This is a genomic window from Pseudomonas sp. WS 5532 (assembly GCF_012985445.1).
Classification (GTDB): domain Bacteria; phylum Pseudomonadota; class Gammaproteobacteria; order Pseudomonadales; family Pseudomonadaceae; genus Aquipseudomonas; species Aquipseudomonas edaphica.
Window position 1 is genome coordinate 680060 of the sequence record NZ_JAAQWK010000001.1, and the last position, 56482, is coordinate 736541.

At 60.7% G+C, this 56482-nt stretch carries 54 protein-coding genes (2 of these 54 cut by a window edge); 18 read left to right on the forward strand and 36 right to left on the reverse strand.

The features are described from left to right. From HBO23_RS03200 to HBO23_RS03265, 14 genes are all read right to left on the reverse strand, one after another. Nucleotides 1-331: the 5' portion of a ligase-associated DNA damage response DEXH box helicase gene (locus tag HBO23_RS03200; protein WP_138452022.1), read on the reverse strand. The gene continues 2150 nt to the left of window position 1, outside the view; the window shows 331 of its 2481 coding nt (coding positions 1-331); its start codon is at nt 329-331; the stop codon falls past the left edge of the window. A gap of 57 nt (nt 332-388) precedes the next feature. Next, nucleotides 389-1153, reverse strand: a complete 765-nt coding sequence (locus HBO23_RS03205; protein ID WP_017137170.1) for an ATP-binding cassette domain-containing protein — start codon at nt 1151-1153, stop codon at nt 389-391. Nucleotides 1154-1166: 13 nt separating this feature from the next. Then, the gene (locus HBO23_RS03210) at nt 1167-2285 is read right to left on the reverse strand and encodes a succinylglutamate desuccinylase/aspartoacylase family protein (protein ID WP_170036468.1); all 1119 of its coding nucleotides are present in this window, start codon (nt 2283-2285) and stop codon (nt 1167-1169) included. A 9-nt stretch (nt 2286-2294) separates the two neighbouring features. Next, nucleotides 2295-3005, reverse strand: coding sequence for an ABC transporter permease (locus HBO23_RS03215; RefSeq protein ID WP_017137171.1), 711 nt, complete (start codon nt 3003-3005; stop codon nt 2295-2297). Beyond that, a complete protein-coding gene (locus tag HBO23_RS03220) occupies nt 3002-3730 on the reverse strand; it encodes an ABC transporter permease (RefSeq protein WP_017137172.1) in 729 nt (242 codons plus the stop codon). The genes HBO23_RS03215 and HBO23_RS03220 overlap by 4 nt, the downstream gene beginning before the upstream one ends. A gap of 60 nt (nt 3731-3790) precedes the next feature. Further along, a complete protein-coding gene (locus HBO23_RS03225) occupies nt 3791-4570 on the reverse strand; it encodes a transporter substrate-binding domain-containing protein (protein ID WP_017137173.1) in 780 nt (259 codons plus the stop codon). A gap of 328 nt (nt 4571-4898) precedes the next feature. Beyond that, a complete protein-coding gene (locus HBO23_RS03230) occupies nt 4899-6533 on the reverse strand; it encodes an ATP-dependent DNA ligase (RefSeq protein ID WP_170036470.1) in 1635 nt (544 codons plus the stop codon). After that, entirely contained in the window at nt 6530-7534 is a 1005-nt protein-coding gene (locus tag HBO23_RS03235; protein ID WP_017137175.1) for a ligase-associated DNA damage response exonuclease, read from the reverse strand. The genes HBO23_RS03230 and HBO23_RS03235 overlap by 4 nt, the downstream gene beginning before the upstream one ends. A gap of 235 nt (nt 7535-7769) precedes the next feature. After that, on the reverse strand, nt 7770-10211 hold the full coding sequence (locus HBO23_RS03240) for a penicillin acylase family protein (RefSeq protein WP_170036472.1): 2442 nt from the start codon (nt 10209-10211) through the stop codon (nt 7770-7772). 206 nt (nt 10212-10417) lie between these two features. After that, nucleotides 10418-11062 (reverse strand): glutathione binding-like protein, encoded by a 645-nt coding sequence (locus HBO23_RS03245; protein WP_170036474.1) that lies wholly within the window; start codon nt 11060-11062, stop codon nt 10418-10420. A 93-nt stretch (nt 11063-11155) separates the two neighbouring features. Then, entirely contained in the window at nt 11156-11941 is a 786-nt protein-coding gene (locus tag HBO23_RS03250) for an ABC transporter ATP-binding protein (protein ID WP_170036476.1), read from the reverse strand. Then, entirely contained in the window at nt 11938-12996 is a 1059-nt protein-coding gene (locus tag HBO23_RS03255; RefSeq protein WP_017137179.1) for an iron ABC transporter permease, read from the reverse strand. The genes HBO23_RS03250 and HBO23_RS03255 overlap by 4 nt, the downstream gene beginning before the upstream one ends. Nucleotides 12997-13192: 196 nt before the next feature. Then, nucleotides 13193-14311 carry an ABC transporter substrate-binding protein gene (locus HBO23_RS03260; protein WP_170036478.1) on the reverse strand — a complete coding sequence of 373 codons (1119 nt, stop codon included), beginning with the start codon at nt 14309-14311 and terminating at the stop codon, nt 13193-13195. 25 nt (nt 14312-14336) lie between these two features. Then, on the reverse strand, nt 14337-16721 hold the full coding sequence (locus HBO23_RS03265; protein WP_170036480.1) for a TonB-dependent siderophore receptor: 2385 nt from the start codon (nt 16719-16721) through the stop codon (nt 14337-14339). A 197-nt stretch (nt 16722-16918) separates the two neighbouring features. Between HBO23_RS03265 and HBO23_RS03270 the strand changes: the two genes are divergently transcribed. Then, entirely contained in the window at nt 16919-17629 is a 711-nt protein-coding gene (locus tag HBO23_RS03270) for a response regulator (RefSeq protein ID WP_017137182.1), read from the forward strand. After that, complete coding sequence (locus HBO23_RS03275) at nt 17626-19011, forward strand: ATP-binding protein (protein WP_170036482.1); 1386 nt, start codon at nt 17626-17628, stop codon at nt 19009-19011. The genes HBO23_RS03270 and HBO23_RS03275 overlap by 4 nt, the downstream gene beginning before the upstream one ends. Nucleotides 19012-19136: 125 nt before the next feature. On the opposite strand, the gene HBO23_RS03280 is transcribed toward HBO23_RS03275, so the two are convergent. Genes HBO23_RS03280 through HBO23_RS03295 form a run of 4 tightly spaced genes read right to left on the reverse strand, consistent with a single transcriptional unit; the run spans nt 19137 to nt 20821 of the window. Continuing rightward, on the reverse strand, nt 19137-19349 hold the full coding sequence (locus tag HBO23_RS03280; protein WP_017137184.1) for an SEC-C metal-binding domain-containing protein: 213 nt from the start codon (nt 19347-19349) through the stop codon (nt 19137-19139). Continuing rightward, nucleotides 19346-19828, reverse strand: a complete 483-nt coding sequence (locus HBO23_RS03285) for an LEA type 2 family protein (protein ID WP_017137185.1) — start codon at nt 19826-19828, stop codon at nt 19346-19348. Before HBO23_RS03285 ends, HBO23_RS03280 begins: the two co-directional genes overlap by 4 nt. 20 nt (nt 19829-19848) lie before the next feature. Continuing rightward, nucleotides 19849-20319: a YchJ family protein gene (locus HBO23_RS03290; RefSeq protein ID WP_017137186.1), complete on the reverse strand. Its 471-nt coding sequence runs from the start codon at nt 20317-20319 to the stop codon at nt 19849-19851. A 4-nt stretch (nt 20320-20323) separates the two neighbouring features. After that, nucleotides 20324-20821 (reverse strand): DUF6231 family protein, encoded by a 498-nt coding sequence (locus tag HBO23_RS03295; protein WP_017137187.1) that lies wholly within the window; start codon nt 20819-20821, stop codon nt 20324-20326. A 190-nt stretch (nt 20822-21011) separates the two neighbouring features. Here HBO23_RS03295 and HBO23_RS03300 point away from each other — a divergent pair, with 190 nt between their 5' ends. The 3 genes from HBO23_RS03300 (at nt 21012) to HBO23_RS03310 (ending at nt 22884) form a co-directional block, all read left to right on the forward strand. Continuing rightward, complete coding sequence (locus HBO23_RS03300) at nt 21012-21707, forward strand: OmpA family protein (RefSeq protein WP_017137188.1); 696 nt, start codon at nt 21012-21014, stop codon at nt 21705-21707. Between the two features lie 132 nt (nt 21708-21839). Then, a complete protein-coding gene (locus HBO23_RS03305) occupies nt 21840-22133 on the forward strand; it encodes a DUF1145 domain-containing protein (protein ID WP_170036484.1) in 294 nt (97 codons plus the stop codon). Further along, nucleotides 22126-22884 (forward strand): collagen-like protein, encoded by a 759-nt coding sequence (locus HBO23_RS03310; RefSeq protein WP_138453675.1) that lies wholly within the window; start codon nt 22126-22128, stop codon nt 22882-22884. The genes HBO23_RS03305 and HBO23_RS03310 overlap by 8 nt, the downstream gene beginning before the upstream one ends. A gap of 106 nt (nt 22885-22990) precedes the next feature. Here HBO23_RS03310 and HBO23_RS03315 read toward each other — a convergent pair whose 3' ends face one another. Next, nucleotides 22991-23455 carry a CopD family protein gene (locus tag HBO23_RS03315; protein WP_017137191.1) on the reverse strand — a complete coding sequence of 155 codons (465 nt, stop codon included), beginning with the start codon at nt 23453-23455 and terminating at the stop codon, nt 22991-22993. Between the two features lie 99 nt (nt 23456-23554). On the opposite strand from HBO23_RS03315, the gene dinG reads away from it, so the two are divergent. The 6 genes from dinG to HBO23_RS03345 all read left to right on the forward strand — a co-directional run bounded on the left by dinG (nt 23555) and on the right by HBO23_RS03345 (nt 32041). After that, nucleotides 23555-25699 (forward strand): ATP-dependent DNA helicase DinG, encoded by a 2145-nt coding sequence (gene dinG / locus HBO23_RS03320; RefSeq protein ID WP_170036486.1) that lies wholly within the window; start codon nt 23555-23557, stop codon nt 25697-25699. Nucleotides 25700-25812: 113 nt separating this feature from the next. Further along, complete coding sequence (locus HBO23_RS03325; RefSeq protein ID WP_170036488.1) at nt 25813-28110, forward strand: beta-galactosidase; 2298 nt, start codon at nt 25813-25815, stop codon at nt 28108-28110. Nucleotides 28111-28192: 82 nt separating this feature from the next. Further along, nucleotides 28193-29338 carry an EstA family serine hydrolase gene (locus tag HBO23_RS03330; protein WP_017137194.1) on the forward strand — a complete coding sequence of 382 codons (1146 nt, stop codon included), beginning with the start codon at nt 28193-28195 and terminating at the stop codon, nt 29336-29338. 143 nt (nt 29339-29481) lie between these two features. Then, nucleotides 29482-30639 (forward strand): OmpA family protein, encoded by a 1158-nt coding sequence (locus tag HBO23_RS03335; protein WP_170036490.1) that lies wholly within the window; start codon nt 29482-29484, stop codon nt 30637-30639. A gap of 27 nt (nt 30640-30666) precedes the next feature. Then, a complete protein-coding gene (gene pdxH, locus HBO23_RS03340) occupies nt 30667-31314 on the forward strand; it encodes a pyridoxamine 5'-phosphate oxidase (RefSeq protein ID WP_099548576.1) in 648 nt (215 codons plus the stop codon). A 262-nt stretch (nt 31315-31576) separates the two neighbouring features. Beyond that, nucleotides 31577-32041, forward strand: coding sequence for a glycine zipper 2TM domain-containing protein (locus tag HBO23_RS03345; protein ID WP_017137197.1), 465 nt, complete (start codon nt 31577-31579; stop codon nt 32039-32041). A 282-nt stretch (nt 32042-32323) separates the two neighbouring features. On the opposite strand, the gene HBO23_RS03350 is transcribed toward HBO23_RS03345, so the two are convergent. Together HBO23_RS03350 and nhaA are read right to left on the reverse strand one after the other, a co-directional pair. Next, nucleotides 32324-33946, reverse strand: a complete 1623-nt coding sequence (locus HBO23_RS03350; RefSeq protein ID WP_169985418.1) for a methyl-accepting chemotaxis protein — start codon at nt 33944-33946, stop codon at nt 32324-32326. A 196-nt stretch (nt 33947-34142) separates the two neighbouring features. Beyond that, nucleotides 34143-35318: a Na+/H+ antiporter NhaA gene (gene nhaA / locus HBO23_RS03355; RefSeq protein WP_017137199.1), complete on the reverse strand. Its 1176-nt coding sequence runs from the start codon at nt 35316-35318 to the stop codon at nt 34143-34145. A gap of 215 nt (nt 35319-35533) precedes the next feature. On the opposite strand from nhaA, the gene HBO23_RS03360 reads away from it, so the two are divergent. Then, nucleotides 35534-36628, forward strand: coding sequence for a PLP-dependent cysteine synthase family protein (locus HBO23_RS03360; RefSeq protein WP_017137200.1), 1095 nt, complete (start codon nt 35534-35536; stop codon nt 36626-36628). Nucleotides 36629-36763: 135 nt separating this feature from the next. Here the strand turns inward: HBO23_RS03360 and HBO23_RS03365 are convergent, their stop codons facing one another. Both HBO23_RS03365 and HBO23_RS03370 read right to left on the reverse strand, forming a co-directional pair. Next, nucleotides 36764-38377 (reverse strand): NAD(P)/FAD-dependent oxidoreductase, encoded by a 1614-nt coding sequence (locus HBO23_RS03365; protein ID WP_017137201.1) that lies wholly within the window; start codon nt 38375-38377, stop codon nt 36764-36766. Nucleotides 38378-38483: 106 nt separating this feature from the next. Then, nucleotides 38484-39155, reverse strand: a complete 672-nt coding sequence (locus HBO23_RS03370; protein ID WP_099548579.1) for a hypothetical protein — start codon at nt 39153-39155, stop codon at nt 38484-38486. A gap of 182 nt (nt 39156-39337) precedes the next feature. On the opposite strand from HBO23_RS03370, the gene HBO23_RS03375 reads away from it, so the two are divergent. Then, the gene (locus HBO23_RS03375) at nt 39338-39718 is read left to right on the forward strand and encodes a hypothetical protein (protein ID WP_170036492.1); all 381 of its coding nucleotides are present in this window, start codon (nt 39338-39340) and stop codon (nt 39716-39718) included. Here the strand turns inward: HBO23_RS03375 and HBO23_RS03380 are convergent. Then, nucleotides 39703-40302, reverse strand: a complete 600-nt coding sequence (locus HBO23_RS03380; RefSeq protein ID WP_099548580.1) for a short chain dehydrogenase — start codon at nt 40300-40302, stop codon at nt 39703-39705. The genes HBO23_RS03375 and HBO23_RS03380 overlap by 16 nt on opposite strands. A 104-nt stretch (nt 40303-40406) precedes the next feature. Between HBO23_RS03380 and HBO23_RS03385 the strand changes: the two genes are divergently transcribed. After that, nucleotides 40407-41321 (forward strand): LysR family transcriptional regulator, encoded by a 915-nt coding sequence (locus tag HBO23_RS03385; RefSeq protein ID WP_017137203.1) that lies wholly within the window; start codon nt 40407-40409, stop codon nt 41319-41321. Here the strand turns inward: HBO23_RS03385 and HBO23_RS03390 are convergent. From HBO23_RS03390 to HBO23_RS03405, 4 genes are read right to left on the reverse strand one after another with little or no spacing between them, the layout of a single operon-like run. Next, a complete protein-coding gene (locus tag HBO23_RS03390) occupies nt 41312-41797 on the reverse strand; it encodes a DoxX family protein (RefSeq protein ID WP_017137204.1) in 486 nt (161 codons plus the stop codon). The two genes, HBO23_RS03385 and HBO23_RS03390, sit on opposite strands and share 10 nt — an antisense overlap. Beyond that, on the reverse strand, nt 41794-42570 hold the full coding sequence (locus HBO23_RS03395; protein ID WP_170036494.1) for a DNA-binding domain-containing protein: 777 nt from the start codon (nt 42568-42570) through the stop codon (nt 41794-41796). The genes HBO23_RS03390 and HBO23_RS03395 overlap by 4 nt, the downstream gene beginning before the upstream one ends. Beyond that, the gene (locus HBO23_RS03400; RefSeq protein WP_170036496.1) at nt 42567-43454 is read right to left on the reverse strand and encodes a DUF692 domain-containing protein; all 888 of its coding nucleotides are present in this window, start codon (nt 43452-43454) and stop codon (nt 42567-42569) included. The genes HBO23_RS03395 and HBO23_RS03400 overlap by 4 nt, the downstream gene beginning before the upstream one ends. Nucleotides 43455-43477: 23 nt before the next feature. Continuing rightward, complete coding sequence (locus tag HBO23_RS03405) at nt 43478-43786, reverse strand: DUF2282 domain-containing protein (protein ID WP_017137207.1); 309 nt, start codon at nt 43784-43786, stop codon at nt 43478-43480. Nucleotides 43787-44011: 225 nt separating this feature from the next. Here HBO23_RS03405 and HBO23_RS03410 point away from each other — a divergent pair, with 225 nt between their 5' ends. Beyond that, nucleotides 44012-45304: an MFS transporter gene (locus tag HBO23_RS03410; RefSeq protein WP_170036498.1), complete on the forward strand. Its 1293-nt coding sequence runs from the start codon at nt 44012-44014 to the stop codon at nt 45302-45304. Nucleotides 45305-45354: 50 nt separating this feature from the next. Here HBO23_RS03410 and HBO23_RS03415 read toward each other — a convergent pair whose 3' ends face one another. From HBO23_RS03415 to HBO23_RS03435, 5 genes are all read right to left on the reverse strand, one after another. Further along, nucleotides 45355-46056 carry an ABC transporter ATP-binding protein gene (locus tag HBO23_RS03415; protein ID WP_017137209.1) on the reverse strand — a complete coding sequence of 234 codons (702 nt, stop codon included), beginning with the start codon at nt 46054-46056 and terminating at the stop codon, nt 45355-45357. Nucleotide 46057: 1 nt separating this feature from the next. After that, nucleotides 46058-46825: a high-affinity branched-chain amino acid ABC transporter ATP-binding protein LivG gene (gene livG, locus HBO23_RS03420; protein ID WP_017137210.1), complete on the reverse strand. Its 768-nt coding sequence runs from the start codon at nt 46823-46825 to the stop codon at nt 46058-46060. After that, nucleotides 46822-48075, reverse strand: a complete 1254-nt coding sequence (locus HBO23_RS03425; RefSeq protein WP_017137211.1) for a high-affinity branched-chain amino acid ABC transporter permease LivM — start codon at nt 48073-48075, stop codon at nt 46822-46824. The genes livG and HBO23_RS03425 overlap by 4 nt, the downstream gene beginning before the upstream one ends. Continuing rightward, on the reverse strand, nt 48072-48995 hold the full coding sequence (livH, locus tag HBO23_RS03430; RefSeq protein WP_017137212.1) for a high-affinity branched-chain amino acid ABC transporter permease LivH: 924 nt from the start codon (nt 48993-48995) through the stop codon (nt 48072-48074). Before livH ends, HBO23_RS03425 begins: the two co-directional genes overlap by 4 nt. Nucleotides 48996-49223: 228 nt before the next feature. Beyond that, nucleotides 49224-50351 carry a branched-chain amino acid ABC transporter substrate-binding protein gene (locus tag HBO23_RS03435; protein WP_017137213.1) on the reverse strand — a complete coding sequence of 376 codons (1128 nt, stop codon included), beginning with the start codon at nt 50349-50351 and terminating at the stop codon, nt 49224-49226. Nucleotides 50352-50488: 137 nt separating this feature from the next. Here HBO23_RS03435 and HBO23_RS03440 point away from each other — a divergent pair, with 137 nt between their 5' ends. Next, nucleotides 50489-50695, forward strand: a complete 207-nt coding sequence (locus tag HBO23_RS03440; protein WP_138453093.1) for a hypothetical protein — start codon at nt 50489-50491, stop codon at nt 50693-50695. Then, nucleotides 50692-51012, forward strand: coding sequence for a DUF2288 domain-containing protein (locus tag HBO23_RS03445; protein ID WP_017137214.1), 321 nt, complete (start codon nt 50692-50694; stop codon nt 51010-51012). The genes HBO23_RS03440 and HBO23_RS03445 overlap by 4 nt, the downstream gene beginning before the upstream one ends. A gap of 299 nt (nt 51013-51311) precedes the next feature. Here the strand turns inward: HBO23_RS03445 and HBO23_RS03450 are convergent, their stop codons facing one another. Continuing rightward, nucleotides 51312-53576, reverse strand: coding sequence for a bifunctional diguanylate cyclase/phosphodiesterase (locus tag HBO23_RS03450; protein ID WP_099548586.1), 2265 nt, complete (start codon nt 53574-53576; stop codon nt 51312-51314). A 138-nt stretch (nt 53577-53714) separates the two neighbouring features. Next, on the reverse strand, nt 53715-54080 hold the full coding sequence (locus HBO23_RS03455) for a YkgJ family cysteine cluster protein (protein ID WP_170036500.1): 366 nt from the start codon (nt 54078-54080) through the stop codon (nt 53715-53717). Nucleotides 54081-54331: 251 nt separating this feature from the next. Here HBO23_RS03455 and HBO23_RS03460 point away from each other — a divergent pair, with 251 nt between their 5' ends. Continuing rightward, a complete protein-coding gene (locus tag HBO23_RS03460; protein ID WP_017137218.1) occupies nt 54332-55678 on the forward strand; it encodes an MFS transporter in 1347 nt (448 codons plus the stop codon). A gap of 128 nt (nt 55679-55806) precedes the next feature. Here the strand turns inward: HBO23_RS03460 and rapA are convergent, their stop codons facing one another. Beyond that, nucleotides 55807-56482, reverse strand: partial view of an RNA polymerase-associated protein RapA gene (rapA, locus tag HBO23_RS03465; RefSeq protein ID WP_170036502.1) — the end only. The gene runs 2171 nt beyond the window's last position; only the last 676 of its 2847 coding nucleotides appear in the window; its start codon lies beyond the right edge, outside the window — the gene reads right to left on this strand; the stop codon is at nt 55807-55809.

Below are 56482 nucleotides of genomic sequence, written 5' to 3' on the forward strand. Positions count from 1 at the left end.
GCAGGCCGACACTCCATGGAATCTCCAGTGCCGCCAGTGGCGCCTCCAGGGCGCGCGCCGTGTCGGCGGCCAAGGCTCGCATGGGCGTGATCCACAACACCGTCAGTGGCTCAGCGGGCGCTTTGCGTTTACCGGTGGCGGGCGGGCGAGTGACGGCGAAGCGGTTGAGGGCGGCAAACCACAGCGCATAGGTTTTACCCGCGCCGGTGCTGGCGTGCAGCAGGCCTGATTGGCCGTCTTTAACCGCCGCCCACACGGCTTTTTGAAAGGCGAACGGCTTCCAGCCCTTGGTGGCAAACCATGTTTTGGCGAAATCGAGGGGTTTTGCCATTCGGCGGCTGACGCTCTGGAGTCTCTATGTCAGAGACCCTCCAGGCGTCGCAAAGGTTTACTTCAAGTTACCGCTCAGAAATTGCTGCAGGCGCTCGCTCTTCGGGTTGCCCAACACATCTTCGGGCGTGCCTTGCTCTTCCACCAGACCCTTGTGCAGGAACAGCACCTGGTTCGACACCTTGCGCGCAAAACTCATCTCGTGGGTGACCATGATCATGGTGCGGCCTTCCTCGGCCAAACCCTGTATTACTTTCAACACTTCGCCGACCAGTTCCGGGTCGAGGGCCGAGGTGGGTTCGTCAAACAGCATCACCTCCGGCTCCATGGCCAGGGCGCGGGCGATGGCCACCCGTTGCTGTTGGCCACCAGAAAGGAACGCCGGGTATTGATCGGCCACGCGTGCCGGCAACCCGACCTTATCCAGGTAGCGACGGGCACGGTCTTCGGCGTCCTTCTTGCTGCAACCCAGTACCCGGCGCGGTGCCATGGTGATGTTTTCCAGCACGCTCATATGGCTCCACAGGTTGAAGTGCTGGAACACCATCGCCAGCCGCGTACGCAGGCGTTGCAATTCGGCGTCGTCGGCCACGCGCATGCCATGGCGATCGCTGACCATGCGGATCTGCTGACCATCTAGGGTCATGGCGCCGTCGTTGGGCGTTTCCAGAAAGTTGATGCAGCGCAAAAAGGTGCTTTTGCCCGAGCCGCTGGCGCCGATCAGGCTGATCACATCACCGGTGTTGGCCTTGAGCGAGACACCTTTGAGCACTTCATTGTCGCCATAGCTTTTATGCAGGCCTTCAACGGTCAATTTGTACATGGGGCGTGCATCCTCAAGGCGAAAGTAGGTAGCCGCTGCGGTAGGCTTGCGTGCCTGCAACATGGCTGATCACCATGCCGGCAGTGGCCATGCGCCGCAGCGAACGGGCGTAAAGCAGGCCGGCATGTTTGCAGTGCACAGGCGTTACGCGGTCAGTAATGGGGTCGATGATTTCGGCGATCAGTTGCCCGGCTTCCAGGTATTCACCGGGCAGGGCGCTGAACACCAGCAAGCCGCCGACCGGCGTGGTCACCGGTTCCACGCCCGCCAGCGGCGTGGCCGGGTAGGGCAGCTCGGGCAGTGGCGGCGCGTCACCGGTGATGGCACCGAAGTGAGTCAGATAATCGATGATCGCCTGGCAATCCAGCGCCGCCAGGCCGTGGTTGACGTCGCCCTGGCCGCGCAGTTCGACGGTCACCGAAAAACTGCCCATCGGGATCGGGAAGCGCTCGCCGAAGCGTTGCTGTAACTGCCACCACACCAGCGTGAAGCACTCGTCGAACGACTGCCCGCCGGAGTCGGTCGCCAGCAAGTTGGCTTCCGAGCCGATATAGCGCGCCAGCGGCTCCACCTGCGGCCATGCCTCGGGCGTGGTGTACAGGTGCGCCACGGCTTCAAAGTCGCAATGCAGGTCCAACACCATGTCGGCATCGCATGCCAGGCGTTGCAACACCAGGCGTTGGGATTGCAGCTGGGTAGCAGGCGTTTGCGCCGCAAGGGCCAGGCTCAGGGCGTCGCGAATAAGCTCGACGTTGTGCGTGGGGTCGTCGCCCAGCAGGCCTTCGACCTGATTGCCGACCTCCTCACTGAGGTCGACAAACAGGCGATTGAAATTTTGCCCGCTTTCCAGCTCGTAGCGGCCCAACGGAATGTCCATCAACACCTGCTCAAGTCCCACCGGATTGGCGATGGGCACCAGCACGATCTCACTGCGCAGGCGCCCAGCCGCCGCCAGCTCCGCCAGGCGCAGCTTCAGGTGCCAGGCCACCAGCATGCCCGGCAGCTCATCGGCATGCAGTGATGACTGGATATAGATCTTGCCTTCAGCCTGTTCCGGGCCGAAGTGGAAACTGTGAACCTGCCGCGCCGTGCCCGGCACCGGCGCGATCAGTTCATGCACCTGATGACGCATGACGACTCCTTAGTGGCTCGGCCCGAGAAAGGCCAGCCAGCGACGTTCCGCTAGACGAAACAGCCCGACCAGCGCGAAGGTCACGGTCAGGTAGATCAGCGCGGCGATGCCGAATGATTGAAAGGTCATGTAGGTGGCCGAGTTGGCATCCCGCGCCACCTTGAGAATGTCCGGCACCGTCGCGGTAAACGCCACCGTGGTCGAGTGCAGCATCAGGATCACTTCGTTGCTGTAGTAGGGCAGCGAGCGGCGTAGGGCCGAGGGCATGATCACATAGGCATACAGCTTCCAACCGCTCAGGCCGTAAGCCTTGGCCGCTTCGACTTCGCCATGAGCCATGCTGCGGATCGCGCCGGCGAAAATTTCCGTGGTGTATGCGCAGGTGTTGAGGGCGAAGGCCAGAATGGTGCAGTTCATCGCGTCGCGAAAGAACGCATCCAGCACCGGTTGCGCGCGCACGGCGGCGATGCTGTAGATGCCGGTGTAGCAAATCAACAGTTGGATATACAGCGGCGTGCCACGAAACAGGTAGGTGTAGAACTGCACCGGCCAGCGTATGGAGCGTTTGCGCGAAACGCGGGCGATGGACAGCGGAATCGAGACCAGAAAGCCGATCACCAGCGCCGCGCTGAGCAGCCACATGGTCATCGCCAGCCCGGTGATGTGCTGACCGTCGCTATAAAGGAAAGGCCGCCAGTATTGCTGGATAAGTTCGATCATCGCACGGCCTCCCGGGACCCAGCGGAGTAGCGGCGCTCAAGCCAGCGCAGGACGACGTTGGATGCACTGGTGATCAGCAGGTAGATCAGCGCCGCGATGACCAGAAAATAGAACAGCTGATAAGTACTCTTGCCCGCATCCTGCGCGGCCTTGACCAGGTCCGCCAGACCGATGATCGACACCAGCGCGGTGGCCTTGAGCATCACCATCCAGTTGTTGCCGATGCCCGGCAAGGCAAAGCGCATCATCTGCGGGAAGGTCACGAAGCGAAACCGCTGCCCGCGCGTGAGCCCGTAGGCGGTCGCCGCTTCCAACTGGCCACGCGGCACGGCGAGGATCGCGCCGCGAAACGTCTCGGTGAAATAGGCGCCATAGATGAAGCCCAGGGTGATGACCCCGGCGCTGAATGGGTCGATCTCGATGTAGTCCCATTCCATAAAGTCGGTAAAGCCGGTCAGCCAGATTTGCAGGCTGTAGAAAATCAGCAGCATCAGCACCAGGTCGGGCACGCCGCGAATCAAGGTGGTGTAGAGCTGGGCAGGGATGCGGATCAGGCTGACGCTGGACAGTTTGGCGCTGGCGCCGAGCAGGCCCAGCAGGACGCTGACGGCCAGGGAGGCGACCGACAGTTTCACGGTCATCCACGTACCTTGCAGCAACAGCGGGCCGAACCCCTTCAAGCTGAAGGCACCCAGCCCCAGGGTTTGCAAAAGATCTTCAAACATGAATTCAGGACCTAATGGCGATAAAAAAGCGCCCACCGCAAACCGGTGGGCGCCGGGGTGTTATTTACCGCTGTAGAGGTTCAGGTCGCCGAAGTGTTTCTTCTGGATGGTGGCGTAGGTGCCATCATCGTGTAACGCTTTGATACCTTTATCGAGCAAGGCCTTGAGGTCTTTGTTACCTTTTTTGATACCGACCGCAGTTTTGGATGGCAGCAGTGGGTCATCGATGGCCTTGCTGACTTCGTAGTCAGCGCCGGCTGGCGACTTCAAAAAGCCCAGTTCGGCTTGCAGCATGTCCTGTACGGAAGCATCCAGGCGGCCTGAGGTCAGGTCGGCGTAGACCTGGTCCTGGTTGGCGTAGGCCTTGGTGGTCACACCGGCTTTGTCCAGCACGGCCTTGGCGTAGGCTTCCTGGATGGTGCCTTGCTCGTAGCCCACGGATTTGCCCTTGAGGGACTCAGGCGTGGAGAAGTTCGCGCCCTTTTTGAACACCAGGGACGTCGGGCCGGAGAACAGCTCGCTGGAGAAATCGATCGCCTTTTCACGGGCTTCGGTCACGGTCATCGAGGAAATCACACCGTCGAACTTGTTGGCGTTGAGGCCTGGAATCATGCCGTCGAAGTCGCTTTCAACCCACTTGCACTTCACTTTCAGCTCGGCACAGATCGCATTGCCCAGGTCGATATCGAAGCCTACGAGGCTGCCGTCGGCGGCCTTGGACTCGAATGGCGCGTAGGAAGGATCGACACCAAAACGCAATTCCTTGTATTCCTTGGCCAGCGCGGTACCAGCAGCCATGCACAGAGCCAGTGCAGAAAGGGTCAGCAATGCTTTTTTCATTATGTAATCCCTGGAAACCAAGATAAGCGCTTGTGGCGCGGTTAGGACTGTTACTGAACGGTGTCAGACGGATCACAAGTAGCAATTTCTGCACCATAGTTCCGAATGAGTGTTTTAAAAGGTGGGATAAGGGAGATGTGAGTGTAGGAGATGCCCGAAAATGGGCATGGAAAATTCAGCGCACCATTTTGAAGCAAATGAAATTCAAAATGTGGGAGCGGGCTTGCCCGCGATAGCGGTGTGTCTGCCCAATCTCTCTAAGCTGACCCACCGCCATCGCGGGCAAGCCCGGCTCCCACAGGGTTTTGCAGTGTTTGGGGGGAAGGGGTCAGGTCAACAAATCCTGCAACGTGCCGAGGTTGTCGGCTTCTTCCACTGTCTTATCCTGCCGCCACCGCAACATCCTGGGAAACCGTACGGCAATCCCGCTCTTGTGGCGTTTGGACAAGGCAATCCCCTCAAACCCCAGCTCAAACACCATGCTCGGCGTTACGCTGCTGACCGGGCCGAATTTTTCCACCGTGGTCTTGCGCACGATGGCGTCGACCTTGCGCATTTCTTCGTCAGTCAGCCCTGAATAAGCCTTGGCGAATGGCACCAGCGTGCGTTCAGTGCCGGGCGGGCCGTCCCACACTGCAAAGGTGTAGTCGCTGTACAGACTGGCGCGGCGGCCATGGCCGCGCTGGGCGTAAATCAGTACGGCATCGACACTGAACGGGTCGACTTTCCACTTCCACCACACGCCCATGTCCTTGGTGCGGCCCACGCCGTACAGGCCATCGCGGGCTTTTAGCATCATGCCTTCCACGCCGAGGCGGCGAGAGTCTTCGCGTTGCTCCGCCAGGTCCTTCCAGCTCTTGCCCGTCAGCAAGGGAGATGGCAACAGCACGGGCTGGTTGCACTGCGCGATCACTTGCTCAAGCTGGACGCGGCGCTCGGCCTGGGTGTGGTTGCGCCAATCGTCGTCCTGATGCTCCAGCAGGTCATAGGCCAGGACCGCGACGGGCGCATCCTCCAGGACCTTTTTGCTCAAGGTTTTGCGGCCGATGCGCTGTTGCAACAGCGCGAAGGGTTGCACCGCGTCTTTCCACACGACAATTTCGCCATCGATCACCGTGCCATCCGGCAGGCCGCTGACCAAACTGTGCAGTTCGGGGAAGCGCTCGGTGACCAACTCTTCACCGCGCGACCAGACCCACAGGCGACCGTCGCGCTTGACCAGTTGCGCGCGAATGCCGTCCCACTTCCATTCCACCTGCCAGTCGGCGGGTGCGCCGAGCAAGGCGTCGAACTGCTCCACCGGTTGCGCCAGCCCATGGGCCAGAAAAAACGGATACGGCTGACCGCCGCGTTGCGCATGCTCGTCGGACGATTCGGCGGCGATCAGCTTGAGGTAGCCTTCGGCCGTAGGCCGGTTGGACAAATCGGTGTAGCCCACCAAGCGTTGTGCCACACGTTTGCTGTCCAGGTCGGCCATGGCGGCGAGGGCGCGGGTGACCAGCAGTTTGGACACGCCGACACGAAAACTGCCGGTGATCAATTTGATGCACACCATCAGGCTCGGCTGATCGAGCTGCGCCCATAACGCCGGCAGGCGTTCGGCCAATTCCAGCGGCGGCAGGCCACGCAGGGGCAGCAGCTTTTCCTCCAGCCACACTGCAAGCCCGTCTTCCGAGGTATAGGAGGATTCGGGCAACAACAGGGAAATGGTCTCGGCCAGGTCGCCTACCGACTGGTAACTTTCTTCGAATAACCAAGGTTCTATGCCCGATGCTGCGGTGGCCATGTCGCGCAGCAGACGGGTCGGCACCAATTGCCGGGGCCGCCCGCCGGAGAGGAAGTACACCGCCCAGGCCGCATCTTCGGGTGGCGCCTGGCGGAAGTAGGCTTGCAGCGCGGCCAGCTTGGCGTTGCTGGAGGTGGTGGCGTCGAGGTTGGCGTACAGCTCGGCGAAGGCTTTCATGCCGTGGCCTCTTCTTCGTCATCGCCGTATTCGGTGGTGAACCCTTGGGCGTCCAGGCCCTTTTCGCGCAGATGACGCACCAAAACGCCTACGGAACCATGGGTGACCATCACCCGTTCGGCGCCGGTCTGTGCGATGGCCCACAGCAGTCCGGGCCAATCGGCGTGGTCCGAGAGCACAAAGCCTCGGTCCACACCGCGCCGCCGTCGCGTGCCACGCAGGCGCATCCAGCCGCTGGCGAAGGCGTCGCTGTAGTCGCCGAAGCGCTTGATCCAACTGCTGCCACCGGCGGACGGCGGCGCAATGATCAGTGCCTGACGCAGCAATGGGTCAGTCTTTTTGAAGTCCCCGGCATATAAGGTTTCGGGGATATAGATGCCGGCCTCGCGGTACACGCGGTTCAGCGGTTCCACCGCGCCATGGCTGAGAATCGGGCCGATGCTGGCGTCGATGCCATGCAGGATGCGCTGGGCTTTGCCAAAGGAATAACAGAACAACACGCTGGCTTTGCCGACCGCGATATTGGCCTGCCACCAATCATTGATGCCGGCAAAAATCTGCGCCTGGGGTTGCCAGCGGTAAATCGGCAGGCCGAAGGTGGATTCAGTAATAAAGGTGTGGCAACGCACTGGCTCAAAGGGCGCACAGGTGCCATCGGGTTCGACTTTGTAGTCGCCGGAGGCTACCCAGACTTCGCCCTGGTATTCCAGGCGCACCTGCGCGGAACCGAGCACATGCCCGGCGGGATGGAAACTCAGGGTGACGCCGTGGTGGATGAGTTTTTCGCCGTAGGCCAGGGTTTGCAGGTTGATGTCCTGGCCCAGTCGCGAACGCAGGATGCCTTCGCCGGGAGCGGCGGCCAGGTAATGCTGGTTGCCGGTGCGGGCGTGGTCCCCATGGGCGTGGGTGATGACGGCGCGGTCCACCGGGCGCCATGGGTCGATGTAGAAATCTCCCGCAGTACAATAGAGGCCTTCGGGGCGGGCGATGACAAGGTCCATGGGCGTGCCGGGGCAGTGGGCTTATCAGGTATGAGGGGAGCGAGACTTGAGAAGTTCTATCTAAATGCAGGCGATCAAATGTGGGAGCTGGCTTGCCTGCGATTGCGGTGTGTCAGTCGATTAATTAGTGACTGACACACCGCAATCGCAGGCAAGCCAGCTCCCACATTTTGATGGCGTGACGCGGAGCGTCACAGGATGCATTCCCACGCAGAGCGTGGGAACGATCACCGGGTTACTTGCCGGGTGTGAGGGTCAAGCGGGTTTTCCCGTACACCTTGTCAAAGTTCTGCGGCTGCATAGGGAAGCTCAGGTATTGCGCCTTGAGCGACGCATCGATGCCGTTCGCATAACTCGGGCTGGCCGGGTTGCCGGATTGGCCGATGCCACCTTGACCCATCATCGGTTCGATTTGGCTGAAGTCGACGATCATGCGCAGCGCCGGCACTTGGGTGGTGACAAAATCCTGCCCCCAGCTGTACGGCGCCGGGTTCAGGGTGTTGTGGTCGCCGCCACTGGCAAACGGCCCGCGGATCACCTGGCCATTGGTGTTTTTCCAGGTGGTGGTGTGCAGTTTGCCCCACTGCCAGGCCTTGTGATCACCACCCAATTGGCTGTCGCCAGCGGTGATGGCGGCGGCAAGGCTGCGGGCGAGGATCGCCGGTTTGTCTTCTTTTTGCGCGGTGCGCACGTCGTCCCAGAAGGGGCTGTCTTCGCGGCCCAGCAGGTGGTCGGCGTTGGCGGAATAGGACAGGTTGGCGTTGCTGACAAAGGCTTTCCAGCTGGCGCTGGTTTCCGGGCCGAGTTCGTCGAGGAAGATCTGCTTGGTGCTTTCCTGCAGGAACAACTCATAGATCGCCGCGTCTGCGGAGGTCGGTGCCAGGCGGCCATCAAACGCCATCAAGCGACTGAGCGCTTCGCGTGCCTTCACAGCTTCGGTTGCCGGCAGCGCATCGATTGCCTGTTTCAGTGGCTGGGCCATACCCGGCGCCTGGAACATGGTCTTGAGCTTGGCGGCAAACGTGGTGGTCTGGTCGTACTGCATGGCGATCATGCTGCGGCTGTCATGCTTGCCGGCGTTGGCCAGTTGTGCCAGGCGCTCGCTGCGCTCCGGGGCGTCCCAGGAATTGGACAACTGCATGCCATAACCGCGTGGCGCGGTGCGCTGGTTGGCCGTGCCGATCCAGCCTTGGGCCGGGTCCTGATCGTAAGGGTGCAGCATCGCGTCGGCGTAGCCGTCCCAGTCAAAGCGCGCGTCCCAGCCCGGCGAGGGCAGCAGGCCTTCGCCTTCGCGACGGTTGGGGAAGCGGCCAGTGACTTGCCAGCCAATGCTGCTCGCGTCGGCAAAGATCATGTTGAGGGCGATGGCGCGGATTTCCCGGGTTGCGTCCGAGGCCTTGCCGGCGCTTTGGGCGCGGGACAGGTCGAAGAATGCGTCCAGGCTCTTGTCGTCCTTGAGGTCGGCGGTTTGCAGGGCCAGGCCGAATCCGGTGGTGAGTGCCTGGCTGCTGTTGAGCAGGGCGCCGTGGCGGGTTTCGTACACCACTTCGCGAATCGGCCGCTGGCCGTTGGCGAAGTAGGTTTCGTTGCGCACGACGGCCGGTAGCCATTTGCCGTTGTTCTCGTAGTACAACGCGCTGCCTTGGCGTTTGACCTTCTCCAGGAACAGGTCCTGGGTGTCGCCTTTTACCGCGCTCATGCTCCACGCCACTTTGCCGTTGAAGCCGGACAGCAGGGTCGGCAAACCGGCAATCGAGACGCCGACCGCCTGGTATTTCGGGGCACGGATCTGCACGTAGTTCCATGGCGACGGTGCTTGTGGCTGGGCTGCCAGGTCGTTGGCCAACAGGCTTTTGCCACTGCGGCTGCGTTGCGGGCCGATGGCCCAGTTGTTAGAGGTGGTGACGGCCAGTGCGTTGAGGCTGTTCAACTGCTGGCCGATGCTTTCGAGCCCCGCAAGGCCGGTGATCTGGCTGAGGTTCACGCCCTTGAGCTTGTCGGCTTCGTCCATCGGGATCGGCTCGTCCGGCGCACTCGGCGTCAGCCAGGCGAGCTTGTCGGCCCCGACTTTCTGCGCCAGCACCAGCGACGAGAGTTCTTCCTGCAGGTTGCTCGACTCGCTGAAGTTCAGCAGGCAGAACAGCAGCGCCGAATCTTCCGGCTTCCAGTACTCGGGCTTGAAGCCGGTCTGGGCCAGGTCCGGCGGCAGCTTGTCGCGGTAGCGGAACAGGTAGGCGTTGACGCCACGGGCATACACTTCAAAGAAGCGCTTGAGGCGCGGCGACGAAGCGTTATACAGCTCGCCGGCGCTTTTTTTCAGGTTGACCGCGCGCATGAAACGGTCGACATCCAGCACTTGCGGGCCGGACATCTCCGCCAGGCGGCCCTGGGCCAACAGGCGCAAAGTGACCATCTGCGTGATGCGGTCGCTGGCGTGTACATAACCGAGGCTGAACAGCGCGTCATGGAAGGTGTTGCTTTCGATCAACGGCATGCCCTGGGCATTGCGGCGCACCGACACATTCTGTGCCAGGCCTTTGATCGGTTGCACACCGGCCACCGGCGGCAGGGTGTCCTGGGTGCTCTGGAGCTGGCAACCGGCCAGGCTTAAAGCACTGGCCACTGCCGCGGCAACGCCGAACCGGGGGATAAAGTGTGAGAGGGCTGGCGAGGCCATGGCAAAGCTCCTGCGGGGGGTAGCGTCATTAAAGGCGCTACGTTAGTGAGCGCGGCGAAACGACGCAAGCAGGAGTTTGGGTTAAGCGTGAGATCTTGAGACCGGTAGAGAACAATGTGGGAGCTGGCTTGCCTGCGATGCTGACGCCTCGGTGTGTCAGTTACACCGAGGTGATGCTATCGCAGGCAAGCCAGCTCCCACATAGATCAGGATTTTGGCGGATTCACTTTCTGCACCAGTTCATACGCCCGCACCGTCGCCGGCCGTTCCTTGATGCTGTTGAACCAGCGCTGCACGTGCGGGAAGTCCTCCAGACGCTGGCTCTGCCACTTGTGGGAAACGATCCACGGGTAGATCGCCATGTCGGCGATGCTGTAGTCCTCACCCGCCACGAACGCGCGGTCCGCCAGGCGTCGGTCCAACACGCCGTACAGGCGCGCGGTTTCGTCCACATAGCGCTTGATCGCGTAAGGAATCTTTTCCGGTGCGAATTGGCTGAAGTGATGATTCTGACCCGCCATCGGCCCCAGCCCGCCCATTTGCCAGAACAGCCATTGCAGCGCTTCCTGGCGGCCGCGCAGGTCTTTTGGAATGAATTGGCCGGTTTTTTCCGCGAGGTACAGCAAGATCGCGCCGGATTCGAACAGCGAAATCGGCGCGCCGCCGTCGGTCGGGCTGTGATCGACGATGGCCGGGATGCGGTTGTTGGGAGCGATCTTCAGGAAGTCCGGCTTGAACTGCTCGCCCTGGCCAATGTTGATCGGGTGCACCGTGTAGGGCAGGCCGGCTTCTTCCAGGAACAGCGATACTTTGTGACCGTTGGGGGTGGTCCAGTAGTACAGGTCGATCATGAAGCTCTCCAAATGAGCGAATGCCTGTCTCTATAGGTGATGATCAAGGGGCAATAATTCAATCAAACATTTGCGTCTAACCTTAGAAGCCAATCACACCGCCCCATCGACCAACACCTGCAATGACTGCTGCGAGCACCGCTCAATGCGCACCTGTACGCCATAGACCTCGGCAAACAACGCCGGGTCGAGCACCTCATCCGCCACGCCGCTGGCGTACAACCTGCCCTGGCGCAGCACGGCAATATGGTCGGCGAAGCGTGCAGCCAGGTTGATATCGTGCAGCACCACCACGGCGATCAAATTGTGTTCGCGCACCAGCGTGCGCACGCAGCCCATGACTTTTAATTGGTAATTAAGGTCGAGCGCGCTGGTGGGTTCGTCGAGCAGCATCACTTGCGGGCGACGCGCAATCAGCTGGGCGAGGCCGACCAATTGGCGCTGGCCGCCGGACAACGTGCTCAGCAGCTGATCGGCCAAATGCGCGATGCCGATACGCTGCAACGCTTCGAAGGCTTCGCCCAGGCAGGCCTCGCTGGACAGCGCAATGCCGTCCACATTGGCCACACGTAACGCGGCGATCACGCTTTCCATCACGCTGAGGCTCAGGCCCGGCGGCAGGTTTTGCGGCATGTACGTCACGCGGCGCGCACGCTCGGCCACCGACATGGCTGACAGGTCGAGGTCACCCAGCCTGACCACGCCTTGCATCTTTTCCAGCCCGGCAATGGCCCGCAGCAGCGTGGATTTACCCGCGCCATTAGGGCCGATCAAGGCGGTGAGGCTGCCGTGGGGCAGGGTCGGCAAGCTCAGCTCATGCACAATCTGCCGACGCCCGTAGCTGACCGTGGCGTTGTGTACCGATAACCCCGCACTCATAACTGCCTCCCGCGCTTGAACACCAACACCACAAAAATCGGTACGCCCACCAAGGCGGTGACAATGCCCACCGGCACAATCACGCCGGGCATGATCAGTTTGCTGGCAATCGACGACAGCGCCAGCAGCAAGGCGCCGGTCAACGCACTGGCGGGCAGGAGGAAACGCTGGTCTTCACCCACGAGAATCCGCGCGATATGCGGCCCCACCAGGCCGATAAAACCGATGGTGCCTACAAACGCCACGGCGGTGGCCGACAGCAGGCTGATGCGAAGCAACGAGAAAAACCGCAGGCGCTTCACGTCCACGCCAAAGCTTTGTGCGCGGTCTTCGCCCATGCGCAGCAGGGTCAGGCGCGGCGCGGCGGCGAAGGAAAACGGCAGCACCACGGCAACCACAAAGGCGAGGATGCCGAGCTTGTCCCAGTTGGCGCGGGTCACGCTGCCCAAGGTCCAGAACACCAATTGTTGCAGCACGTCTTCGGTGGCCACCAGTTGCAGCAAAGCCACCACGGCGTTGCAACTGAACACCAGTGCGATGCCGAACAGCACCAGGCTTTCCACGCCCGCACCGCGCAGGCGTGACATGGCTTGCAGCAAAAACACCGAGGCGGCGGCAAAGATAAACGCCGAGATGGAAATCGCGGTGTTGGCCGACACCCACAGCGTGGTCACCGGAAACACGATGACCAGCGAGGCGCCCAAGGCCGCCGCCGACGACACGCCCAACGTAAACGGGCTGGCCAGCGGGTTATTGAGGATCGCCTGCATCTCGGCCCCGGCCAGAGACAGCGCGCAACCCACCAGCACCGCCATCAGCGCGTAGGGCAGGCGCACGTTCCAGATGATCACCTGGTCGGTGGCGCTCAGGTGCGACGGATGCAGGATGCCGTCGAGCAACGCCAGCAGGCCCATGCCCGACGGGCCGCTGGCCAGGTCCACCAGAATGGCGCAGACCAGCGCGATGCCGAGCAGCGCCAGCAGCCAGGCACGCCGGGCCAGCAAACGGCGATAGCCATGAGTGGCGCTGGCAAGGTCGAGGGTTTGAGTGGTCATGGGGCTCACACAATGTTGAAAACAACGAAAATCCACATGTGGGAGCTGGCTTGCCTGCGATAGCGGTGTGCCAGTCGATTAATTCAGTGACTGACACACCGCTATCGCAGGCAAGCCAGCTCCCACACTGACTGCATTCCTGCATTCCTGCATTCCTGCATTCCTGCATTCCTGCATTTGTGCATGGCGCTAGGGGTTACTTGGTTTTGGCGTCAATCCAGTAAGCACCCTGCAGCGGCATCCCCAAAAACTGCTGGTTGATCTGTTCCATAGTCGCTTGCGGGTCGAGCTTGGCGAACAGTTCCGGGTGTACCCATTTGGCCAATACTTCAATCGCCAGCAGGTTGTACGGCGAGTTGTAGAAATCGTGCCACAGGCCGTGGGCATTGCCCTCGCGGATGGCACGGAGGCTGGCGAACTCCGGCCGCGCCAATACCCGATCAAACGCCTCACGGGCTTCATCGGTGCTCACGCCAGCGCCGAGAATCAGCCCAGGCTTGTGGTTGCCGGTGGCCACGTACACATCCGGGTCGGCCTTGAGCGCGTATTCAACGCTGATATCCCCCAGCGCACCCGGCACCACCTCGGCGGCGATATTGCGCCCGCCGACCAGCTTGATCACTTCACCCATGCCGCTTTTGCCGGTGGTGTGCCCCGGTGCCTGCCAGGCACCGGCGAGCAATTCGAGGAACACACTCGGGCGCGGGCCGGCGGCAGGCAAGGTGGCAACGGCGTCGGTGATGGCCTTGATGTGCTGGTCATAGAAACCCAGAAACGCCTTGGCCTGGGCTTCACGGCCCAAGGCCTGGCCCAGCGCGTTCATGCTGGTGTGGGTGCCTTGCACCGGGTTGATGCGAAAGTCGACGAACAACACCGGGATGCCGGCTTTGGCCAGCACGTCTGCCACCGCGCTGTGTTCGGTCGGGCCGTGGCCGGAAATGCTGAACACCGCCAGGTCCGGTTTCAGCGAGAGAATCTCCTCAGCACTGACACTCTGCTCCGACGCTTGCCCGATCAACGGGATGTCTTTGACCGTAGGAAACTTCGCCACATAGGCGTTGTAAGTGTGCTGGTCCAGCAGCTTCAAATCGTTCTGCCAGCCGACGATGCGCTGGAACGGCGCGTCCTTGTCGAGCAAGGCAAACGCCGAAATCAAGCGGCCTTCGCCCAGCACCACACGTTTGACGTGGTCTTTGACCTCGACCTTGCGGCCCAACGCGTCGGTGACTTCATGGGCAGCGGCAGTTTCGGCGTGGCCGAGGACCAGCGCGGCGCACAGCACGCCGAGCTTAAGCACGTTACGAGGTTTGAACATGGAAAGGACTCCGGGTGAGGGGCAATCAGAATTCATAATCGACACTGGCGGTGAGCGTGCGAGCGGCACCTGGGATGCCGTAGAGCTGGAAGCCGTCGAGGGACGCGCCGACCTGGCTGTAATAGAACGTGTTGAACACATTGTTGAGGTTAAGGTTGACCGTGGTGTCCTTGTTCACCTTGTATTGCGCCGCCAGGTTGCTCAGCCAGTAACCCGGGGCTTTTTCGTGGTCGCGGGTGTAGATCGCATACACGCCGGACGGGCCGTTGGCGTAGCTGCTGTTGTTGTTCAAACCGCCGACATCCTTGTTGTCGCTGTAGCGGCGACGGCCCACGTATTGCTCGCCGTAGCTGAGGCTCAGGGCGTCGGTGACGGCGTAGGTGGTCCATAGGTTGGCGGTCAGGTCGGGGACGTTCTTGGCTTCCGCGCCTTTATTGATACCTTTGGTCTGCGTGCTTTTGAGCGCCGAGAAGCCGGTGTAGACGGTCCAGCGCGGGGTGATGTTGCCTTGCAGGCCGAGTTCGATGCCGTCCACACGCTTGGCGGGCAGGGCGCGCACCGGGGCGGATTCGCCGTCCTGGTATTCCCAGGCGTTGTCCAATTCGGTGCGGAAGATCGCCGCCGTGACATTGAGCATGTCGTGGGCAATGTCCCACTTGGTGCCGATCTCGTAGGTTTTCGACTTGGCCGGGCTGTAGTTGCTGGTGGTGGACGCGCCGTAGATCTGGTTGTTGGTGGACGCGCCCAGCGCCGACGGTTGCGCCGCCTCGCTGTAGGACACGTAGATGCTGCCGTTCGGCAATGGCTTGTACACCGCGCCGACGCGACCGCTCACTGCGCCGTCGGTGCTGCTGATGTCGGCCTGGCCGCGCTGGCTGGTTTGCGCGCGCCAGTTGTCGTAGCGCAGCGAGCCGAGCACTTGCCATTGCTCGTTGAGGGTGACGGTGTCGCCCGCGTAGACACCGGCGTTATCGATCACCGAGCGCGGGTCGCCTTCGCCTTTGGTCACGTAGGTGCTGGCGAAGCTGTGGCTGGGGTCGTTCATGTTGAAGAACAGATCGCCGGCCGGCACTTCGGCGTTGCGTTTCAGGCCGCCGTAGGTCTCGTGATAGAACTCCAGGCCGCTGACCACGGCGTGCTGCAGGCTGCCGGTGTTGAACGTGAAGCTGAAGTCGGTCTGGTTATCCAGGATGGTGTAGCGCTTGGACAGGCCAAAATCGCCGCCCCGCAGGATGCCGTGGCCGGTGTTGCTGTTGTTCACGTAGTCGGTGTAGGCATTCACCGTGCTGCCGGGCACTTGGCTGATAGGCCCTACGCCGGTGTAGCCCAAGGTCGCACAGCGGGCGCCGGTGCAGGTTTTTTTACCGCTGGCATCGGCGACGAAGAAGCGTGCCGGCGACAGCACGGCGAAGTTGTCGCTGCGTTCCCAGCGCGTCTGGTTGCGCAGGTGGGCGTCGTGCCAGTCAAAGTCATGCTCGAAGCGGGCGGTCAGCGAGGTGGTTTCGTTCTCCTGGGTATAAAGGCTGGAGTCGCCGTACCAGTCGGAGCGTTTGACGCCGGGCATGCGGTGGCCGTCGGTGCCACGCTGGATCGGCACGCCTCCGTCCGGCGTATTGGTGTCTTTCTGGTAAAAGGTGTCGACGAAAAAGCGCGTGTCGGTGCCCAGGCCGAAGCCGAATGAGGTGGCGATGCCCCAGCGGTCGTAGTCCACGTCGTCGCGGTCGGCCACTTGGTTGTAGTGCTTCATCAGGTTGATGCGCACGGCGGTGGTGTCGTTCAGCTGTTTATTGAGGTCGGCGGTGAGGCGACGGTAGCTGTCGGTGCCGATCCCGGCGGACACCTTGTTGGCATCGCCCAGGTGCGCTTCTTTGCTCACCAGGTTGACGCTGCCGCCCACGGCGGAAACGCCGGACTCGATCGAACCCGTGCCCTTGAACACTTCGGCCTGTTGCAGGTTGAAAGTGTCGGTGCGTGTGGACATGCCCGCGTCGCGCACGCCGTCGACGGTCAGGCTTTGCTCGGAGGAAAACCCACGGATCGAAAACAGATCGCCCCAGCCCAAGTTGCCTTCGCCGGACATGAAGGTGATGCCGGGCACGTTGCGCAACACTTCCTGCAAGGTCTGCGCGTTCTGCTCCTTGAGCACCTGCTGCGGCACGATGGTCACGCTTTGCGGGGCGTCGAGCAGTGGCTGGCTGATTTTGGCGGAGGTCACGCGGTCGACTTTGAAGGTGGAGGTGGCTTCCTGGCCGTCGACCTTGATTTGCGGCAGGCTTACCACCGAATCATTCGGCGTGGCGGCCGGCGCATGGGCCCAGGCGGTCGGCGCAACACTGCCGGCGGCGAGGAAACCGAACATCGGTGCCAGGGTTGTGTGCAGCGTGTGACGTTGGGGCGTGGGCAATGACATAGGTGATGATCCGAGTCTAAATTACAATTACTCTCATTTAGGTTCGGTAGTCTAAAGAGCGATTCCGCCTGCCATGCCCTGGCTTTGTATCGCTGATGCGTGATTATGGTTTCCCACAACATTCCATTACATTTGCGTGTATCGCTGGATGAACTTTCGGCTATCTCCTGCGTTTTGAGTTTTCGGATTGACTGCCCATGGCCAAGCTTGACCACCTGCTGATCGTTGATGATGACCCGCAAATCCGTCAGTTGCTTTGCGACTACTTGAGTGACGCGGGGTTTCAGGTGTCCACCGCCGCCGACGGCAAGGAAATGCGCCGCCGCCTGGCGCTGAATGTGATCGACCTGATCGTGCTTGACCTGATGCTGCCTGGCGAAGACGGCTTGAGCCTGTGCCGCGAACTGCGCGTCAGTTCCAACACGCCGGTGGTGATGCTCACCGCCAAAGGCTCGTTGATCGACCGCATCGTCGGCCTGGAAATCGGCGCCGACGACTACCTGCCCAAGCCGTTCGACCCGCGTGAGTTGCTGGTGCGAATCAAGGTGGTGTTGCGCCGGGTGCAGAGCTTTCCCGATCGAGCACGCCTGGATGAAGCACCGAGTATTCGTTTTGCCGGCTGGCAACTCGACACACGGGCGCGGCAATTGCTCACGCCCGAGGGCGTGGTGGTGAGCCTGGGCAACTCGGATTACCGTGTGCTGCGCCTGCTGTTGCAGCACCCCAACCGGCCGTTGAGTCGCGACTTTTTGCTCAACCATGTCTTCGACAAGGACAGCACGCCGTTCGACCGCTCCATCGACGTGTGTGTCAGCCGCCTGCGCTCGCAGCTGCCGGTGGGGCTGATCAAAACCGTGCGCAATGAGGGTTACATGCTGACCGCCGATGATGTGGTGCTGGAGTCGTGAGACTGCTGCCGCGTTCGCTGTTCGGGCGGCTGGTGCTGATTCTGGTCAGCGGCATGCTCGCGGCCCAGGCGCTGACCAGCAGCATCTGGTACGACCGTCGGCATGGCCAGGTGCTGGAGATTCCTGCGCGGTTGATCGCCACACGCCTGGCAGACGTGGTGCGCCTGGTACACAGCGACCCGCAGCAGGCCGACCAGTTGATCAAACTGCTCAATACGCCGCATTTTCAGCTGACCTTAAGCGATCAGGCCAGCAACACGCCGAGCACGTTGACCGACAGTGACCGGCCCACCGAGCGGCTGATCAAGCAGGTGCTGACGGAGAAAACCGGTTCTGCCCAGACCCTGATGTTGCTGCGCCTGTCTCTGGTTGATGGCGAAGGGCAAGGCGCCGGGCTCTCGACCCTGCTCAGTTCCAAGCCGGTCATCGGGCAGTTCCTGATCGACCTGCGCCTGCCCGATGGGCGCTGGTTGCAGGTGGACGCCAGTGAGGAGCAGGGCTGGACCAGCACGTCGCCGCTGGACTTGCTGTTCGACTACGTGATGCGCATCTATTTGCTGCGCGTGCTGGTGCTGGTGATCATCGCGTTGGTGGCGGTGCGCCTGGCCATCCGCCCGCTCAATGCCTTGGCCAAGGCCGCCGAAGCCCTGGGCCGGGATATCCAGCGCCCGCCGTTAGCGTTGGACGGCCCCACCGAAGTGCGCCGCGCCGCCCAGGCGTTTAATGCGATGCAGCAACGGTTGATAGCCAATATTGCCGAGCGCACGCGCTTTCTGGCGGCGATTTCCCACGACCTGCGCTCGCCGATCACACGCCTGCGCCTGCGCACCGAGATGCTCGAAGACACGCGCACCAAGGAGCGGTTTCGCAGTGACCTGGAAGAAATGGAACACATGGTCTCCAGCACCCTGGATTTTGTCAGCAGCGGCGAAATCAACGAGACGCGGCAGAACATCGACATCAATGCCTTGCTGCAAAGCCTGCAGGCCGACCTTGAAGACGTGGGCGAAAGCGTGACCATTGTCGGTCGCGCCCGGCAACCGCTGCCGGGCTATGCACGCAGCCTCAAGCGTTGCGTGCAGAACCTGCTGGAAAATGCGGTGCGTTATGGCCGAGAGGTGGTGGTGCGGGTTGAGGATCAGGTGGACAGTTTGAAAATCGTCATCAGTGACCGTGGCCCAGGGATTCCCCAGGAGCAACTGGAGCAGGTGATGGAACCGTTTTACCGCATCGAAGGCTCACGCAATGCCGATACGGGCGGTTACGGGTTGGGGCTGAGCATTGCGCACACGATTGCGCGGGCGCATGAGGGCCGGTTGAGTTTGAGTAATCGGGAAGGCGGGGGGGTGGAGGTGGTGTTGCAGTTCCAGAGAAAGCTCTGATCTGAAATACGGAGCAAATGTGGGAGCTGGCTTGCCTGCGATGGCGGTGGGTCAGCTGACACATTGTTAACTGTCAGACCGCTATCGCAGGCAAGCCAGCTCCCACACTGACTGCATTCAGGGCATCAGGCCCCGTGGCACTTCTTGAATTTCTTCTCACTGCCGCACGGGCACGGATCGTTGCGACCCACGTCCTTCAACGCGTTGCGCACCGGCTCCTGGTGAGCGTGGCCGCAGTTCGGGCCGTGGACATGGCCGTGGTCGTGATCATGGCCGTGATCATGCTGATCGTGATCGTGGTTGCAGTCAGGACCATGGACATGGGGTTGCTGAGTCATCGATGTCGCTCCGGAATAAAATCACCGGGGATTATCTCGCCATTGTGGGCGACCTGCACGTCATTACCGATGAATAATCCGGTTTTCAGCTCGCCTTCCAGGCGATAGGGCACGGGTTTGGTCGGGTTTTTGAGCATTTGCACCACATCGCGGATCTTCGGCCAGAGGTTGGTGCGCACCTTCACCCGAAAAAAACCATGACTGCGCGGCGGTATGGTCAGCCATTCGTTGGACTCGCCTTCGGTCAAGACAAAACCGCCCAGGCTGACCTTATAGATCAGGCCGCGCACCGTGAGGTCGGCGTCGTCGCGGTTATCCACGCGAAACCACAGTTTGAATTTCTGCTCCAGCAGCTTGGCCCGTACCACCTCGACTTTCACCAGGGCGACGTGGGGCGTAGGCGCATCGTCTTCAAACCACGACGCGCAGCCGCTGAGACTCAAGGTCAACGCCAGCATCAAGCTGTACATCCGAAGCATGGCGTTTTCCCTGTGGGTGATTAGAGGTAGCTGGAACAGCACTTCTTGAATTTTTGGCCACTGCCGCACAAACATACATCATTGCGCCCGGCCTTGAACTCAACCGTCGGATCGATGAAGTACCAGCGCCCGTCATTCTGTACGAAAGACGACTGCTCACGGTGGCTGTGTTCGCCGGTGCTGTCATGCCAGCGTGCGGTAAAGGTCACGAATGCATGTTCCGGCTGGCCGCCGAACACTTCCGAACTTTCCACCTCCAGGCCCAGCCAGGTGCTCTGCGCGCTCCAGGCGCTGATCGCGATGCGGTCCAGGCCGGCTTGCTGCGCGGGCAAGGTTGTGGCCACCAGGTAGTCCACCAGGCCCAGCACATAGGCGCTGTAGCGCGAGCGCATCAGCGCGGTGGCGCACGGCGCCGGGTGGCCGGCGTGATAGTGGCCGCAGCAGGCATCCAACAGGTTGCCGCTGCCGCAGGGGCAAATGGATGTACTCATCGGGTTACCACCAATACTTTCCAAAATTTTCCGGGTTGGCCCAGAAACGGGCGTTGAGCCAGTCGGGCACCTGTTTGTAGTCAAGCAGATCATAGGTAAACAGTGTCAGTACCTGCTCGTCGCGCTGGAAACGCTCGCCGGCTTGCAGGGCCAGGGAGAAGAAGTCGGTGTCTTTCCAGCCGCAGGCGCCCAGGTCCACCAGCACCGCAATGCGGCTGCTATTAAGGTTGCGAATGCCGCCGAGCAAGGTCAGGCCTTGCGGTTTTGACAGGTGCTCCAGGCAGTCGACCACCAGCGCCAGGTCAAAACGCTGCGCCGCCAGTTCTGCCGGCAACGGCCCGGGCGGGGCGATGGCCACGATGGTGTCCGGGTGCTCGGCCTGGAACGCCTCCAGCGCCGGAAACTGGCTGGCGCCCAACAACAACAGGCGTTTGGGCTGGTGCAAGTCGAGCAAAGCGGCCAGGGCTTGCTGGGGTGTACGGGAAGAAATACCAGCGGTCATCACAGATCCTCACATCAGAACCCTAGAGACTAGCGCGGCTGAGCGTGCGGGCCTAGAGCGGGCGGCAGCGAAAAGTCCTACAAATGCGGCGATCCTCAATGAAACCGGGGGTGTGGCGTACTGGCGCAGATGAAAAGAGCGGTCTTTACTCCACCTGTCGGCCCCCGCCGATCCCCTCAGGAGAAATCACATGAGCATCATGCGGACAGCTCTACCCTTGGTTCTGCTAACCGGAGTATTGACAGGTTGCGCAGGGTTGCAAAAAACCGATTGGCCCACCTGTGCAGCAGTCGGTGGTGTGACGGGCGCTGCCATTGGCGCCACTGAAAGTTCAGCCTATGCGGGCGCAGGCGCGCTGTTGATCGGCGGCATGGCCGGCGCCTATTGCTGGGTGCATGGCGATGGCGACGAAGATGGTGACGGTGTGCCGGACAGCCGCGACAAGTGCCCTGGCACGCCAAAAGGCGTGCAGGTCGATGCCAATGGTTGCCCACCCGCACCGCCGGCCGCCGTGGTTGAGGAAGTGGTGGTGGTCAAGGAAGAAACCATCGTGATTCGCGATGTGCACTTCCAGTTCGATTCGGCCAAGTTGACGGCAGCGGACAAAACCAAGCTCGACATCATTGCCACTCGCCTGAAAAAAGAAGCCCCAGGCGCGCAACTGCGGGTCAGTGGGCATACCGACAGCGTCGGTAAAGATGCCTACAACCAGAAACTCTCGGAAAAACGCGCTCATTCGGTGACGGATTACCTGGTCAGCTCCGGTGTGCCTCGCAGCAACTTTGTCTCGGTGACCGGTGCTGGCGAAAGCCACCCAGTGGCCGACAACAAAACCGCTGAAGGGCGTGCGTTGAACCGTCGCGTGGAAATCCAGATCAACCGCTGACAGCCCTTGCCCCTGCGGGCACCGCAGGGGCATTGCCGGCGAGCCCTGGCAAGTTTTTTCATCCTTCACTGGCAAATCGCCTGCAGAAGTCGGTACTGTGCGCCCAAAGAATAATAGGCAGGGGCATGCGGGATGAAGGTGTTTTGGGGGCTGGGAACGTTTCTGACGTTGTTGTTCTGGGTAGTGGTGCTGGTCAACCTGTTCCGGCCGCTGACGAATCCGTTTCACCTGTTGGTCAGCCTGGCCGGCAGTCTGTTGATGCTTACCCACCTGCTTGAATTGCTGTTGTTCAACAGCAGCTTGAAACACCGTGCCCACCCTTGGCGTGACCGCTTGCAGATTCTGCTGGTGGGGATGTTCCATGTGCGGGGCCTGTCGGCGCCTGCTGCGGTTAATGAAACGAAGGAGGAGGCCAATCATGCGTAAGGTTTTTCTGTTGGCCCTGTTGGTCAGCCCCATTGCTATGGCGCAGAGCGTCAGTGTTGAAACCAACTCGCTGATGCGCCTGCCCAGCAGCACCAGCGTGTTACAACTGGAGCGCCTGGATGTGGCGGACTACGGCACGTTGCTGGTGCCGGCGACCATCAGCCAAGTGACCGTGGATGAGTTGCACCTGGGTCGCGAGGCGCGTATCACCATCGCCCCCGGCAATACCGCGCTGCAATTGCAGGTGCGTAATGCGCAACTGGAACATGGCAGCCAGATCACGTCGCGCGGCGCCCCCGGTACCCACGAAAAGCCGGCCAAGGCCGGGCGTGACCTGGTGCTGCGCATTAACGCGCTGACCGCCGAAGAGCTGTCGGTGGACGCGCGTGGCGGCGCCGGTGCCCAAGGTTATGCCGGCCTCGATGGCGCCAACGGTGTGGACCCAGGCTGCACCTGGGGTTCCGCCGGGCGTGGTGCCAATGGCGATAACGGCGGCGACGGCCTGCCGGGCGCGTCGGGGGCGACTGTGCGGGTTGAGCTGCCACAGAGCTTCCCGGCAGAGCAGATCAAAGTGTGGGTCGACGGCGGGCCGGGTGGTTTGGCCGGTACGGCGGGCAAGCCGGGCAAAGGCGGGCAGTCCAAGGGCTGCCTGGTGTACCGCGCCGATGGCGGCGATAAAGGCCGGCCAGGGCTGGAAGGCCAGCCGGGGCCGGCTGGGCCTGCGGGTGCTGTGACCATTCAGCGGTTGTGAGTCGTTTGGGCTGACGCCATCGCGGGCAAGCCCGGCTCCCACAGGTTGGAATGCGTTCCAAATGTGGGAGCCGGGCTTGCCCGCGATGAGGCCCTGAAAGACAACCTCAGAACATCGGCCGCGCCGAAGCAATCGCCACCACCACCAACCCCACTATTAAATTAATCCCTACCAATTTGCGGATCTGCCCCAGCGCAGCCGCGCCCGCCGGCCAATCCTCAGCCGCCACCGCTGTGCGCAGTTCCGGGAACTTCAGTGCCTGGATGCGGATAAACAGCGCCGTCATCACCAGATACAGACCCATCATCACCTGCACATAGCGCGGCGCAGTCTCAAAACCACTGAAGCGCAGTTGCAACAGGCCGATGCCGCTGATCGGCAAAATCAGCACCGCGACCCAGACCCACACAAAAAAACGCTGAAACACATTTGCCCACAGCTTGAGCCGGGCAGGGCCTTCAAGTGCCGCCATGGCGGCGGGACGCAGGATCATCCAGGCGAAAAACATACCGCCGACCCAAACCAGGGCGGCCAATACATGCAGGGTGTAAGCGAGGCTAAACGCGGTCATTGTGGTACTCCGTTCTGCGCGGGATTAATTAGCGGGGTATGATAGCGGCCGATCCGAACCACTGAAAATTTATCCAGCGTTTTTTGCGCCCGACTATCCATGATCAGCACTGAACTCAAAACCACGATCCAGGGCGCCTATTCGCGTTTTCTCGAAGCCAAGAGCTTGAAACCGCGCTACGGCCAACGCCTGATGATCGCCGAAGTGGCCAAGGTCCTCGGGGATATCGACACCGACGACGAAGGGCGGCGCAGTGGCGACCCTGCGATTGTGGCTGTCGAGGCCGGCACCGGCACCGGCAAGACCGTGGCCTACAGCCTGGCCGCGATCCCTACCGCCAAGGCTGCCGGCAAGCGCCTGGTGATCGCCACCGCCACTGTCGCCCTGCAAGAGCAGATCGTCTACAAAGACCTGCCCGACCTGATGCGCAACAGCGGTCTGAACTTCACTTTCGCCCTGGCCAAGGGGCGTGGGCGCTACATGTGCCTGTCCAAGCTCGACGTGTTGCTGCAGGAAGGCCATGCGCAAACCGCCACTGCCTCCTTGTTCGAAGAAGAAGGCTTCAAGATCGAGGTGGATGAAGTCAGCCAGAAGCTGTTTACCAGCATGATCGAGAAGCTGGCCGGCAATAAATGGGACGGCGACCGCGACAGCTGGCCCACCGCTCTTGAAGATTCGGACTGGGCACGCCTGACCACCGACCACAGCCAGTGCACCAACCGCCATTGCCCCAACTTCGGCCAGTGCGCCTTTTACAAGGCCCGCGAAGGCATGGGCAAGGTCGACGTGATCGTCACCAACCACGACATGGTACTGGCCGACCTGGCCCTGGGCGGCGGCGCGGTGTTGCCGGACCCGCGCGACACCCTCTACGTATTCGACGAAGGCCACCACCTGCCGGACAAGGCAATTGGCCACTTCGCCCATTACACGCGCCTGCGTTCCACGGCCGACTGGCTGGAAACCACTGCCAAGAACCTCACCAAACTGCTGGCCCAGCATCCGCTGCCCGGCGATTTGGGCAAGTTGATCGAGCAAGTGCCGGAGCTGGCGCGGGAGATCAAGACTCAGCAGCAGTTCATGTTCAGCGCCTGTGAACAGGTCGCCGACTTCAAGCCCGGCGAAGACGTGGAGGGCCGTGAGCGGCCGCGCCACCGCTTTGTCGGCGGGCTGATCCCCGAGCATATGCGCGAAATGGGTATTGAGCTGAAGAAGGGCTTTTCACGCCTCACCGACCTGTTCACGCGCCTCACCGACTTGCTCAAGGAAGGCATGGATGGCGAGGTCAATATCGGCATCGCCAGCAACCAGGCCGAGGAGTGGTACCCACTGTTCGGCAGCCTGTTGTCACGCTCCCAGGGCAACTGGGAGCTGTGGACCGCCTTCACCGTCGAAGACCCGGAAGACAACCCGCCGATGGCGCGTTGGCTGACCCTGTCGGAAAGCGGTGCGCTGTTCGATATCGAGGTTAACGCCAGCCCCATCCTCGCCGCCGAAATGCTGCGTCGCAACCTGTGGAACTTGGCTTATGGCTGCCTGGTGACCTCGGCCACGCTGACGGCCCTGGGCACTTTCGACCGTTTCCGCATGCGCGCCGGGCTGCCGAAAAAAGCAGTGACGGCCGTGGTGCCGAGCCCGTTCCACCATGCCGATGCTGGCGTGCTGCGCGTACCGGACCTCAAGGCCGACCCACGGGATGCGGCCGCGCACACGGCGGCGATCATCCGCGACTTGCCGGAGCTGGTCGAAGGTTCGCGCGGCACACTGGTACTGTTTTCGTCACGTAAACAGATGCAGGACGTGTTTGACGGCCTCGACCGTGACTGGCGCAAACAGGTGTTTATCCAGGGCAACCTGTCCAAGCAGGAAACCCTCAACAAACACAAGGCGCGGGTTGATGGCGGCGATTCCAGCGTGCTGTTCGGCCTGGCCAGTTTTGCCGAAGGCGTGGACTTGCCCGGCGCCTATTGCGAGCACGTGGTGATTGCCAAGATCCCGTTCTCGGTACCGGATGACCCGGTCGAGGCAGCCTTGGCCGAGTGGATCGAGGCGCGGGGCGGTAACCCGTTCATGGAAATCTCGGTGCCGGATGCGTCCTTGAAGCTGGTCCAGGCCTGCGGTCGCTTGCTGCGTACCGAGGAAGACCGGGGCACCATCACCTTGCTCGACCGCCGCTTGGTCACGCAGCGCTATGGCAAAGCTATCCTTAATGCCTTGCCGCCGTTCAGGCGCGAAATTTCTTAAGCCACTCATTTATTAAGCTGCTGTGGGCGAAGTCGCCCACTTCGTGGTCTATCTCACTGCCACGCTTTATGTCATCAGGCCAGTTATCGGCCGATTGGGAGAACCTTGTTCGTATGATTCGCACGCTGCCTGCTCTTTTTGCCCTGTTATTCGCTGCGCCCTTGATGGCCGCGCCTGCCGGGCAACAAACGCTGTTCAACTTCGTCCGACCTGCCGATGTGGTCAAGGTGGCGACTCAGGACGCCAGCCTGCCGCAATACAACGCCGAACAAACCCCCGAAGGCGAGGTGTTGCGCCGCATCACCTTCAACCCGGTGGCCGAACCGAGCCTGGTGCTCAGCCCGCAGGCCGGGAGCTGGGACTGGTCGCAATCCGGCGCCATGAGCCTGCGTATCCAGAGCGCCATGGACTGGGCGTTGACCCTCTATGTCAAAGTACAGAGCGTCGACGGCAAGACTCTGGTCAGCCGTATCGACCTGCCGGCCGGCCCGGCCCAGACCCTGTTGATCCCGTTGCAAGCCAACTCGCCGCTGAGCCAGGGCATGAAGGCCGGCCCGCCCATGCCGATCACCCTGGACGGCCAGCGTGTATTGCTGGCCGCCAGTGCTGGCGAGATCGACCGCAGCCAAGTGGCCTCGGTCACCTTGTCGATGCTCAAGCCCAACGCCGCCCAAAGCATTTTGCTTGAGCGTTTTGGCGTGCAGGACAGCGAGCCGGTGCTGAAGGCGGTCTACAGTGAGCTGGTGGACGCTTATGGCCAGTCCACCCGTGCGCGCTGGCCGGAAAAGGTCAGCACTGACGAGCAACTCAAAGCCGCAGCGGCCAAGGAGCAGCAACAGCTCAAGGGCTGGCTGGCCGAGCGTGACAAATCCGCTCTGGACCAATACGGTGGCTGGAACAAAGGCCCGGCGTTCGACGCCAGTGGTTTTTTCCGTACCGAGAAGCGTGACGGCCGCTGGTACCTGGTGACGCCGCAAGGCCATCCGTTCTATTCGTTGGGTGTTAACACCGTGGCACCGGACAACAACCAGACCTACGTGGCCGGCCGCGAGTGGATGTTCGCCGCGCTGCCCAAGGCTGGCGAACCGTTCGACAAGTACTACGGCAGTGGCGATAACCGGGGCGGCAACGGTGCCGATCAGGGCCGCGGCTTCAATGTCGGGCGTTGGTACGATTTTTACGGCGCCAACTTGCAGCGTACTTATGGCGGCGAAGGTTTCGACCAGAAGCGCTGGGTCAGCCACACCCTCGACCGCCTGCAAGCCTGGGGCTTCAACACCGTGGGCAACTGGAGTGATGAGGACCTGGCCCGCGCCGACCGTGTGCCCTACACCTTGCCGCTGTCGATTGTCGGTGACTACGCCAGCATCAGCACTGGCACCGACTGGTGGGGCGGCATGCCCGACCCGTTCGACCCGCGCTTTGCCATGGCCACCGAACGCGCCGTGGCCATTGCCGCCCGCGACCACCGTGATGACCCGTGGCTGATCGGCTACTTTGCCGACAACGAGCTGGCCTGGGCCGGCCCCGGCGATGATCCAAAATCCCGTTACGCCTTGGCCTATGGCACGTTGCGCATGACCACCGACGTACCGGCCAAACGCGCATTCCTCAAACAACTGCGCGACAAGTACCGTAACGAAGAAGGCCTGTCGAAAGCCTGGGGCATCCACCTGGCGGGTTGGGAGCTGATGGAAGACCCAGGCTTCGAGCCGCCGATGCCGAGCCCCGAGCACCCGGAAATCGAAGCTGACTTCAAATATTTCCAGAAGACCTTCGCTGATGCCTACTTCAAAACCATCTCCGATTCGTTGAAATGGCACGCGCCCAACCAGTTGCTGCTGGGTGGTCGGTATGCCGTCAGCACGCCCGAGGCCGTGGCGTCCTGCGCCCAGTATTGCGACGTGCTGAGTTTCAACATGTACACCCTGAAGCCGCAGGACGGTTATGACTCTGCTGCCTTGCGCGCGCTGGACAAGCCGGTGCTGATCACCGAGTTCAACTTCGGCTCGGCCGACCGTGGCCCGTTCTGGGGCGGCGTGACACAGTTGGCCCGTGAAGAAGACCGTGGCGTGGCGTACAGCAACTTCCTCAAGCAGGCCATGGCCGAGCCATCGATTGTCGGCGTGCATTGGTTCCAGTACCTGGACCAGCCGGTCACCGGGCGTCTGCTGGATGGTGAGAACGGCCACTTCGGGCTGGTGGGCATCACCGATGTGCCGTTCCAGGGCTTTGTCGAGAGTGTGCGTAAAAGCAACCTGGCGGCGGTCGACCAACTGGGCAAGGAAGCCGAAAAAGCCAAGGCGGCCAGCAAGGTTCGCGAGAACGAAGGCGGCAAGTCCGGGCAAGAAGGCAAAGGCGCGGGGCAGGGCGCCGGGCATGCGGGTGGACACTCTGGAAATGGCCATTGATTCATCACTGACGGGTTCACAAAACCTGCAATGACTGGAACAATGTCGGCCACTTCTTACGGTGTTTTCCAAGGCGGCTTAGGTGCAGATTCAGGGTCATTACGAGCTCCAGTTCGAAGCGGTACGTGAAGCCTTTGCCGCGTTGTTCGATGACCCGCAGGAGCGTGGTGCCGGGCTCTGTATCCAGATCGGCGGCGAAACCGTCGTCGACCTGTGGGCCGGTACCGCCGATAAGGACGGTGCCGAGGCCTGGCACAGCGACACCATCGTCAACCTGTTCTCCTGCACCAAGACCTTCACTGCCGTCACGGCCCTGCAGCTGGTTGCCGAAGGCAAGCTGAAACTGGATGCGCCAGTTGCCGACTACTGGCCCGAGTTTGCCGCGGCGGGTAAAGAAACCATCACGCTGCGCCAGTTGCTCTGCCACCAGGCCGGGCTGCCGGCGATTCGCCAGATGCTGCCGACCGAAGCCCTGTATGACTGGCCACTGATGGTCGACACCCTGGCGGCCGAAGCCCCGTGGTGGACGCCGGGCGAAGGGCATGGCTACGAGGCCATCACTTATGGCTGGTTGGTCGGCGAGTTGCTGCGCCGTGCCGACGGGCGCGGGCCGGGCGAGTCGATTGTGGCGCGGGTTGCGCGGCCCCTGGGCCTGGACTTCCATGTCGGTTTGGCGGACGAAGAGTTTTATCGGGTTGCGCATATAGCGCGCAGCAAAGGCAATATGGGCGATGAAGCCGCGCAACGTTTACTTCAAGTAATGATGCGCGAACCTAATGCCATGACCACCCGTGCATTTGCCAACCCACCGTCTATTCTGACCAGCACTAATAAGCCCGAATGGCGGCGGATGCAGCAGCCAGCGGCAAATGGTCACGGTAATGCGCGCAGCCTGGCAGGTTTTTATAGCGGATTGTTGGACGGTAGTTTGCTTGAGAGCGACATGCTCGAACAATTGACCCGCGAACACAGTATCGGGCCAGACAAAACATTATTGACTCAAACCCGTTTCGGTTTGGGGTGCATGTTGGATCAACCGCAACTGCCCAATGCCACCTTTGGCCTTGGCCCGCGTGCGTTTGGCCACCCTGGCGCCGGTGGTTCGGTGGGGTTTGCCGACCCTGAGCGCGATGTAGCATTTGGTTTTGTGACTAATACACTGGGCCCTTATGTACTTATGGACCCGCGTGCGCAGAAGTTGGTCGGAATATTGGCCGGTTGTCTGTAAAGAGCTTGCTGTTTCACGTTTTTTTGTTACAAAGGCAAGTATAAGAAGGCGCTGAACGAAATTGTGTAACTTTACTGTTCTCTAAGCGTCTGTTTAACGGGTCAACCAGGCCCCCCGTTTTTTTCTCATTTTGTGGATACCTCATGTTATCGAACAAGTCCTTGGCACTGGCGCTGTGCCTCACTATTACTGGCTGCGCACAAACACCACAAAGTGATGCCGAAGGTGGGCACTGGTGGTCATTTGGATCTGACAAGGCTGCTACCAAGGACGCCGTGACACAAACCGACGCCAAGCCGGATGCCAAACCTGCCGCCGGCGCCAAGCCTGTCGAACCTGTGGCCGCCGCTGCTGCTCCAGCGCCTGCACCGGTAGCCAAGGCTGACACCGGCTTCAACTGGTGGCCGTTCGCTGCCAAAAGCGCCGACGAAAAAGCGGCGGATGCCAAGGCCGACCTGAAAGCCGACCTCAAGGCCGCAACCCCTGCTTCCACGCCGGATGCTGCGCCTGCCGTCGCCAAGACCGACACCGAAACCAAATGGTGGTGGCCGTTCGAAAGCAAGCCAAAGCCACTGGCCAAGGTTGATGTGACCAACGTGCAGATGCCCGACCCGAAAATCACCCAAGCCTGGCTGGATGATTATGAGCCGCGTCTGCGCGCCGCCATCAAGGACAGCAACCTGCAACTGGAACGTCGTGACAACGTATTGGTCGTGATTGCCCCGGTGGACGGCTCCTACAACCCGAAACGCCCGGCAATGCTGCTGCCGGTCACACTCGGCCCGTTCACACGCGTTGCCAAAGCTGTTGAAGCTGACCCCAAGACCGCGGTCCTGGTCCTGGGTCACGTTGATGCCACAGGTACCGCCCCGGCCAGCCAGGCGTTGACCAAAGAACGCGCGCAATCCATCGCCTCTATCTTCAGCCTCAGCGGCTTGAAGCAGGATCGCTTGATGCTGCGCGGTATGGGCGACCTGATGCCGCGTGCCGCCAACGACAGCAATCAGGGGCGTGCGCTGAACCGTCGCATGGAAATCATGTTCACTCAGCGTACAACTATGTTGGCGCTGCTGAGCAAGTACAACTCGGGCAAACCACCGGTCGCTGACATGGTCGCTGTGCAAACTGCGCCAGCCCCTGTGCCGGCTCCGGCTGCGAAAAAAGCGGCTCCGGCGAAAAAAGCCCCGGCCAAGAAATCTGCCGCCAAGCCAGCTGCGAAAAAAGCCGCTGCCAAGCCTGCCGCGAAAAAAGCCGCACCGAAGGCTGCCGCCCCGGCTGCGAACGACCAGGCGAAAAACTGATCCGTTGAAACAGAAGGATAAAGCTGCATGACCCAGGCACTGGCCGATATGCGCCGTGACTACACACGGGACGGTTTGAGCGAGGCCCAGGCCCCGGACGAGCCGTTTGCGTTGTTCCACCAATGGTTTGGCGATGCGGTGAAAACCGAGCAGCCACCGGTGGAGGCCAATGCCATGACCCTGGCAACGGTCGACCAGGACGGTCGCCCGCACTGTCGCATCCTGCTGCTCAAGGGCCTGGATGCACAGGGTTTTACCTTCTTCACTAACTATCAGAGCGCCAAGGGTGAACAACTCGCGGCGCGGCCGTTTGCGGCCATGACCTTCTTTTGGCCCTCCCTGGAGCGCCAGGTGCGCATCGAAGGGCGGGTGGTCAAGGTCACGCCTGAAGAGTCGGATGCCTATTATCAGGTCCGGCCTTTGGGCAGCCGTCTTGGCGCCTGGGCATCGCCGCAAAGCCAAGTCATTCGTGACCGTGAAGAGCTGCAGGAGCTGCTCAAGCAGACCGAACAGCGTTTCAGCGATACCCAACCCGACTGCCCCGAGCATTGGGGTGGCTATCGTTTGTTGCCTGAGCGCATCGAGTTCTGGCAAGGCCGCGCCAGTCGCCTGCATGACCGCCTGAACTATCGCCTGCAAGCGGGCGAGTGGACGCGCGAGCGCCTGGCGCCCTGAGCTACACCTTTCGTCATTCCATCTGAATGGTGATCATCACGCCGAAGTCTCTACACAGAGGCTTCGGCGTTTTTGATTGCGTGACTACAATAAAGAGCGCTTCCACGTGATTTTTGGATCGGGGCGGGAGCTACCGTTCGTCGAGTTTTTTGGTGCTGGCAGTCTGTACTCAGGCTGAATGAAAGCAATTTTCTGGCGTGCTTGCCGTGACAGGCGCCAAGCAGCGGCGTCTAATGAATACCTGTCCTTTGGAGTTGATGCTATGCGTAAGTCTGTTTTACTAGTTGCCTGCTTTACCACCTTGTCGTTGCTGTTGGGTGGCTGCGCCTCGAGTCTGACCGGCGACTCGTACTCCCGTGACGAGGCGCGTCGTGTACAGACCGTTCGTATGGGCACCATTGAATCCCTGCGGCCGGTGAAAATCGAAGGCACCAAGACCCCAATCGGCAGTGTTGCCGGTGCAGTGGTCGGCGGCGTTGGCGGCAGCGCGATCGGTGGTGGCCGTGGCAGTATCGTCACTGGCGTAATCGGTGCGGTTGCCGGTGGCTTGCTGGGTTCCGCCGCTGAAGAAGGTCTGACCCGCACCCAGGGTGTTGAAGTTACCGTTCGCGAAGACGACGGCAGCATGCGCGCCTACGTCCAGGCCGTCGACCCTAACGAAATCTTCCGCATTGGCGACCGCGTGCGCATCATGACGGTTAACGGCACCAGCCGTGTAACGCGCTAAGCGCTGGTTGTAGAAACGCAAAACCCCAACCGGGTGACGGGTTGGGGTTTTTTATTGCCTGCGGTTTTTTGAGAAAATGCAGGCGATAAAAAACCGCTTTAGTAGGGCGGTTTTTATTGCAAGCCATGTCTAAGTTTGCCTGTGGCGAGGGAGCTTGCTCCCGTTGGACTGCGTAGCAGTCCCATGCTTTTAAAGCAAAGAGCAGGGGCCGCTACGCGACCCAGCGGGAGCAAGCGCCCTCGCCACAGGTACGGTGTCCGGGCAGGCATTCACGCACTCACTTCACACCTGAAAGTGCTTCACCATCGTATTCAACTCATGCGCCAGGCTGGCAAGCGATTGCGAAGCGGCGGTGGTCTGAGTCGAGCCTTCGGCGGACTGAATCGACAGCTGTTGAATATTCAGTAAGTTGCGGTCGACCGCCCGGGCAACGTCAGCTTGCTCCGCCGCCGCCGTGGTAATCACCAGATTGCGGTTGTTGATCTCGTCATTGGCGGCAAGGATATCCGCCAGCGCTTGCTGCGCCAGTTCGGCCAGGCCAATGGTTTGCTGGGTCATGGTGCTGCTGTCGAGCATGGTGTTGACGGTGCTGGCGGTGTTGGTCTGGATGCTGCCAATCATCTGTTCGATTTCCTGGGTCGATTGCGCGGTGCGATGGGCGAGGGCGCGTACTTCGTCGGCGACCACGGCAAAACCACGGCCCGCATCACCGGCCCGCGCCGCTTCGATGGCCGCGTTCAGTGCCAATAAATTGGTTTGCTCGGCAATGGTGCGGATAACGTCGAGCACTTTGCCGATGCCTTTGGCCTGCTCGGCCAGGCCGCCCACTTGGCTGGAGCTTAGCTCTACACCACGGGTCAGGGCCTGGATGGAACTCAGTGCCTCGACCATACGTTGCTGGCCTTTCAAGGCGATGCTGCGCGACGCCTGGGACAGGTCGGAGGTGGTGGCGGCATTCCGGGCGACCTCTTCAATGGCCGTGGTCATCTCGGTGACGGCCGTGGCGGCCTGCTCGATCTCGCCATGTTGCTGCTGCAGGTCGCGGCTGCCCTCGGCAGTAACGGCATTCAGTTCCTCGGCCGCTGCCGCCAGTTGGCTCGACGAGCCGGTTATTTGCCGCAGTGTCTGCACCAGGTTATTACGCATGGTCTCTTGTGCCCGCAACAGGCGTGTGGCTTCGTCATTGCCGGTCGGGTTGATGGGCTGGCTGAGATCGCCCTTGGCGATGGTTTCAGCCACCCGTACCGCCTCAATGATGGGGCCGGTGATGCTGCGGGTCAGCAGCCAGGCCACCAGCACCGTGCCGCCACTTACCAGCACGATGACGATGGCGATACCGCCCACGGCATGCTGGTACGCGGCCACGGAAGTCTGGCCGGCAAGTTCTGCGCCCTTGTTGGCGAGGTCGATCAATTGATCGAAGTTCTTGGTCATCTGCTCATAGCTTTCTCGAATGCTGTTGAGAAAGTCACGGGCGCCAGCCTTGTCACCTGAGCGCGAGCGTTTGAGCATCTCGGTGTGGTTCTTGGCGTACCCTTCCAGGCTCTGGTTAAACACGTCCAGGCGCGATTTTTCCTCCGGCGTGCGCAGCAGCGCTGCATATTGAGCCAGTTGCTCCTTGACGCTCTTCAGGCGACCCGCGGATTTGTCTTCGTACGTCTGCATATCGGCGTCGCTGGCGGACAGGATGTGCGCCATTTCCCCCAAGCGAAAACGATCCAGCGAGGCATTGGCAAGGGCGAGGATCCTCACGCGCTGCATCCAGTTGTTTTGGATGTCGGCAGCCTGGGATTGCACTTCGCCGATCTGCTTGAGCGCGAACAGGCCGAGAAACACACTCAGCGACGCAATAGCAGCGAAGCCGATGAAGGCTCTGGCTGCGATTCTTATATTTCTCAGGAACATGGGTTTTCGCTCGGGCTGGGAACGCGTTGAAGAGCTGTGTCAGGCGGGTGCCCCAGACGGGGCAGGCGGATCGCCACAATCCTTAGTCGGCGGCCGAGACAAAGTCTTTAGGCGTTACGCGAAAGTGTCATCTTCGCCAAAAGAAAAACCCCAACCGGGTAACCGGTTGGGGTTTTTTGTGGGGCGTTCAGAGTGTTCAGGCTTTCTTGCGACTCGCCAGCGCTGTGACCGCGTAGCCAATACAGGCTGCCAGGATCGACCCGGTGAGGATGCCCATTCGATCCTCACCCGCGAACTCACTGGCGCCCGGCACAAACGCCAGGGAGCCGACAAACAGGCTCATGGTGAAGCCGATGCCGCACAAGATGGCCACTCCCAGCACTTGGCCCCAATTGGCGCCGCTGGGCAGGGTGGCGATTCCGGTCTTGATGGCCAGCCAAGTGAGGCCGAACACGCCGATGGTCTTGCCGATCAGCAGGCCGGCAGCGATGCCCATGGGCACGTGGTGAGTGAAGCTGTCCAGGGTAACCCCGGTCAGCGACACGCCAGCGTTGGCGAAGGCGAACAACGGCAGGATAGCGTAGGCCACCCAAGGGTGCAGGGCGTGCTCCAGAGTCAGCAGTGGCGAGGGTTCGGCATTTTTGGTGCGCAGTGGAATGCAGAACGCCAAGGTTACCCCGGCCAGGGTGGCGTGCACGCCACTCTTAAGCACGCAGACCCACAGGATCAGGCCGATGATCATATACGGGCCGAGCTTGACCACGCCCAGGCGGTTCATCGCGATCAAGGCGACCAGGCACGTGGCCGCGCCCGCCAAGGCTGCATTCGACAGTTCGGCGGAGTAGAACACCGCGATGACGATGATAGCGCCCAGGTCATCAATGATGGCCAGGGTCATCAGGAACAGCTTCAGTGACACCGGTACACGCTTGCCGAGCAGGGCCAGGACGCCGAGTGCAAAAGCGATATCGGTGGCCATCGGGATTGCCCAGCCGGCAAGTGCGGCGGGGTTGTCCTTGTTCAGTGCCCAATAGATCAAAGCCGGCACCACCATGCCGCCAATCGCGGCCGCCCCCGGCAGTACCACTTGCGATGGCTTGGACAGGTGGCCGTCGAGCAACTCGCGTTTGACCTCCAGACCGATCAGGAGGAAGAACAGCGCCATCAGGCCATCGTTGATCCACAGCAGCGCTGGCTTGGCGATTTTCAGCGCGCCAACCTGCGCCACCACCGGCGTATCGAGGAAGGCGCCGTAGAGGTGGGATAGTGGTGAGTTATTGATGATCAGCGCCAAAGCGGCAGCGGCGATCAATAACAGACCGCTGGCGGCCTCCAGCTGGAAGAAACGGGTGAAAGTGTTACGCAGAGGCAAGGGATGCTCTCCAATAAGGTTCAATAGGTGGGTACCCTAACCCGTACTGTTAGTTGTTAAAACAAAAGTTATATTCTTATTTGTTATAAGAGAGGGTCAGGATTGGTCTTGCGTCAAAGCTTAGCAATTGTGTGTCTAATTGAGTCGTCACTGTATCTGTGTGGCGTGTAGGAAAGCCCCTAAAATCGGGACTGAAACCCTTAGAGACTCACCTCATGAACGACCACCGTACCTGGGCTCGCGAAGCCATCCGTGTCATCGAAGCGGACTTCCAGCGCAGCGCCGACACGCACCTCATCCCTCTTCCATTGCCGGGGCTGCCGGGTATCGAGTTGTACTTCAAGGACGAGTCCAGCCACCCCACTGGCAGCCTCAAGCATCGGCTGGCGCGTTCGCTGTTCCTTTATGCGCTGTGTAATGGCTGGCTCAAGCCGGGTGCGCCGGTGATCGAAGCGTCCAGTGGGTCTACTGCGGTGTCGGAGGCGTACTTTGCGCGTTTGCTTGACCTGCCGTTTATCGCGGTGATGCCGGCCACCACGTCCCAGGCGAAGATCGACCAGATTGCCTTCTATGGTGGCAAGAGCCATCTGGTAAAGGATCCGACGCAGATCTACGCCGAGTCCGAACGTTTGGCGAAGGAAAGTGGCGGTCACTTCATGGACCAGTTCACCTACGCCGAGCGCGCGACGGACTGGCGGGCAAACAACAACATCGCTGAGTCGATTTTCCAGCAGATGCGTTTTGAGCATTACCCGGAGCCGAGCTGGTTGATTTCCAGCCCCGGCACCGGTGGCACCACGGCGACCCTGGGCCGCTACGTGCGTTATCGCCAGCATTGCACCCGCGTGCTGTGTGCCGATGCCGAGCGTTCGGTGTTTTTTGACTACTACCAGACGGGCGATGCCAGTTTGCGTCTGGAGTGCGGTTCACGCATCGAAGGGATCGGCCGGCCACGCGTCGAGGCTTCGTTTTTACCCCAGGTGATTGATGCGATGGTCAAGGTGCCGGATGCGCTGTCATTGGCAGCCATGCATTACCTGGCCGAGCGGTTGGGGCGGCGGGTGGGTGGTTCCAGCGGGACTAACCTGATCGGCGCTTTGGTCGCGGCGCTGCAGATGAAAGCGGCGGGGGAGTCGGGGTCGATCGTGGCGATCTTGTGTGATGGGGGCGAGCGGTATGCGAACACATACTACGATCAGGCTTGGTTGGCGGAGCAGGGGTATGAGCTTGGCGGCTTGATTGCAGCCGTTGCGGCCAGTGTAGAGAAGGGTGAGCCGTTGCCTGCCAGCGTCCTGCGCGCCAATATCTGACACGCCCCATCAACTAATGTGGGAGCTGGCTTGCCTGCGATGGCGGTGGTTCAGTCGAGAAATTCGGCGACTGACACTCCGTTATCGCAGGCAAGCCAGCTCCCACATTTGATCCGGGTTGGCTGTAAGAAGTGCTTAAGCTTCTATACCCAGCATATCCCGCGCCAACGCCTCGGCAATCCGAATTCCGTCAACACCCGCCGACAGGATGCCACCGGCGTAACCTGCGCCTTCACCGGCCGGGAACAAACCTTTTACGTTCAGGCTCTGCATCGACTCGTTACGGGTAATGCGCAGTGGCGACGAGGTGCGGGTCTCAATACCGGTCAGTACCGCATCGTGCAGCGAGTAACCTTTGATCTGTTTCTCGAACGCCGGCAGCGCTTCACGAATCGCCTCAATGGCGAAGTCCGGCAATGCCAGCGCCAGGTCGCCCAGGGCCACCCCCGGCTTGTAGGACGGTTCCACACTGCCAATGGCGGTGGACGGCTTACCAGCGATGAAATCACCCACCAGCTGCGCCGGCGCCTCGTAGTTGCTGCCGCCGAGGATGTAGGCGTGAGACTCCAGGCGCTCCTGCAACTCGATACCGGCCAGCGGTCCGCCTGGGTAATCCACCTCAGGCGTGATGCCGACCACGATGCCGGAGTTGGCGTTGCGCTCGTTGCGTGAATATTGGCTCATGCCATTGGTGACCACGCGGTTCGGCTCGGAAGTCGCCGCCACCACGGTGCCGCCCGGGCACATGCAGAAGCTGTAGACCGAACGGCCGTTCTTGGCGTGGTGTACCAGTTTGTAGTCGGCGGCGCCCAGTTTCGGGTGCCCGGCGTATTTGCCCAGGCGCGCTGCGTCGATCAGTGACTGCGGGTGTTCGATACGGAAGCCCACCGAGAATGGTTTGGCCTCCATGTACACGCCACGGCCGTGCAGCATACGGAAGGTGTCGCGGGCGCTGTGGCCCAGGGCCAGAATCACGTGCTTGGAGAGGATCTGCTCGCCGCCGTCGACGACCACGCCGTTCAACTGGCCATCTTCGATCAGCACATCAGTGACGCGCTGCTCAAAACGCACTTCACCACCGAGAGCGATGATCTGCTCGCGCATGTTTTCCACCACGCCGGTCAGGCGGAAGGTGCCAATGTGCGGCTTGCTGACGTAGAGGATTTCTTCCGGCGCGCCGGCCTTGACGAACTCGTGCAGCACTTTGCGACCGTGGAACTTCGGGTCTTTGATCTGGCTGTAGAGTTTGCCGTCGGAAAAGGTCCCGGCACCGCCTTCGCCAAATTGCACATTGGACTCGGGGTTGAGCACGCTTTTGCGCCACAGGCCCCAAGTGTCTTTGGTGCGCTGGCGCACTTCCTTGCCGCGTTCGAGGATGATCGGCTTGAAGCCCATCTGCGCAAGCAACAGCCCGGCGAAAATGCCGCAGGGGCCGAAACCCACCACGATCGGCCGTTCAACCAGGCCTCGCGGCGCCTGGCCCACCACTTTGTAGCTGACGTCCGGTGCCGGGTTGATGTTGCGGTCATCGGCGAACTTGAGCAGCAGGGCGGCTTCGCCCTTTACGTTCAGATCGATGGTGTAGATGAAGCACAGCTCCGACGATTTCTTGCGCGCGTCGTAGCTGCGTTTGAACAGGGTGAAGTCGAGCAGGTCATCACTGGCGATGCCCAGGCGCTGCACGATGGCAGGCCGCAGGTCTTCTTCGGGATGGTCGATGGGCAGCTTGAGTTCGGTGATTCGTAACATGACAGGATCCGGTGGGCGGCGGGCTTCGATGCCGGCTGTTTTGCAAACCGGCGATTATAAGCCCCAAAGGCTGATTCCCGTCATGTTAAAACAGCCCAAGGCTGAATCAGTCGTCCCGCGAGCCGCCGAATGATGCACAACCGCGCTGGACCTGGCCATTGACCCGCAACTCGGCGGTCATGTGTTGCAAGCTCCCGCTGGCGGCATCGATGCAGCGTTGTGGGGCTACCCACAGTTCGATGTGCTGGTTATTGGCTTCGGTCATCAGGTTGAAACGGCCGTCACCCAGTTGCTCTTCGACAAAAGGCACCGCCAGTGGCGGCTGGCCCTCGCGTTCCAGCACCATGCCCTTGGCCGTTACGCTCATCGCCCAGGCCGGTTTATGGCCATTGGCCCGCAGAATCATGCGTTTGAAGTCCGGGTCGTTACAGGCCGAGGTCGAGCGTTCTACACGATACAGTTGTTGCAGGTCGACCGAACCCTGGGTGCCGCTGGCCACCCCGGAAAACTTGCCGCGTAAATCGGCAAACAGCACGCCTTGCTGGCCGGCCAGGGACGCGGCTTCCTGCAAGACGCTGGTGCCGCCGGTGTCATTGACCACGTAGTTGCGTTTGTCGCCGCACGGCTGGAACAGCAGTTTGTCGCCCACTGCCGTGAGCTCACCCTGCATGCGGGTCAGCCCGACGGTAGACGGTTTGGCCGGCTCGCTCTCGAACATCTGGCAAGCGGTGAAGAGGGGCAGCAGGGCAAACAGAGCAAGGGTACGGGCGGCGCGCATTATTGGGTCTCCAAACTAGTGCCGCCACGTTACGCAGGGTGGCGCCGCATCACAAGCTCGGGACACAGTTTGAATAATCTGTTCCCTGGACGATGGCAGCGCAGGCGTTACTAATAGGGATGTTTCCTATAGTGAAGATTGGAGAGCCGTGAGAGTGTCGGCGTTTTTGGTAGGGGGCCGTGATGAGTATCAAATGGAGTATTTGCGTTCTTTTGCTCTGGGCAGGCGCTGCCTTGTCAGACGAGCCCATCCGGTTCGTCCTCTCGTCAGCCAGTGATTTCACCGACATCTCGGTGACGCTGAAAAAGGCCGAAAACCCTGATCCGGCCTACGTTGAGGTGAATGTCACGTTAACTCCTGAGGCGAAGGCAAGAGCGAAATCCCTTACGTTGCTTGCCTACAAGAAGCACCTGACACTTTATGTCGACGGCTATCAGCTCAGTACCGCCATGGTTCAAAGTGAGCTGGGTGGGCAGTTCAGTTTTGTTGCCCCGCGCGCACTGGTGATCGAGTGGATGTCTCAGTTCTCGCGTGAGGCAAGCGCCACTCAACCCACGATGTAGGTCTGACCAGTCTGTAAGCCTTCGACACTTTTCGCGTAGGCCAGTGCTACATCGGCACCCGGAGCCGGTTTGTAGCCGCGGAAGTACGGCGCGTAGCTGCCCATGGCTTCGAGCAAGACGGTCGGGCTCACCGAGTTGATGCGCAAGCCGCGCGGCAATTCGATCGCCGCCGCCTTGACGAAGGCATCCAATGCGCCGTTGACCAATGCGGCAGAAGCGCCGGTGCGGATCGGATCGCGGTTCAGAATGCCGCTGGTAAAGGTGAACGAGGCACCGTCGTTAGCGTAGTCGCGGCCGATCAGCAGCAGGTTGACCTGGCCCATCAGCTTGTCCCGCAGGCCCAGTTCAAAGTCGGCTTCGCTCATCTCACCCAGTGCCACAAAATTCACACTGCCTGCCGCGCAGACCAACGCGTCGAACTTGCCGGTCTGCTCAAACAGTTTGCGGATCGATGCGCTGTCGCTGATATCCACCTGGAAGTCGCCGCCGCTGCGGCCGATGCTGATCACCTCGTGACGCTGCGCCAGTTCCGCCTTGACCGCTGAGCCGACCGTGCCGCTGGCACCAATCAATAGGATTTTCATCGTGCTGTTCCTCCGGGGATTAAGTGAGGTTTCAGTCTAGGATGGCTTTTTAAGTGGATAAACGCGCTAATAGGCAACCTTTGGTTTTCAATTGGAAACAATCTATGAGCGAAATGGATGACCTGGCGGCCTTTGCCGTGCTGATCGAGGCGGGCAGTTTTACCCTGGCGGCGGAGCAATTGGGCTGCAGCAAGGGCCAATTGTCCAAGCGCATCAGCCAATTGGAAGCGCAGTTTTCGGTGGTGTTATTGCACCGTACCACTCGCAAGCTCAGCCTGACCGCCGCCGGTGCGGCGTTGTTGCCCCAGGCTCAGGCGCTGGTGGACCAGGTGGAGCGCGCCCGTCAGGCGTTGGCGCGGCTCAAGGACGATCTGGCTGGCCCAGTGCGTATGACGGTTCCGGTGTCGCTGGGGGAAACCTTCTTCGATGGCTTGTTGCTGGAGTTCACCCAGCAATACCCGCAGGTTCAGATCGAGCTGGAACTGAACAACAGCTACCGCGACCTGGCGCGTGATGGCTTCGATTTGGGCGTGCGCATGGGGGCGATGGATAACGAGCGGCTGGTGGCCAAGCCACTGTTGGCCTGGCATGAAATGACCTGCGCCAGCCCGGCCTACCTTGCGCAGCATGGCGAACCGCTGACGCCTGCGGATCTGGCCGCGCACACCTGTCTGCTCAACAGCCATTACAGCGGGCGTGAGGAGTGGTTGTACCACCAGCAACATGAACTGCTGCGGGTGCGGGTCAGCGGTACCTTCGCTTCCAACCACTACAACCTGTTGAAAAAAGCCGCCTTGGTGGGCGCCGGCATCGCCCGCCTGCCGTCCTACGTGTTACCGGCAGAACTGGCCGACGGGCGCTTGCGCTGGCTGCTGCGTGATTATCAAACGCGCAGCATGCCGATGTACCTGGTTCATCCTTATCAAGGTGGCCTGCCGCGCCGAACCCAAGTGTTGGCCGACTACTTGGTGGACTGGTTCAGACGCAGCGGCGAAACCCTGGATCGCCTTCAGCGGTAACGGCGCGCGATCAGGTGATCAATCGACAGGCAACCTGGGCCTTTGGCCACCAACAGCAGCAGTAACGCGATCCAGGTGCCATGGGTGGGGTAGGCCTCGGGGTAGACGAACAGTTGAATGGTCAAGGTCATGCCGATCAGCGCCAGGGCCGAGAAGCGCGTGGCAAAGCCCACCAGGATCAGTACCGGGAAAAAGTGTTCGGCAAATGCTGCCATGTGCGCGGCCACTTCCGGTGACAGCAAGGGCACGTGGTACTCGCTGCGAAACAGCGGCAGGGTTGAAGCGGCAAGCTTGGGTTCGCCCAATTGGAAGGTGCCGTTGATGATATCAATCGCAAAGCCTTCGACTTTGGTCTGGCCGGACTTCCAGAACACCGCCGCAATGGAAAACCGTGCGAGAAATGCGATCAGGCTGTAGGGGATTTTTTCGAACAGCGCGATGGTCCGTTTTACCAGGCAAGTAGGGGAAGTGTTCATGGCGATTCCTTTTGTTCTGTGTGCAAATGAATGATGGCGTCGTGGCTGATCAGCAGTGTCAGGCAATGGTTGAGGTCGAATTCGGCTGATGCTTCAAGCGCGTGCTCTACCGCCATTTCCAGGCCTGATCCCTGGTCAAGGCTGTTGATAAACGCCACCGAACCGCTGTCGATGGCGAAGACCTTGACCGCCAAGCCCTGGCGTAACACCAGTGCACTTTGGGCGTACCAAGGGTTCAAGGTGGCAATGGTGCCTTCGGTCTGGTGCGCGGCCCATACCGCAACCACGGCGTAGGGTGAATTCAAGGTGGCCAGGGACGGATGCAGGTGCAGGCTTAGCTGCCCCAGGTCGGTCGGCCCTTGCAGTTGTTCAAGGATGGCCTGCTGATTCAGTGGCTGGCGGTCCGCGGCGTGATAAGCACGCACCCGCAGGCGTTCCAGGCGTGCGACGTCCGCCAGGTAAGGCACGCTCGCAGCCGGTTCGAACGCCTGGATGAACGCGGCAAACGTGCTGCCGTAATCGCTGATCAACGGGCTGTCGGGCGGGCTGGCTTGCACGTACAGGCTGGCCATCGCGCGAAAAAATTCATCGCCAACCAATTGCAGCGTTACCGGATAAGCGGCGGCGAGCGCGTTGATCAGCGAGCTGTGGACATTGTTTCGATACACCGCGAAACGGCTGGCCGGGTCGGCGCCGTTGTTGCTGAACAATCCGTCGGGGCAGGCCTGATCGGCGTCGAGCAAGGCGCCGGCAAATGCAGCTTGATCGCTCATAGCTTCAATACCTTCGCCTGTGACAGATGCCAGTCGGCGTGTTGGGCTTCGGCGTGTAACACGCTGAAGGCGGGCACCTGGTTGTCCCGCTCGATCAGCGTGGCCACCGGGCCGGTGTACTTGAGCACCTGTTCATAGAGCTGCCACACCGCGTTATCGATGGGCGCGCCATGGTCATCGATCAGCAGGCGGTCGCCCAGGCTGTCGGTGTCTTCGGCAAAGCCGGCCAGATGAATCTCACCGACGGCCTTCAGCGGTAGCGCATCGATGTAGGCCAGTGGATCGCGCTGATGATTGATGCACGACACATAGACGTTGTTGACGTCCAGCAACAGCCCGCAACCGGTGCGCCGGATGATCTCGCTGATGAAGTCCGTCTCGTCCAGAGTCGAGCGTTGGAACTGCAGGTACGTCGAGGGGTTCTCCAGCAGCATCGGCCGCTTGAGGGTGCTTTGTACCTGATCGATGTGCTCGCACACCCGGTCCAGGGTCGCGGCGTCGTAGGCAAGCGGCAGCAAGTCATTGAGGAACACCGGGCCGTGGCTGGACCAGGCCAGGTGTTCAGAGAAAGAGTGGGGTTGATAGCGTTCGATCAGCGTGGCCAACCGTGCCAGGTGCTCACGATTAAGCGGGCCTTCGCCGCCGATGGACAGACCCACGCCATGCAATGACAGTGGGTACTGTTCGCGTATCAAACCCAGGTAGTGATGAAACGGGCCGCCGGCGACCATGTAGTTTTCGGCGTGAACTTCAAAAAAACCGATATCGGGCGAGGTCTCGAGCACTTCAAGAAAGTGCTCGTTCTTCAGCCCCAGCCCGGCCCGGTAAGGGAGGCCGGGCACCTGAGCCGGTGAGACCGTGTGCTGGGGTAAAAGCGTCATCATCAGTACTCAGGTTTTGCAGGGTTTCAGGACTTGGCGGTGAAGGCTGCTTCCTGGCCGAAACCGGTCGGCGAGGTGGCGCTTGGGGTCTTTGCGCAAGTGCCGGCTGGGACCAGTTTCCAGGCGTTGGCCTGGTCTTTGACTTTCGAGGTACCGGCGCAGGTAGTACCGGCGCCTGCAGCGCAATCGTTCTTGCCGGCTTCGGCGACACCAAAGCACTTGTCCATTTTCGCTTCGTCAGCGTGGGCCATGTTGGTCAGGGCGGAAAAGCTCAGGGCCGAACCCAGGGCCAGAACGAGGGTAGCGGCGGACAGCGAACGGGATTTAGTAGTCATGGTGTAACTCCAGCAGTGAGGTTGGGTAAGGAAGCGTTTTTGCTTGCTTACCCCTCTAGAGTTGGGGCATCAGGCTGCGTTACAGCAGGTGATAAATAAATTTTCGAGGCCGAGCAAATGGCGCCGTGAGTCTTAGTGTTCGCAAGCCCCGTATGCGCTTGCTGTAGGATCAAGCAATGCCTGGCACTGGGCGAATGTGCGCAAGACCAATAAGGAGCGTTGGCTGTGAAGAACCGCTTTGCAGATTTTTTCATCAGCAGAAATTTCTCATTCCTGTGGCTGGGGCAAGCCCTCTCATCGTTTGGCGAGTTCGTTTTCGAGAGCACCGTCATTGTGTGGCTGGTGACTGACCTGTTTCACGACAGTGCGTTCTTGCCGATGGCCGTAGGCCTGGCAGTGGCGGCTTCGGCTATACCGCGTGTATGGGTGGCCCCACTGGCCGGGGCTTGGGTCGATCGGATGGCCCCGCTGTACGTGATGATCGCGGGGGATGGGATTCGGGTGCTCAACTTCCTGATCTTTTTCGTGATCTATTCACTGGCCGGGTTGGACCCGATGCAAGTGTTCGTCGGCGTTCTGCTGTTGTTGTTGGTGAACAGCACGGCCGCACAGTTTTTCAACCCGTCGCGCCAGGCGATAATGCAAGTGGTCATCCCTACGGCTCGACGCGTTGAGGCATCGGCCAAGGCAATGTTTTCCCTGACGGGTATTTCAGTGTTGTCGGCGTCCCTTGGGCCGGCCTTATTTGTCTGGGTTGGCCCCGCCCTGGCACTGCTGATAAATGTGCTGGCTTTTGCCTGTTCGGCCCTGTGCATCGCGTTTACCCAGGGCCTGCGCCGGACCTTGCTGGCCGAGCAACAACGGCTGCCCTTTTGGCGTGGAGTGCTCGCAGGGCTGCGGTTTTCCTGGGGGCACGCCTCGATCAGGACGTTGTTGATCGGTGTCGCGTTGTACGGGTTTTCCCTGGGGGTCAATAACGTCGCGTTGTCCTTGTATGCATTCAAAACCCTGGGCTTGAGCCCTTATGAATACGGCCTGATTCTCGCGGCGTTCCCTGTCGGCGGGTTGGTTGCTGCCGTGCTGGTCCGGCCGCTGTTGAAGTCATTGAGCACGCGCCAGGCCTTTACCTTTGCGTTACTGTGCATGGGGTTCAGTTACCTGGCGTATTCGCTGCATCCGCCGTTTTACCTGGCCTGGGCGCTGATGTTCAGTTGTGGGTTGTTCTTCTCGGTGTTTGCGATTGTGCAAGGGCCGATGCTTCAGGAAGCCGTGCCTGAAGGCTACATGGGGCGTGTGTCCGCAACGGTCACGCCGGTACTGGCCATCGCCTCGTTGACCGGTACGCTGGTGTGTTCTCAGACATTGAATAGGGCAGAGCGCGTCATCGCCTATTTCGACGCGCCGCTGGATGTGTACGGCGCGTATATCTTCCTGGCGGCGGGCTTGTTGCTATTGGGCGGGGCATTGATGCTGGCCGGCCAGCGCGCGGGCAAGGGGGAGTTGGTCGCGACGCTTTGAACCGCGATAAAAAAACGGCCCGAAGGCCGTTTTTTTGTTACCTCAATGGCTCAGCCACCGAGATAGGCTTCACGCACCTTCGGATCCGTGAGCAATTGCTCCCCGGTGCCCTGCATCACCACCCGGCCGTTTTCCAGCACGTAGGCGCGGTCGGCGATTTTCAGCGCCTGGTTGGCGTTCTGCTCCACCAGGAATACCGTCACACCGTCCTTGCGCAGTTGTTCGATGATATCGAAGATCTGCTGGATGATGATCGGTGCCAGGCCCAGTGAAGGCTCGTCGAGCAGCAACAGCTTGGGCTTGCTCATCAGCGCCCGGCCGATGGCGAGCATTTGCTGCTCGCCGCCGGACATGGTGCCGCCGCGCTGGCTGAAGCGTTCCTTGAGCCGTGGGAACAGGTGCAGCACCTTGTCCATCTGCTCCTGATAATCGCCCTTATCGGTGAAGAACCCGCCCATGGCCAGGTTCTCTTCCACCGTCAGGCGCGAGAACACACGACGGCCTTCGGGCACAACGGCAATGCTCTTGCGCATGATCTCGGAGGAAGCCTGGCCCACCAGTTCTTCACCCATGTAGCGGATGCTGCCGCTATGGGCCTGCGGTGAACCGCACAGGGTCATCAGCAAGGTCGACTTGCCGGCACCGTTGGCGCCGATCAGCGTGACGATTTCACCTTGGCGCACTTCCACGTTGACGCTGTGCAGCGCCTGGATCTTGCCGTAGAAAGTGGAAACGTTTTCGAATTGCAGCATTTTACGCTTCCCCCAAATAGGCTTTGATCACTTCCGGGTTGTCGCGGATCTGCTCCGGCGTACCGTTGGCCAATGGCGTGCCCTGGTTGATCACCACGATGTGGTCGGAAATGCTCATGACCAGTTTCATATCGTGTTCGATCAACAGCACCGTGGCGTTGTTTTCCTCACGCAGCACCGTGATCAGCGCCTTGAGGTCTTCGGTTTCCTTGGGGTTCAGGCCGGCGGCCGGTTCGTCGAGCATCAGGATCCGCGGGCGGGTCATCATGCAGCGAGCGATTTCCAGTCGGCGTTGTTGGCCGTAAGCCAGGGTGCCGGCCGGGCGGTTGGCAAACTCGGTGAGGTTGACCTTGTCCAGCCAGTACGCCGCGTATTCCATGGCCTCGCGCTCGCTCTTGCGGAACGCCGGGGTCTTGAACAGGCCAGCAAAGAAGTTGGTGTTCAAGTGCCGGTGCTGGGCGATCAACAGGTTTTCGACCGCCGTCATGTCCTTGAACAAGCGCACGTTCTGGAAGGTACGCACCACGCCCTTGCGGGCGATCTCGTGACCGGCCAAGCCCTGGATGGGTTGGCCATCCAGCAGGATGCTGCCACCGCTCGGCTTGTAGAAGCCGGTAAGGCAGTTGAACACCGTGGTCTTGCCGGCGCCGTTCGGGCCGATCAGCGCCACAACCTGTTTCTCTTTGACGGTCAGGGCCACGCCGTTGACCGCGAGCAAGCCGCCAAAACGCATGCTCAAGTTTTCGACTTTCAGGATCTCGCGGCTCATTTGCGCAGCTCCATGTGTGGGCGTTGCATCGGCAGCAGACCTTGAGGACGCCAGATCATCATCAGTACCATCATGGCGCCGAACATCAACATGCGGTATTCGCTGAACTCACGCATCATTTCCGGCAGCAGGATCATCACGATCGCCGCCAGGATCACGCCCAGCTGCGAGCCCATGCCACCCAGTACCACGATGGCGAGAATGATCGCCGACTCGATAAAGGTGAACGACTCCGGGGTCACCAGGCCTTGGCGCGCGGCGAAGAAGCTGCCGGCGAAACCGGCGAAGGTTGCCCCCAGGGTGAATGCCGAGAGTTTGATGACGGTCGGGTTCATGCCTAATGCACGGCAGGCGATTTCATCTTCGCGCAACGCTTCCCACGCGCGGCCGATCGGCATGCGCAGCAGGCGGTTGATCACGAACAGTGCCGCCAATGCCAGCAACAACGCCACCAGGTACAGGAACACCACTTTGCTCACCGGGTTGTAGTCGATCCCGAAGTATTCGTGGAAGGTCTGCATGCCTTCGGCTGCGGTGCGGTCGAACGACAGCCCGAAGAACGTCGGTTTGGGGATGCTGCTGATGCCGTTGGGGCCACCGGTGATATCGGTGAGGTTCCGCAGGAACAGCCGGATGATTTCACCGAAGCCCAGGGTCACGATCGCCAGATAGTCACCGCGCAGGCGCAGCACCGGGAAGCCCAGCAGGAAGCCGAACGTGGCCGCCGCCATGCCGGCCAGTGGCAGGCAGATCCAGAAGCCCCAGCCCAGGTAGTGCGAGAGCAGCGCGTAGGTGTAGGCACCCACGGCATAGAAACCCACATAACCGAGGTCGAGCAGGCCGGCCAGGCCGACTACGATGTTCAGGCCCAGGCCCAGCAACACGTAGATCAGGATCAGGGTGGCAATGTCGACGGCGCCGCGCGAGCCGAAGAACGGCCAGATCAACGCGGCCACGATCAGCCCGATGATGATGTAGCGCTGGGTACGCGGCAGGGTCAGGAATTGGCTGACCTTGGGCGACACCAACGGGCCACGGTTGCCCTTGAGCAACGCACCGACCTGCTGGGTGAACAGCACACGCAGGAACATCAGCACCGAGCACAGGGCGATGATGGTCAGGGTCACGGGACCGGTGCCATGCACTTCCAGGTTGATGCCGACAATGCTCAGCTTGAGGCCGAGTACCGGAAAGGCCACGGCCCAGACCAGCAAGGCGCTGAAGAACGCCGATTTAAGATATCTGCTCATACTTTCTCAACCTCCGGACGACCCAGGATGCCGGTCGGACGGAACAACAGCACCAGAACCAACAGGCCGAACGCCACGACGTCCTTGTACTGGTCGCCGAACACGTCGGCGCCAAAGGCTTCAGCCACACCCAGCACCAGCCCGCCGAGCATCGCGCCCGGAATACTGCCGATACCGCCCAAGACCGCTGCGGTAAAAGCCTTGAGGCCTACCAGGAAACCGGCGTTGGGGTTGATCACGCCGTACTGCATGCTCAGCAGCACCGCCGCAATGGCTGCGAGTGCGGCACCGATCACGAAGGTCAGGGCGATGATGTTGTTGGTGTTGATGCCCAACAGGTTGGCCATCTTGATGTCTTCGGCGCAGGCCCGGCAGGCGCGCCCCAGACGGGAGCGGGAAATGAACAGGGTCAGGCCGAGCATTGCCACCAGGGTGACGACGAAAACCAGCACCTGCATGTACGAAATCAGCACTTCTTGTGCGCCACCTGGGCCGAAGGAGAAGCTCCCCGGAATCAGGTTGGGAATGGACTTATCCTTGGAGTCCTGGGACAGCAATACAGTGTTCTGCAGGAAAATCGACATGCCGATGGCGGAAATCAGCGGGATCAAACGGTTGCTGCCACGCAAGGGGCGGTAGGCGACGCGCTCGATACTGTAGCCATAAGCACTGGTCACGACGATCGATGCCAGGAACGCAGCGGTCATCAACAGCGGCAGGGAATGGATACCCAGCATGGCCAGCCCGGCAAGGGCGATGAAGGCCACGTAGGAACCAATCATGTACACCTCGCCATGGGCGAAGTTGATCATTCCAATGATGCCGTAAACCATTGTGTAGCCAATGGCTATCAAGGCATAGGTGCTGCCAACGGTCATGCCGTTAACCAGCGTTTGGAAAAAATGATAGATCTCAGGCATTACAGCGCTCCTAAAAACCCGATACGCATTTCACTGGTGGAGTCATTTCCGGCTCGGTGCCCTGCTCTGTGATCAGGTTGCACGAAGCGTTTGCCAGCGAACCGCTGGTGACGGTTTTAAGATTTTCAGGTGAGCCAGCGCCCGGATCGCGGGTGACATGGCCCATAAACCTCGTAAAACAAAGCCCACTGCTCTCACAGTGGGCTTGTTGGACCAGTAACGCCTGGCTTACTGAGGGGAAACTTCGGTTTTTGGTTTACCGAAGTGCCATTCGTAGACCACGAATTTGAAGTCCTTCAGGTCACCCTTGGCGTCGAAGCTCAGGTCGCCAGTTGGGGTCTTGAAGGTGCCGGCGTGGATAGCAGCAGCCACTTTGGCGGTGTCTTCGCTTTTCGCGGCGGCGATACCGCCGGCGATCACTTCAACGGCCGAGTAGGCCGGGAACACGAACGGACCGGTTGGGTCCTGCTTGTTCTTGGTGAACTCTTCAACGATGGCCTTGTTGGCCGGGTCGGTGTCGAAGGATTTCGGCAGGGTAACCAGCAGGCCTTCGGAAGCGCCCTGGGCGATTTGCGAGATGGAGTCGTTACCCACACCTTCTGGGCCCATGAACTTGGCGTTCACGCCTTTTTCCTTGGCCTGGCGCAGGATCAAGCCCAGCTCTGGGTGGTAGCCGCCGTAGTAGACGAAGTCGACGTTGGCTTGCTTGAGCTTCTGGATCAGCGAGCCGAAGTCTTTGTCGCCAGCGTTGATGCCTTCGAACAGGGCGACTTTCACGCCTTTCTTCTCGAGGGTCTGCTTGACGGCGGTGGCGATGCCTTCACCGTACTGCTGTTTGTCGTGGATAACAGCAACGACTTTCGGCTTCACGTGGTCGGCAATGTAGTTACCGGCCGCTGGGCCTTGGGCGCTGTCCAGGCCGATGGTACGGAACACCAGCTTGTAGCCACGGGAAGTGATTTCCGGGCTGGTAGCCGCCGGGGTGATCATGATCACGCCTTCGTCTTCATAGATGTCGGACGCTGGCTGAGTGGAGCTGGAGCAGAGGTGACCGACCACGAACTTGACGCCGTCGTTGACCACTTTGTTCGCTACGGCAACGGCTTGTTTTGGATCGCACGCATCGTCGTATTCTTTCGCTTCAAGCATTTTGCCGTCGACACCGCCCTTGGCGTTGATGTCAGCGATTGCCTGCTTGGCACCCATGAATTGCATGTCGCCGTATTGCGTCACTGGACCTGTCTTAGGCCCGGCGATACCGATCTTGATGGTGTCGGCTGCGAACGAATGGCCGGCAACCCCAGCCAGGACCATAGCGGCAAACAGTTTGGAAATCTGCTTAGTAGCCTTATTCATAGTGCTCCACTCTTACTGTTGTATTTTTTATAGTTCTAGCGGCCTTGTGAGCTGCAGAACCGGATCAGATATCGCGGATATCCCCCGGCATTGCCCTGGCAACTGTACCGGTACAGTGTAGAGCGCCGGTTCATCGCTTGAAAAGCTGGCTGCTGGGGGCAAACCTTGGGTGTGTCGCTTTAATGAAAGAAAAAGACAGAATTGCGGCGGGCTTATGCCAGAGTTTCGGGCAATCCTTGGCTTTCCTGACACTTTCGTTCGGTGCCTCATTTGCAACTGGGTTTTTCTGCCTGACGCCTGACGCTATGATTGCGCCGATTTTTTCTTCAGGTGAATTCCCATGACGCAAGAACCTAGCACCCTCTATGCCAAGCTGCTCGGTGAAACCGCCGAAATTTCCTGGAAGGAGCTTGAACCGTTCTTTGCCAAGGGTGCCCTATTGTGGGTCGACGCTGGCCTGGATTTGATCGAAGCGGCCGAAGGAATGGCCGAGGATAACCGCGACAAAGTCGCTGGTTGGCTGGCCGCAGGGAGCCTTGGCGAAGTGTCTGCGACGCGGGCGTTGGACTTGGTTGAGCGTGATCCGAGCCTGTGGGCGGTCGTGGTTTCGCCGTGGATTCTGATCCAGGAAAGGGCGGCGCAAGAAAGGCTCGCACTATAAAGGTGCGCGTTTTCTTGCCGAGCAAGTGTGTAGCCGAGTAACCGCTGGCGCCGTGATGGCATCTTGCCGTAGAGAAAGGTCACAGGTGACGGTGACGTAAGCGTCACGGGAACAGTTTTAAAGTGGGCGGAACATCGGGGGAATTGTTTCCGGGTGTGGCAAAGCCAGATCGTTCCCACGCAGAGCGTGGGAACGATCAACCCTGACTTTTCAAGAGGAGTACCCGGCGTACTCCGATGATTCGGCCGCTCGTCGGCGTTCATCCAAGTAGATGATGGCTAAATCCCAAAGATACGACGTCATCGAATGGGCCTGACAATCGACGGCGGGCCGATGCGGCCTGCACCAGGGTCCTTCGGCGCGATGGCGTCCTTATTGCCCTCGATGCTGAACGGGTAGAGTGGGTTGCGCATCTGGATGCCCTGGATCACACCCACCACATCGCTCAAAGGCACCGCCGGGCTCAGCAGGTAACCCTGGATAAAGTCGCAGCCGTGCTTGAGCAGCAGTTCAAATTGCGCCTGGGTTTCCACGCCTTCGGTGACCACCTGCAAGTGCAGGGTATGGGCCATGCCGATGATCGCCTGGACGATCTCGACATCGGCGGTGGACTTGGGAATGTCCTGGATAAACGACCGGTCTATCTTCAGGGTATTGAGCGGCAGGCGCTTGAGGTAGGCCAGGGATGAATAACCGGTGCCGAAATCATCAATGGCCAGCGAAACGCCCAGGGCGCGGATCTGGCGCAACAGCGCCAGGGTGCTGCTGATATTGCCCATCAGCGCGTTTTCGGTGACTTCCAGTTCCAGGCGGCTGGCGGCGATCCCGGCAAAACGCAGGGCGGCTTCGATCTCATCTGCCAGCTCGTCACGGGCCAGGTTCAAGGCCGAGCAATTCACGGCCATGGTCAGCTCGGTGTAACCGCGGTCAGACAGCAGGCTCAAATCGTGACAGGCCTGACGCAATACCCAGTGGTCGAGTTCGGCAATCAACCCGTTGTTTTCGGCGATGCCGATAAACCGGTCCGGGGCCAGCAGCCCATGTTGCGGATGTTGCCAGCGCACCAGTGCTTCCAGGCGGGTGACCTTGCCCAGCTTCATGTCGAAGATCGGCTGGTAGAACAGCACCAATTCATTGCGGCCGCGCAACGCAGCGCGCAATTGCTCCTCCAGTTGCAGCTCGAGGAAGGCGCGGGTTTTAAGGTTGGAGCTGAAGAAGTTCAAGCTGTTGCGACCGGCATCCTTGGACTGGTACAGCGCCAGGTCAGCGGTTTTAAGCAACTCTTCGCAGGTCAGTCCGTCATCGGGGAACAGGCTGATGCCAATGCTGGTGGTCATCACCATGCGCCGGCCGGCCAGTTCGATTGGTTCTTTCATCTTATGCATGATGCGCTGGGCCAGGTGCCGCGCTTCGTCGCGATGGTGAATGTTGATCAGGATGCAGAACTCGTCGCCGCCAAACCGCGCGACCACATCGCTATGGCTGCGCACCGACCCCTTGATATGCCCGGCCAGTACGGTGAGCAGTTGGTCGCCGGCATCGTGGCCAAGGCTGTCATTGATGCGCTTGAAGTGGTCGATATCGAGGAAGATCACCGCCATCATGCCGTGGCCGGCGGTTTTTTCGGCGACCTTCTCGGCAAAGATCTGGTTGAAGCCGCGACGGTTGAGCAGGCTGGTCAGCGCATCGAAGTGCGCCACTTGTTGCAGCGAGGCACGGGCTTGGTCCAGCTCACTGAGCAGGGCGTTGACCCGGCGCAGGTCACGCTCCTTGTGCTGCAGTTTTTTGTCGGCGAGGGCGGCGCTGACGCTGCTGCCAATCACCAGCAGGGTGATCACGGCCACCGACAGGCCCAGTTGAATCGGGTTGTTATCCAGTGGCAACGACAGGTCAGCGCCGGCCGGTACCAGCATCCGCATGGCCGCCATGCCGGTGAAGTGCATGCTAAGGATGCCGGCGCCCAGCACCAGGCTGGCGGCGTACTTGAGCAGTTGATGAAACACGCCGGCGCCGGTGCGCAGGTAGCTCGACAGCAACAGCGCGGCCAGGCTGGCGCCGATGGCAATCGCCACGGAGGCCATGAACAGGTCGGTCTCGAAGTACACATCGGCCTGGGAGCGCATGGCCGACATGCCCACGTAATGCATCAGCGCGATACCCAGGCCCATCCATACCGACGCCAGCAGGTATTGATGGAATCGCAGATGGGTATGACTCAGGGTTTGCATGGCGAACAGTGAAGCGATCAAGGCGATCACCAGCGAGGCGAACGTCATGATCAATTCATAATGAATGGCGATAGGTGCCTGGAAGGCCAGCATGCTGATGAAGTGCGTCGACCAGATGCCACCCGCCAGGCAACCCGCTCCCAGCCAACGCCAATGACGGCGGGCGGTAGGGTCTTCGACATGGCCGACGCGCTCAGCCATGTCCAGCGTGCCGAAGCCGGCCGCGCAAGCAACCAGATACGCCAGTAGCACCAGAAAAGGGTTATGACTGCAATTGAGTAATAAGTGCCCGTTCTCTGGCAGGTCGGTAAAAAAATGCAGACCCAGCCATTCCATAGCAAGCCCCGTCATAGCGTCACGTCACAGCCAACGGCGATGACCTATGAAGTCGATTATAGAAGCCGCGCGGGATTTGCCATGGATAATGGCACTTTGCTTTCAACCATTTTGGCATGCCCGCCATAGCGTTTGATGCTAAGCGCTGATCGGCAGGTCCAGTTCAAAAGGTGCTTCTAATGGCGGCAGGCCAAAGGCGGCGCGAGCGCTATCGCAGTCGACGTTCTGCTCGCCCTGGCTCCACGACGCATCGAACTCTCGGCAGGGGCTTGAGCGTTGTTCATAGATGGTGCAACGGGTGCCCTTGCCGACCTCACCCTCGAGGCTGCAACACCTGGCGGGTTTCTGGTCGGTACCAATCATCGCCACGCGTGTGGGGTTGATCTGCACCACCAGGTCATCGGGCACCGTGCCGCCCGATGAGGCGCACTCGCCCCAGAAGAAAGACACGCGAAAGTGTGAACAGCAGGCACCGCAACTCAGACACGGACTGGCTTCGGACATGGGCGTCATCGATAAGAAAAGTAGGATGTGGGTGTTACGGAAGGCTCGCCATTCTATCCGTGCCATGGCGGTTGGGAAGGGGGGCGCGAACTTATATTTTCGTAGGGAAAGTCCCGTCGCTGCGGGTGAAATCATGCCCTATCAGCTTTACGAATCATTACAGACAAGCGTGCCTGGCCTGATTATGTTGCAGGTACCGGGCAGGATGCATCGGGCATCGCAGCTCTCATAACAATAAAAGAGACGGACCCATGCAGAACTCGACCCAAGCGGCGAATGCCTGGCGCATTCTGTTCCTGCTGTTCCTCGCCAACCTGTTCAATTTCTTCGACCGCACCATCCCCGCCATCATCATCGAGCCAATCCGCATGGAATGGCACTTGAGCGACTTCCAGCTCGGTATCATCGGCACCGCCTTCACCATCGTCTACGCCATCGCCGGCCTGCCGCTCGGGCGCCTGGCCGATACTGGCTCACGCAGCAAACTGATGGGCTGGGGCCTGTTTGCCTGGAGCGGGCTGACGGCGGTCAACGGCATGGTCGGCAGCTTCTGGACCTTTTTGCTGGTGCGAATGGGCATCGGCATCGGTGAAGCCAGCTACGCGCCGGCGGCCAATTCGCTGATCGGCGACCTGTTTCCCGCCCACCGCCGCGCCCGGGCCATGGGCATTTTCATGTTGGGCCTGCCGTTGGGCCTGCTGCTGGCGTTCTTCACCATTGGCGCGATGGTCAAGGCGTTCGACAGCTGGCGCGCACCGTTCTTTATCGCCGCCGTGCCGGGGCTGATCCTCGCGATCTTCATGTTCTATATCAAGGAACCCAAGCGCGGCGCAGCGGAAACCGTGCAAGTCTCCCAGGAGCGCGTCGACCGCCCGATTCGTCGCGTTCTGGCGGTGCCGACCTTCCTGTGGCTGGTGCTGGCCGGGTTGTGCTTTAACTTCGCCACCTATGCGTGCAATTCATTTTTGGTGCCGATGTTGCAGCGTTACTTCCTGATGCCGTTGCAGGACGCCGCGGTGGCCACCGGCGTGATCGTCGGCATCACCGGGCTGGTGGGCCTGACCCTGGGCGGCTGGATTGCCGACAAGATCCATCAGCGCGTCGCCAACGGCCGGCTGCTGTTTGCCGCGTGCAGCTTGATTATCTCGACCATTACCACTGCCTGGGCCTTGCACGCGGGGCGCATTGAGATTGGCGTGTTTGTGGCGCTGTTCAGTGTGGGCTGGTTGTTTGCCTATAACTTCTACACCTGCGTGTACACGGCGATTCAGGACGTGGTGGAGCCGCGCCTGCGTGCCACGGCGATGGCGCTGTTTTTTGCGGGGTTGTACTTGCTCGGCGGTGGCATGGGGCCGGTGGTGGTGGGCGGCCTGTCTGACCATTTTGCCCATTCGGCGATGTACGCCGATGGCGCCTCGCAGATGACCGAGGCGTATAAAGCGGTTGGGTTGCACGACGCCATGTACCTGATTCCGGTGGCGCTGTTCTTGACCATGCTGTTTCTGTTCCAGGCCTCGCGCAGTTTTGTGCGCGATGCCAAGAAGATGAAGGATGGGTTGGGGGCGGTTGAGGTGCCGGCTGCTGCCGCTGTAGCTTGATCGTTCCCACGCTCCGCGTGGGAATGCATCCTGTGACGCTCTGCGTCATGCTTCTAGGAGCGGACGCAGAGCGTCCAGGGCGGCGTTCCCACGCAGAGCGTGGGAACGATCAAAGGCCCGCATGTTGATCAACCCGCCACCAACACCCGAATCGCCTCCAACCGTAGCGCAGCCTTGTCGAGCATGGCCAGGCCTTGCTCGCGCTGGTTGCGCAGCGCCACCAGCTCGCTGTCGCGCACGGTCGGGTTGACCGCTTGCAACGCGGTCAGGCGCGCCAGTTCTTCGTCGGTGTCGGCTGCCAGACGGCGTTTCGCCTCGGCCACACGCTCGGCGTGGCGCGGGGTGATCTTCTCTTCGCCGGCGTTGATGCGCGGCGTCAGCTGATCGCGCTGGGCCTGCACAAACTTGTTGGCGCTGGCGCGTGGCACGCTTTCCAACTGGTCGTTCAAGGTTTCAAACGACACACGACCGGACAGGTCATTACCGTTGGCATCCAGCAGGCAGCGCAAGGCGGCCGGTGGCAGGTAGCGGCCCAGTTGCAGCGAGCGCGGCGCAACCACTTCACTGACGTAGAGCAGTTCGAGCAACACGGTGCCTGGCTTGAGCGCCTTGTTCTTGATCAGCGCCACGGCGGTGTTGCCCATCGAGCCGGACAGCACCAGGTCCATGCCGCCTTGCACCATCGGGTGTTCCCAGGTGATGAACTGCATGTCTTCACGCGACAGCGCCTGGTTACGGTCGTAGGTGATGGTCACACCTTCGTCGTCGCCCAGGGGGAAGCTGGCGTCGAGCATTTTTTCGCTG

Coding starts and splice junctions, on each gene's coding strand:
- HBO23_RS03205 (WP_017137170.1), bottom strand. CDS start 1,153: ATGTACAAATTGACCGTTGAAGGCCTGCATAAAAGCTATGGCGACAAT.
- HBO23_RS03210 (WP_170036468.1), bottom strand. CDS start 2,285: ATGCGTCATCAGGTGCATGAACTGATCGCGCCGGTGCCGGGCACGGCG.
- HBO23_RS03215 (WP_017137171.1), bottom strand. CDS start 3,005: ATGATCGAACTTATCCAGCAATACTGGCGGCCTTTCCTTTATAGCGAC.
- HBO23_RS03220 (WP_017137172.1), bottom strand. CDS start 3,730: ATGTTTGAAGATCTTTTGCAAACCCTGGGGCTGGGTGCCTTCAGCTTG.
- HBO23_RS03225 (WP_017137173.1), bottom strand. CDS start 4,570: ATGAAAAAAGCATTGCTGACCCTTTCTGCACTGGCTCTGTGCATGGCT.
- HBO23_RS03230 (WP_170036470.1), bottom strand. CDS start 6,533: ATGAAAGCCTTCGCCGAGCTGTACGCCAACCTCGACGCCACCACCTCC.
- HBO23_RS03235 (WP_017137175.1), bottom strand. CDS start 7,534: ATGGACCTTGTCATCGCCCGCCCCGAAGGCCTCTATTGTACTGCGGGA.
- HBO23_RS03240 (WP_170036472.1), bottom strand. CDS start 10,211: ATGGCCTCGCCAGCCCTCTCACACTTTATCCCCCGGTTCGGCGTTGCC.
- HBO23_RS03245 (WP_170036474.1), bottom strand. CDS start 11,062: ATGATCGACCTGTACTACTGGACCACCCCCAACGGTCACAAAGTATCG.
- HBO23_RS03250 (WP_170036476.1), bottom strand. CDS start 11,941: ATGAGTGCGGGGTTATCGGTACACAACGCCACGGTCAGCTACGGGCGT.
- HBO23_RS03255 (WP_017137179.1), bottom strand. CDS start 12,996: ATGACCACTCAAACCCTCGACCTTGCCAGCGCCACTCATGGCTATCGC.
- HBO23_RS03260 (WP_170036478.1), bottom strand. CDS start 14,311: ATGTTCAAACCTCGTAACGTGCTTAAGCTCGGCGTGCTGTGCGCCGCG.
- HBO23_RS03265 (WP_170036480.1), bottom strand. CDS start 16,721: ATGTCATTGCCCACGCCCCAACGTCACACGCTGCACACAACCCTGGCA.
- HBO23_RS03270 (WP_017137182.1), top strand. CDS start 16,919: ATGGCCAAGCTTGACCACCTGCTGATCGTTGATGATGACCCGCAAATC.
- HBO23_RS03280 (WP_017137184.1), bottom strand. CDS start 19,349: ATGACTCAGCAACCCCATGTCCATGGTCCTGACTGCAACCACGATCAC.
- HBO23_RS03285 (WP_017137185.1), bottom strand. CDS start 19,828: ATGCTTCGGATGTACAGCTTGATGCTGGCGTTGACCTTGAGTCTCAGC.
- HBO23_RS03290 (WP_017137186.1), bottom strand. CDS start 20,319: ATGAGTACATCCATTTGCCCCTGCGGCAGCGGCAACCTGTTGGATGCC.
- HBO23_RS03295 (WP_017137187.1), bottom strand. CDS start 20,821: ATGACCGCTGGTATTTCTTCCCGTACACCCCAGCAAGCCCTGGCCGCT.
- HBO23_RS03300 (WP_017137188.1), top strand. CDS start 21,012: ATGAGCATCATGCGGACAGCTCTACCCTTGGTTCTGCTAACCGGAGTA.
- HBO23_RS03305 (WP_170036484.1), top strand. CDS start 21,840: ATGAAGGTGTTTTGGGGGCTGGGAACGTTTCTGACGTTGTTGTTCTGG.
- HBO23_RS03310 (WP_138453675.1), top strand. CDS start 22,126: ATGCGTAAGGTTTTTCTGTTGGCCCTGTTGGTCAGCCCCATTGCTATG.
- HBO23_RS03315 (WP_017137191.1), bottom strand. CDS start 23,455: ATGACCGCGTTTAGCCTCGCTTACACCCTGCATGTATTGGCCGCCCTG.
- dinG (WP_170036486.1), top strand. CDS start 23,555: ATGATCAGCACTGAACTCAAAACCACGATCCAGGGCGCCTATTCGCGT.
- HBO23_RS03325 (WP_170036488.1), top strand. CDS start 25,813: ATGATTCGCACGCTGCCTGCTCTTTTTGCCCTGTTATTCGCTGCGCCC.
- HBO23_RS03335 (WP_170036490.1), top strand. CDS start 29,482: ATGTTATCGAACAAGTCCTTGGCACTGGCGCTGTGCCTCACTATTACT.
- pdxH (WP_099548576.1), top strand. CDS start 30,667: ATGACCCAGGCACTGGCCGATATGCGCCGTGACTACACACGGGACGGT.
- HBO23_RS03345 (WP_017137197.1), top strand. CDS start 31,577: ATGCGTAAGTCTGTTTTACTAGTTGCCTGCTTTACCACCTTGTCGTTG.
- HBO23_RS03350 (WP_169985418.1), bottom strand. CDS start 33,946: ATGTTCCTGAGAAATATAAGAATCGCAGCCAGAGCCTTCATCGGCTTC.
- HBO23_RS03360 (WP_017137200.1), top strand. CDS start 35,534: ATGAACGACCACCGTACCTGGGCTCGCGAAGCCATCCGTGTCATCGAA.
- HBO23_RS03365 (WP_017137201.1), bottom strand. CDS start 38,377: ATGTTACGAATCACCGAACTCAAGCTGCCCATCGACCATCCCGAAGAA.
- HBO23_RS03370 (WP_099548579.1), bottom strand. CDS start 39,155: ATGCGCGCCGCCCGTACCCTTGCTCTGTTTGCCCTGCTGCCCCTCTTC.
- HBO23_RS03375 (WP_170036492.1), top strand. CDS start 39,338: ATGAGTATCAAATGGAGTATTTGCGTTCTTTTGCTCTGGGCAGGCGCT.
- HBO23_RS03380 (WP_099548580.1), bottom strand. CDS start 40,302: ATGAAAATCCTATTGATTGGTGCCAGCGGCACGGTCGGCTCAGCGGTC.
- HBO23_RS03385 (WP_017137203.1), top strand. CDS start 40,407: ATGAGCGAAATGGATGACCTGGCGGCCTTTGCCGTGCTGATCGAGGCG.
- HBO23_RS03390 (WP_017137204.1), bottom strand. CDS start 41,797: ATGAACACTTCCCCTACTTGCCTGGTAAAACGGACCATCGCGCTGTTC.
- HBO23_RS03395 (WP_170036494.1), bottom strand. CDS start 42,570: ATGAGCGATCAAGCTGCATTTGCCGGCGCCTTGCTCGACGCCGATCAG.
- HBO23_RS03400 (WP_170036496.1), bottom strand. CDS start 43,454: ATGATGACGCTTTTACCCCAGCACACGGTCTCACCGGCTCAGGTGCCC.
- HBO23_RS03405 (WP_017137207.1), bottom strand. CDS start 43,786: ATGACTACTAAATCCCGTTCGCTGTCCGCCGCTACCCTCGTTCTGGCC.
- HBO23_RS03415 (WP_017137209.1), bottom strand. CDS start 46,056: ATGCTGCAATTCGAAAACGTTTCCACTTTCTACGGCAAGATCCAGGCG.
- livG (WP_017137210.1), bottom strand. CDS start 46,825: ATGAGCCGCGAGATCCTGAAAGTCGAAAACTTGAGCATGCGTTTTGGC.
- HBO23_RS03425 (WP_017137211.1), bottom strand. CDS start 48,075: ATGAGCAGATATCTTAAATCGGCGTTCTTCAGCGCCTTGCTGGTCTGG.
- livH (WP_017137212.1), bottom strand. CDS start 48,995: ATGCCTGAGATCTATCATTTTTTCCAAACGCTGGTTAACGGCATGACC.
- HBO23_RS03435 (WP_017137213.1), bottom strand. CDS start 50,351: ATGAATAAGGCTACTAAGCAGATTTCCAAACTGTTTGCCGCTATGGTC.
- HBO23_RS03445 (WP_017137214.1), top strand. CDS start 50,692: ATGACGCAAGAACCTAGCACCCTCTATGCCAAGCTGCTCGGTGAAACC.
- HBO23_RS03450 (WP_099548586.1), bottom strand. CDS start 53,576: ATGGAATGGCTGGGTCTGCATTTTTTTACCGACCTGCCAGAGAACGGG.
- HBO23_RS03455 (WP_170036500.1), bottom strand. CDS start 54,080: ATGTCCGAAGCCAGTCCGTGTCTGAGTTGCGGTGCCTGCTGTTCACAC.
- HBO23_RS03460 (WP_017137218.1), top strand. CDS start 54,332: ATGCAGAACTCGACCCAAGCGGCGAATGCCTGGCGCATTCTGTTCCTG.